41 protein-coding genes (1 of these 41 only partly in view) are annotated in these 57,671 nt (G+C 59.2%); 15 read left to right on the top strand and 26 right to left on the bottom strand.

All coding sequences use genetic code 11. The features are described 5' to 3' along the window. Nucleotides 1-8 precede the first annotated feature (8 nt). The 3 genes from ACYZTR_RS03825 (at nucleotide 9) to ACYZTR_RS03835 (ending at nucleotide 2,278) form a co-directional block, all read left to right on the top strand. Nucleotides 9-803, top strand: a complete 795-nt coding sequence (locus ACYZTR_RS03825; RefSeq protein WP_461976569.1) for a helix-turn-helix domain-containing protein — start codon at nucleotides 9-11, stop codon at nucleotides 801-803. 63 nt (nucleotides 804-866) lie between these two features. Beyond that, nucleotides 867-1,172 carry a PsiF family protein gene (locus ACYZTR_RS03830; protein ID WP_461976571.1) on the top strand — a complete coding sequence of 102 codons (306 nt, stop codon included), beginning with the start codon at nucleotides 867-869 and terminating at the stop codon, nucleotides 1,170-1,172. Nucleotides 1,173-1,264: 92 nt separating this feature from the next. After that, nucleotides 1,265-2,278, top strand: a complete 1,014-nt coding sequence (locus ACYZTR_RS03835; RefSeq protein WP_461976573.1) for an AI-2E family transporter — start codon at nucleotides 1,265-1,267, stop codon at nucleotides 2,276-2,278. 44 nt (nucleotides 2,279-2,322) lie between these two features. Here the strand turns inward: ACYZTR_RS03835 and ACYZTR_RS03840 are convergent, their stop codons facing one another. Beyond that, the gene (locus tag ACYZTR_RS03840) at nucleotides 2,323-3,597 is read right to left on the bottom strand and encodes an Hsp70 family protein (RefSeq protein WP_461976575.1); all 1,275 of its coding nucleotides are present in this window, start codon (nucleotides 3,595-3,597) and stop codon (nucleotides 2,323-2,325) included. 296 nt (nucleotides 3,598-3,893) lie between these two features. Between ACYZTR_RS03840 and ACYZTR_RS03845 the strand changes: the two genes are divergently transcribed. Beyond that, nucleotides 3,894-4,841: a DnaJ C-terminal domain-containing protein gene (locus ACYZTR_RS03845; RefSeq protein ID WP_461976577.1), complete on the top strand. Its 948-nt coding sequence runs from the start codon at nucleotides 3,894-3,896 to the stop codon at nucleotides 4,839-4,841. A gap of 23 nt (nucleotides 4,842-4,864) precedes the next feature. Then, nucleotides 4,865-5,170, top strand: coding sequence for a chaperone modulator CbpM (locus ACYZTR_RS03850; RefSeq protein ID WP_461976579.1), 306 nt, complete (start codon nucleotides 4,865-4,867; stop codon nucleotides 5,168-5,170). 62 nt (nucleotides 5,171-5,232) lie between these two features. Here the strand turns inward: ACYZTR_RS03850 and ACYZTR_RS03855 are convergent, their stop codons facing one another. Next, entirely contained in the window at nucleotides 5,233-6,360 is a 1,128-nt protein-coding gene (locus ACYZTR_RS03855) for a sensor histidine kinase (protein WP_461976581.1), read from the bottom strand. 247 nt (nucleotides 6,361-6,607) lie between these two features. On the opposite strand from ACYZTR_RS03855, the gene ACYZTR_RS03860 reads away from it, so the two are divergent. Next, entirely contained in the window at nucleotides 6,608-11,710 is a 5,103-nt protein-coding gene (locus ACYZTR_RS03860; protein ID WP_461976583.1) for an NEL-type E3 ubiquitin ligase domain-containing protein, read from the top strand. 62 nt (nucleotides 11,711-11,772) lie between these two features. Here ACYZTR_RS03860 and ureC read toward each other — a convergent pair whose 3' ends face one another. The 20 genes from ureC to cbiE all read right to left on the bottom strand — a co-directional run bounded on the left by ureC (nucleotide 11,773) and on the right by cbiE (nucleotide 30,859). After that, the gene (ureC, locus tag ACYZTR_RS03865) at nucleotides 11,773-13,473 is read right to left on the bottom strand and encodes an urease subunit alpha (RefSeq protein ID WP_461976585.1); all 1,701 of its coding nucleotides are present in this window, start codon (nucleotides 13,471-13,473) and stop codon (nucleotides 11,773-11,775) included. Between the two features lie 133 nt (nucleotides 13,474-13,606). Continuing rightward, nucleotides 13,607-13,915, bottom strand: coding sequence for an urease subunit beta (locus tag ACYZTR_RS03870; RefSeq protein ID WP_282376746.1), 309 nt, complete (start codon nucleotides 13,913-13,915; stop codon nucleotides 13,607-13,609). After that, entirely contained in the window at nucleotides 13,915-14,448 is a 534-nt protein-coding gene (locus tag ACYZTR_RS03875) for a GNAT family N-acetyltransferase (protein ID WP_461976587.1), read from the bottom strand. The genes ACYZTR_RS03870 and ACYZTR_RS03875 overlap by 1 nt, the downstream gene beginning before the upstream one ends. 6 nt (nucleotides 14,449-14,454) lie before the next feature. Further along, on the bottom strand, nucleotides 14,455-14,988 hold the full coding sequence (locus ACYZTR_RS03880) for a GNAT family N-acetyltransferase (RefSeq protein WP_461976589.1): 534 nt from the start codon (nucleotides 14,986-14,988) through the stop codon (nucleotides 14,455-14,457). A 9-nt stretch (nucleotides 14,989-14,997) separates the two neighbouring features. Then, nucleotides 14,998-15,300, bottom strand: a complete 303-nt coding sequence (ureA, locus tag ACYZTR_RS03885) for an urease subunit gamma (RefSeq protein WP_461976591.1) — start codon at nucleotides 15,298-15,300, stop codon at nucleotides 14,998-15,000. Between the two features lie 156 nt (nucleotides 15,301-15,456). Continuing rightward, nucleotides 15,457-16,296, bottom strand: a complete 840-nt coding sequence (locus ACYZTR_RS03890) for an urease accessory protein UreD (protein WP_461976593.1) — start codon at nucleotides 16,294-16,296, stop codon at nucleotides 15,457-15,459. Nucleotides 16,297-16,339: 43 nt separating this feature from the next. Then, nucleotides 16,340-17,038: an urea ABC transporter ATP-binding subunit UrtE gene (gene urtE / locus ACYZTR_RS03895; RefSeq protein WP_461976595.1), complete on the bottom strand. Its 699-nt coding sequence runs from the start codon at nucleotides 17,036-17,038 to the stop codon at nucleotides 16,340-16,342. A 19-nt stretch (nucleotides 17,039-17,057) separates the two neighbouring features. Continuing rightward, a complete protein-coding gene (gene urtD, locus ACYZTR_RS03900; RefSeq protein ID WP_461976597.1) occupies nucleotides 17,058-17,927 on the bottom strand; it encodes an urea ABC transporter ATP-binding protein UrtD in 870 nt (289 codons plus the stop codon). Further along, nucleotides 17,924-19,003 carry an urea ABC transporter permease subunit UrtC gene (urtC, locus tag ACYZTR_RS03905; RefSeq protein ID WP_461976599.1) on the bottom strand — a complete coding sequence of 360 codons (1,080 nt, stop codon included), beginning with the start codon at nucleotides 19,001-19,003 and terminating at the stop codon, nucleotides 17,924-17,926. The genes urtD and urtC overlap by 4 nt, the downstream gene beginning before the upstream one ends. Next, on the bottom strand, nucleotides 19,003-20,505 hold the full coding sequence (urtB, locus tag ACYZTR_RS03910) for an urea ABC transporter permease subunit UrtB (protein ID WP_461976601.1): 1,503 nt from the start codon (nucleotides 20,503-20,505) through the stop codon (nucleotides 19,003-19,005). The genes urtC and urtB overlap by 1 nt, the downstream gene beginning before the upstream one ends. Before the next feature lie 146 nt (nucleotides 20,506-20,651). After that, on the bottom strand, nucleotides 20,652-21,917 hold the full coding sequence (urtA, locus tag ACYZTR_RS03915; protein WP_461976603.1) for an urea ABC transporter substrate-binding protein: 1,266 nt from the start codon (nucleotides 21,915-21,917) through the stop codon (nucleotides 20,652-20,654). Between the two features lie 279 nt (nucleotides 21,918-22,196). Beyond that, entirely contained in the window at nucleotides 22,197-23,564 is a 1,368-nt protein-coding gene (locus tag ACYZTR_RS03920; RefSeq protein WP_461976605.1) for a PepSY-associated TM helix domain-containing protein, read from the bottom strand. 127 nt (nucleotides 23,565-23,691) lie between these two features. Next, a complete protein-coding gene (locus ACYZTR_RS03925) occupies nucleotides 23,692-25,809 on the bottom strand; it encodes a TonB-dependent copper receptor (protein ID WP_461976607.1) in 2,118 nt (705 codons plus the stop codon). An 84-nt stretch (nucleotides 25,810-25,893) separates the two neighbouring features. Further along, nucleotides 25,894-26,319, bottom strand: a complete 426-nt coding sequence (locus tag ACYZTR_RS03930) for a DUF2946 domain-containing protein (RefSeq protein WP_461976609.1) — start codon at nucleotides 26,317-26,319, stop codon at nucleotides 25,894-25,896. Between the two features lie 20 nt (nucleotides 26,320-26,339). Beyond that, the gene (locus ACYZTR_RS03935; RefSeq protein ID WP_461976611.1) at nucleotides 26,340-26,819 is read right to left on the bottom strand and encodes a copper chaperone PCu(A)C; all 480 of its coding nucleotides are present in this window, start codon (nucleotides 26,817-26,819) and stop codon (nucleotides 26,340-26,342) included. Between the two features lie 48 nt (nucleotides 26,820-26,867). Beyond that, a complete protein-coding gene (locus tag ACYZTR_RS03940) occupies nucleotides 26,868-27,266 on the bottom strand; it encodes a DUF2946 domain-containing protein (RefSeq protein WP_461976613.1) in 399 nt (132 codons plus the stop codon). A gap of 98 nt (nucleotides 27,267-27,364) precedes the next feature. Then, a complete protein-coding gene (locus tag ACYZTR_RS03945; protein ID WP_461976615.1) occupies nucleotides 27,365-27,655 on the bottom strand; it encodes an addiction module antidote protein in 291 nt (96 codons plus the stop codon). 177 nt (nucleotides 27,656-27,832) lie between these two features. Further along, nucleotides 27,833-28,561 carry a cobalt-precorrin-6A reductase gene (locus ACYZTR_RS03950; RefSeq protein WP_461976616.1) on the bottom strand — a complete coding sequence of 243 codons (729 nt, stop codon included), beginning with the start codon at nucleotides 28,559-28,561 and terminating at the stop codon, nucleotides 27,833-27,835. Next, entirely contained in the window at nucleotides 28,558-29,655 is a 1,098-nt protein-coding gene (locus ACYZTR_RS03955) for a cobalt-precorrin-5B (C(1))-methyltransferase (RefSeq protein WP_461976618.1), read from the bottom strand. Before ACYZTR_RS03955 ends, ACYZTR_RS03950 begins: the two co-directional genes overlap by 4 nt. Then, a complete protein-coding gene (gene cbiE / locus ACYZTR_RS03960; protein WP_461976620.1) occupies nucleotides 29,648-30,859 on the bottom strand; it encodes a precorrin-6y C5,15-methyltransferase (decarboxylating) subunit CbiE in 1,212 nt (403 codons plus the stop codon). The genes ACYZTR_RS03955 and cbiE overlap by 8 nt, the downstream gene beginning before the upstream one ends. Nucleotides 30,860-31,003: 144 nt before the next feature. On the opposite strand from cbiE, the gene cobG reads away from it, so the two are divergent. From cobG to ACYZTR_RS03990, 6 genes are all read left to right on the top strand, one after another. Next, on the top strand, nucleotides 31,004-32,311 hold the full coding sequence (cobG, locus tag ACYZTR_RS03965; protein WP_461976622.1) for a precorrin-3B synthase: 1,308 nt from the start codon (nucleotides 31,004-31,006) through the stop codon (nucleotides 32,309-32,311). After that, nucleotides 32,304-32,930 carry a precorrin-8X methylmutase gene (locus tag ACYZTR_RS03970; RefSeq protein WP_461976624.1) on the top strand — a complete coding sequence of 209 codons (627 nt, stop codon included), beginning with the start codon at nucleotides 32,304-32,306 and terminating at the stop codon, nucleotides 32,928-32,930. The genes cobG and ACYZTR_RS03970 overlap by 8 nt, the downstream gene beginning before the upstream one ends. Further along, a complete protein-coding gene (locus ACYZTR_RS03975) occupies nucleotides 32,930-33,661 on the top strand; it encodes a precorrin-2 C(20)-methyltransferase (protein WP_461979572.1) in 732 nt (243 codons plus the stop codon). Before ACYZTR_RS03970 ends, ACYZTR_RS03975 begins: the two co-directional genes overlap by 1 nt. Then, on the top strand, nucleotides 33,661-35,346 hold the full coding sequence (gene cobJ / locus ACYZTR_RS03980) for a precorrin-3B C(17)-methyltransferase (RefSeq protein WP_461976626.1): 1,686 nt from the start codon (nucleotides 33,661-33,663) through the stop codon (nucleotides 35,344-35,346). Before ACYZTR_RS03975 ends, cobJ begins: the two co-directional genes overlap by 1 nt. Nucleotides 35,347-35,702: 356 nt before the next feature. After that, nucleotides 35,703-42,776 (top strand): TcdA/TcdB pore-forming domain-containing protein, encoded by a 7,074-nt coding sequence (locus ACYZTR_RS03985; RefSeq protein ID WP_461976628.1) that lies wholly within the window; start codon nucleotides 35,703-35,705, stop codon nucleotides 42,774-42,776. A 203-nt stretch (nucleotides 42,777-42,979) separates the two neighbouring features. Next, on the top strand, nucleotides 42,980-50,041 hold the full coding sequence (locus ACYZTR_RS03990; protein ID WP_461976630.1) for a TcdA/TcdB pore-forming domain-containing protein: 7,062 nt from the start codon (nucleotides 42,980-42,982) through the stop codon (nucleotides 50,039-50,041). A gap of 11 nt (nucleotides 50,042-50,052) precedes the next feature. Here the strand turns inward: ACYZTR_RS03990 and ACYZTR_RS03995 are convergent, their stop codons facing one another. Next, a complete protein-coding gene (locus ACYZTR_RS03995; protein ID WP_461976632.1) occupies nucleotides 50,053-50,649 on the bottom strand; it encodes a MarC family protein in 597 nt (198 codons plus the stop codon). 269 nt (nucleotides 50,650-50,918) lie between these two features. Between ACYZTR_RS03995 and ACYZTR_RS04000 the strand changes: the two genes are divergently transcribed. Genes ACYZTR_RS04000 through ACYZTR_RS04010 form a run of 3 tightly spaced genes read left to right on the top strand, consistent with a single transcriptional unit; the run spans nucleotide 50,919 to nucleotide 53,182 of the window. Beyond that, a complete protein-coding gene (locus tag ACYZTR_RS04000) occupies nucleotides 50,919-51,725 on the top strand; it encodes a hypothetical protein (protein ID WP_461976634.1) in 807 nt (268 codons plus the stop codon). 60 nt (nucleotides 51,726-51,785) lie between these two features. Beyond that, nucleotides 51,786-52,517, top strand: a complete 732-nt coding sequence (locus tag ACYZTR_RS04005; protein ID WP_461976636.1) for a hypothetical protein — start codon at nucleotides 51,786-51,788, stop codon at nucleotides 52,515-52,517. Beyond that, entirely contained in the window at nucleotides 52,514-53,182 is a 669-nt protein-coding gene (locus tag ACYZTR_RS04010) for a hypothetical protein (protein ID WP_461976638.1), read from the top strand. The genes ACYZTR_RS04005 and ACYZTR_RS04010 overlap by 4 nt, the downstream gene beginning before the upstream one ends. 38 nt (nucleotides 53,183-53,220) lie before the next feature. On the opposite strand, the gene ACYZTR_RS04015 is transcribed toward ACYZTR_RS04010, so the two are convergent. From ACYZTR_RS04015 to purH, 3 genes are all read right to left on the bottom strand, one after another. After that, a complete protein-coding gene (locus ACYZTR_RS04015) occupies nucleotides 53,221-55,998 on the bottom strand; it encodes a hybrid sensor histidine kinase/response regulator (protein ID WP_461976640.1) in 2,778 nt (925 codons plus the stop codon). 99 nt (nucleotides 55,999-56,097) lie between these two features. Further along, nucleotides 56,098-57,393: a phosphoribosylamine--glycine ligase gene (purD, locus tag ACYZTR_RS04020; protein WP_461976642.1), complete on the bottom strand. Its 1,296-nt coding sequence runs from the start codon at nucleotides 57,391-57,393 to the stop codon at nucleotides 56,098-56,100. A 189-nt stretch (nucleotides 57,394-57,582) separates the two neighbouring features. Beyond that, nucleotides 57,583-57,671, bottom strand: the final stretch of a protein-coding gene (gene purH / locus ACYZTR_RS04025; protein ID WP_461976644.1) for a bifunctional phosphoribosylaminoimidazolecarboxamide formyltransferase/IMP cyclohydrolase. It continues 1,519 nt past the right edge of the window; 89 of the gene's 1,608 nt are visible here — the last part of the coding sequence; its start codon lies beyond the right edge, outside the window; its stop codon occupies nucleotides 57,583-57,585.

The raw sequence follows: 57,671 nt of genomic DNA on the forward strand, positions 1-57,671 counted from the left end.
GGACAGCCATGAACAGTAAACACATCGACCTGTTGGATTTCAGCGAACTGCCTGCCCCGGTGTACTTCCGCTATGCCGACTTTGATGCTCATCGTTATGCCTCGGCGCACCGTCATCCATGGGGCACGCTGGAGTATTCGGCCCACGGCGTCTTGCACATGGAAATCGGCGGCAGCCGCTTCATGTCACCGCCGCACTACGCGGTGTGGGTACCGCCGCAGACCGAGCACAGTTTCTACAGCCATCAGCCGATCAACTATCGTGCGGTCTGTCTGGCGCCGCTGATGTGCCACGATCTGCCTCAACAGGCCTGCACCCTGGCGATCAGCGACATCCTCAAAGCCATTCTCAAAGACTTTGCCGCCCGCGACGTGAAGATTCCCGCGCACGAAGCGGACAAACGTCTGGCCCAGGTGCTGGTGGATCAACTGCAACAGGCGCCGGTGCAAGCGTGTTATTTGCCCTACGCCAGCAGCCCCGGCTTGCTCGCAATACTGGAAGCCTTGCAGGCCGAGCCCGGTGATAACCGGCCCTTGGCGGAGTGGGCCGCGCAGGTCCATGTCAGCGAACGCACGCTGGCGCGGCGGTTCGTGCATGAACTGGGCATGAGTTTTGGCGAGTGGCGACAGCGGTTGCGGTATCTGGCAGCCATCGAATCACTGGACAGCCACCGCAGCATTCAGGAAATCGCTTTCGACATGGGTTACAGCACCGGTTCAGCGTTTATCGCGATGTTTCAACGCCAGGCAGGGTGCACGCCGGAACAGTATCGACGCAGCCACCTTGAGAGCAGGAAGGTGTAACAGGCGTTGTCTACACTCCAGAGCGAGCCGTGCTCCTCGGTGCGGCAACTAGGAGAAAACTCCATGAAGATGTTGCGTGTCCCTTTGTTGATGATGGGTTTGCTGCTCTGCGCCCAAGGCTTTGCCGCCACTGCTCAACAGAACAAGATGACCACGTGCAATGCCGACGCCACCGCAAAAATCCTCAAGGGCGATGAACGTAGAGCCTTCATGAGCACGTGCCTGAAAGCGGCGCCGGCCGCAGAGGCTGCAAAACCCATGACCCCTCAGCAAGAAAAGATGAAAACCTGTAACGCCGATGCCGCCACTCAAGCCCTCAAAGGCGACGCGCGCAAAACCTTCATGAGCGACTGCCTGAAGAAAAAATAATCAAGCGTCTGTGGGGCGAAGGCATCTGCTCGCTTCGCCGTCGGAACGCTGGCAGACTGCCAATCCTTTTACGCCGTTCGTTTTGAGGCTGTATGCCAACGTTTTCTCAACGCCAAGTCTTGCTGCTAATCAGTTGGGTCATCATCTTTGGTGGTTTGCTGCTGGTGATCCCGCTGCGATTGCTGCCCAGTCTGCTGGCCGGGCTGTTGGTGTTCGAACTGGTCAACATGCTCACCCCGCAATTGCAGCGGCTGATCGAAGGTCGGCGGGCGCGCTGGCTGGCGGTGGCGTTATTGGGGACGTTAGTGGTCAGTGTGTTGACGCTGATCTTTGCCGGCGCCATCAGCTTTCTGCTGCACGAAGCGGAAAACCCCGGCGCTTCTCTCGACAAATTCATGGTTGTGGTCGACCGTGCGCGCGGGCAATTGCCGCCGTTCATCGACGTCTATCTGCCGGCCAGTGCCGCCGAGTTCCGCGTGGCGATTGGCGAGTGGATGAGCAAGCACCTCAGCGACTTGCAACTGGTGGGCAAGGACGCGGCGCACATGTTTGTGACGCTGCTGATCGGCATGGTGCTGGGGGCGATCATTGCCTTGCAGCGCGTGCCGGACGTGACCAAGCGCAAGCCATTGGCCGCCGCGCTGTTCGACCGTTTGCACCTGCTGGTCCAGGCGTTTCGCAACATCGTGTTTGCGCAGATCAAGATTTCCCTGCTCAACACCTTCTTCACCGGGATTTTCCTGGCGGTGGTCCTGCCGATGTTCGGGATCAAGCTGCCGCTGACCAAAACCCTGATCGTACTGACCTTCCTGCTCGGCCTGCTGCCGGTGATCGGCAACCTGATATCGAACACCCTGATCACCATCGTCGGTCTGTCGCTGTCGATCTGGGTCGCCGTGGCGGCGCTGGGTTATCTGATTGTTATCCACAAGCTTGAATACTTCCTCAACGCGCGCATCGTCGGCGGGCAGATCAGTGCCAAGTCGTGGGAGTTGCTGCTGGCAATGCTGGTGTTCGAGGCCGCGTTCGGCCTGCCGGGGGTGGTCGCAGGGCCGATTTATTACGCGTATCTGAAGAGTGAGTTGAAGCAGGTGGGGATGGTTTAACCACCACCCGATCATTCCCACGCAGAGCGTGGGAACGATGTTTATCAATCCATCGTGCCGTAACGCTTCATCGCCTCGATCGCCAACCCACTACCGATACTGCCGAAGATGTTGCCTTCCACATGCCGCGCATTCGGCAACATCGCCGAGACGCTGTTGCGCAGTGCCGGAATTGCGCTCGAACCACCGGTGAAGAACACCGTGTCCACCTGATCAACGCGTACGTTCGCGTCGTTCAGCATTCGCGTGACGCTGTTGCGTACGCGCTCCAGCAGGTTGTCGATGGCCGATTCGAACAGTGCCCGGCTCAACTCCACGCTCAAACCCGGTTCGATGCGGTCCAGCGGCACATGGCGGCTGTCGGCGTGGGTGAGCTGGATCTTGGTTTCTTCCACTTCCATGGCCAGCCAGTGGCCGGCGCGCTGGTCGATCAGTTTGAACAGGCGATCGATGCCGCCGGTGTCTTCGATGTCGTAGCGCATGCTGCCCAGCGACAGGGTCGACTTTTGCGAGTACACCGAGTTGATGGTGTGCCAGGTCGCCAGGTTCATGTGGTGGCTGGTCGGCATGTAAGCGCCGCTCTTCATCCGGCTGCCGTAGCCGAACAGCGGCATCAGGCCTTGCAGGCTCAGCTGTTTGTCAAAGTCAGTCCCGCCGATGTGCACGCCGCCGGTGGCGAGGATGTCGTCGTGGCGGTTGTCGAGGGTACGGCGTTCAGGGGACAGGCGCACCAGCGAGAAGTCGGACGTACCACCGCCGATGTCGACGATCAGTACCAGCTCTTCTTTTTCGATGGTCGACTCATAGTCGAATGCCGCCGCAATCGGTTCGTACTGGAACGAAACGTCCTTGAAACCGATGGCACGGGCCACGTCCACCAGGGTGTTTTCGGCTTCCTGGTCAGCCATTTCATCGTCATCGACGAAGAACACCGGACGACCCAGCACCACTTCCTCGAACTCCCGACCGGCGGCGGTCTCGGCGCGTTCCTTAAGCTGGCCGATAAACAGCCCGAGCAAATCCTTGAACGGCATCGCGGTGCCGAGGACGCTGGTGTCGTGCTTGATCAGCTTGGAGCCCAGCAGGCTCTTGAGCGATCGCATCAACCGGCCTTCATAGCCTTCCAGGTACTCGTGCAGCGCCAGGCGGCCGTACACCGGGCGGCGTTCTTCCATATTGAAGAAGACCACCGAAGGCAGGGTGATCTTGTCGTCCTCCAGCGCGATCAGCGTTTCCATGCCGGGGCGCAGCCAGCCGACGGTGGAGTTGGACGTGCCGAAGTCGATACCACAGGCACGGGCTGGAGATGCGTTTTTCATGTCTTTCGAGTTCCGGTTAAAAAACGGCCGCGCAGTGTATGTCAGCACGGCGCAGATTCGAAGGCCGACTATCCGCTAAATCTCAGCTATTAGCGCCTTGAAAGACTATCCTTCGCCCCAAACTTGTCTGCAGTGGGCCTGGCAGCCACAGGACGGTCGCAAGAACCGCCCACCGCTGCCGATAAACTTCTTATGCGCTGCCCGGTCACAACCTTGAGATCGGTCAAGCCAGCGGCGGGTAACACGTGCATGCTGGCGTTAGCGGCGCGATTTTGATAACGGATGGTGATCCTTAGATGGACTTCAAAGATTATTACAAGATTCTCGGTGTGGAGCCGACCGCGGACGATAAGGCGATCAAGGCCGCCTATCGTAAGCTGGCGCGCAAATACCACCCCGACGTCAGCAAGGAAAAGGACGCCGAGGCCAAGTTCAAGGATGCCTCTGAAGCCTATGAAGCATTGAAAAACGCCGACAAGCGCGCCGAATACGACGACTTGCGCAAATACGGCCAGCACGGCCAACCGTTCCAGGGCCCGCCCGGTTGGCAGGGGCGTGGTGCAGGCGGTTTCGGTGGTGGTCAGGACACGGGCGATTTTTCGGACTTCTTCAGTTCGATCTTTGGCAACCGTGGCCCTGGCTTTGGTGGTGGACAGTCGGGCCGTAGCGCCGGGCGTCGAGGGCAAGACGTGGAAATGGAACTTGGGATATTTCTGGAAGAAACCCTCTCGAACGAATCGAAGAAGGTCACCTTCCAGGTGCCGCAGTACAACGCTGCCGGCCAGCATGTGAGCAACACCAGCAAAAGCCTGAATGTGAAGATCCCGGCCGGCGTGTCCGACGGCGAGCGTATCCGCCTCAAGGGCCAGGGTGCACCGGGCGTTGGTGGCGGGGCCAATGGCGACTTGTTCCTGATCATTCGCTTTGCGCCGCACCCCAAGTTCGACGTCGAAGGCGAAAACCTGATCATTACCTTGCCGATGGCTCCGTGGGAATTGGCGTTGGGCGCCGAAGTTGCGGTGCCGACCCTGACGGGCAAGATCAACCTCAAGGTTCCGGCCGGCAGTCAGAACGGCCAGCGCATGCGGGCCAAGGGCCATGGATTGCTGAACAAGGCCGGTCATCGCGGTTATTTGTTTGTACAACTCAAGGCCGTCATGCCTAAAGCCTCGGACGACGAGGTCAAGGCGTTGTGGCAGGAGCTGGCCCAAAAAGCGGCTTTCAACCCGAGAGAACACTTCTGATCCCAGAGACGGAGTAGCCCATCATGAGCAACCCCCTGATCGTTCAACTGGACCTGGCAGAATTCTGTGAGGCGACCGACCTGTCGGACGTCTACGTGATCGAAATCGTCGAACACGGCATCCTCGAACCTCAGGGCGACCAGCCCAAGGATTGGCGTTTCAACGATTATGAGCTGGCACTGGCCAAGCGCGCCGCCAAGCTGCGTCGCGAACTGGAGCTGGAGTGGGAAGGCGTCGCCCTGGCGCTGGACCTGCTTGAGGAAGTCCAGCAACTGCGGGCCGAGAACCGCATGCTCAAGCAACGGCTGGGGCGGTTGGTGGTGGAGTAATCTTTCTGATGTTTTTGTGGCGCCTGCCTGCTCGCGATGAACGATGACGCGGTCTCCCGCCGTCAGACCTTCCTGGGCAACACCACGGTAAACAGCGTGCCATCCGCCTCACTGGAACTGACCTCGATCGTCCCGGAATGGGCATTGACCACTTCCTTGACGATAAACAGACCCAAACCGAGGCTGGTGGATGGCTGGCCGAGTTCTTCGTCGGCGCTACGCACCAGTGGATCGAAGATCGTACCGATAGCGTCCTCGGAAATTGGCGTTCCGTAGTTATGCACCGTCAGACGAACCGTGTCGGGTTCGCCGCTGAGGGTGACCGTCACATCGCGCTTGTCCAAACCATGCTGTAACGCATTGCCGATCAGATTCTGCAACAGTTGATCAAGCCGTCCAGCATCCCAGACGCCTCGGGTATCACCCAGCACGTTCACTGTCGGATCGCACTCGGGGTTGCCCGCGCAGGCTTCAGCTATCGCGGCATGCGTCGCATCGGCCAGGTCCATGGGCGCCGGTTCGATTGGCAGGCTCTTGCCCAGGCGACTGCGCACAAACTCCAGCAAATCGCTGACCATCACCGCCATGTTCCGCGCGCCGCGCTTGATATTGATCGCGCAGGTCAGCGCATCGCCTTCGAGCGGCGCTTTGCGCAGCAGAAACTCTGTGGACATGCTGATCGCTTGCAGCGGCGCGCGCAGATCGTGGCCGAGGATTGCCAGGAAGATATCCCGTGAGCGATTGACCTGCTCGGCATAGGCCTCCGTCGATTCGGCGAGGGCTTCGTCGATCGCTTCGTTGAAACGGATCATGTCCTGGAAGTACGCCAGGTCCGGGGAGTCCAGGCTGTTGACCCACAGACGAATTACACATGCGCGCAGGTGGCGGAATTCGCTGGTCATCTGCACCAGGTCGAAGCCCACGGTATGCCGCAGCTCGCCATGGCTGGCGCCAGCCTCATCCAGACTCGGGGTTTTTACCGGGCCTTCACCCTTCGCCTTGGCGAGTTGTTCGCTGGCGGTTTGCGCGGTGCTCATGTCCCGCGCGGCGGCCAGCAGAATCACCTTGGCATGATCGCGCAAGGCGGCTTGATCCATATTCTCGGCCGCCGGGGTGATCGTTCTGGCGAACTGCTCCCATTCATCGACGATACGGTCTACATGTTGCCGGATGAATTCGGGTAGGCGCATGACCGGGTTCCTGGGCATTTTGGAGGCTGGAATGTCGCATAGTAGCGTCTTTGGGGCGGAAAAAAACTACCGCTGACGCAGCGGCATACCCAAGATTTTCAGGGGCTGTATATATCTATTTTTAGTACTTTGATTTTCGAATGAATGGCGCCTGTTCAGATGGTTAACCAACCGTTATTTGGTCTTTTGTTTTTTGAACGTGTGCATAGTCTAGGGGTTCTCAATTCATTGTAAGGTTTGTTGAACCATGTCTGATTTGCAAGGACGCCAGAGGCCTGAGTCTCCACCTGTTTCAAGTGCGGAGGATAAAGGTGTTCATTATCATCGAGTGATGCAGGTCATTCCTCAGGCAATACGTAACGCATCGCCGATACGACTCACGTCACTCATGACTCTCAAGGCAGATATACCCGAGTGGTACATGAGTGCGCGGGATATTGACCGTGACTATCTAAAGGAACTGCTAAAAGACCGTTGGCGATTGCAGGGTGAGCTGGATCAGGTTCTGGATGATCTACAGCATGATATCAATGCCTTCGCCCAACCGCTGCTCAGGTCCGCATTGAAAGCAAACGTCGACATTGACGAAGACCCGAATACCCTTTCGCTGCATCTGAACGTACCGAGCAAAATTATTTTTGATATCGATACCGGTGCCAGTGTTATCAGGCGTTCGTCGTTGCTTGCGGCAGCGCTGCACAATTTCGAGGAGGCAGAGACCAAGGAAGGGGCTTTTCGAAGCGATTCGGGTGTTTACCGCGAAGATTCGCGCGGCGTCCTTGTACAGGACAACGCCATGACGCCGCAAAAGTTCGCTTCGCTGTGTCGCACCCTGGACATCGGCGCGCACTATCAAACCCATATTAAAGCGCGACTGCGGCCGCAGGACCCCAACGCCAGGCGCGTACTTCAGGAGCGCTCGATCGCCAGCGAAAAAGCGGCGTTCAAGTTATCGGCCCTCGTTTCCCATTTAAAAGGTGATCTAAATGCTAGCGCCTATGATTGCCTACGCAACGTTGTGGAGGGTGACCGAACTGTCAAATTGTACGGTCGTCCCCTGCTGAATCATCGTGTGTCCCTGATGGGTTTCAAGTTGACGGGGATTGTACTGTTCAGTGCCGTAAGTGAACCCTCTGAAATAAAGAAAGCGATAGAGGCGCTGACGCCGCAAAGTTTGAAGTTCTGGACTGACTGGTCTCGTCGACTGCCTGTTTTGCCGGGACACGTATATGAGCAATACACATTACTTCAGAACTTTTTTGCCAACGGACCTCAAGGCGTCATTGATGAAACTTTGCGTAAGGAAGATATTTATCAACAGAGCCGTTTGAGCGGTCCGTTGATTGCCTACCTACCCGACGATCCCAACCATCCGCTGAAAGAGTACGCTTCGTTGGCGGACTTCATGACGATGCTGATCAGCCAACTGCGCACATCGGACTACCAGGCCTTTTTTAGCCGGTTCGTGGATCAGAAGGACAAGGGGCGATTTTTCGCTCGGGTCAACGAGCGTCTCAAGACCTTCACCTGGCAGCAACGTGAACCCTTGGACATGGGTCCATGGTGGCGGGAAACCGCGATTGAAAACCCCAACGCAGAGCCTGTCACCAACCTCATTGCCAACGATCTATGGGGCACGTTGTTCCGGCAGCGGCGGGACAAGGCAATAGCCGACGCCCGGCTGATTGCAGTGCCGACCGGCGACGAAGACGCAGCAGCGCGGTGGAAGCGCTTGACCAGCGTTCTGGATATCGGTTGGAACATCTTCAACTTTGCCGCGATGCTGGTGCCCGGTTTCGGCGAAGCGATGCTGGGCATCATGATCGGGCAAATGCTTGTGGAGCTGACCGAGGGCATCGAGGACTGGAGCAATGGCGACAAGGAGCAAGCATCGGCCTACATCAACGGCGTATTGATCAACTTCGCCCAGCTGGCGTTGATGGGTACTGGGCATGTATTACCGGCGAAAGTCATACCGGTCAAAACATCGTCTTTCGTCGATCAGCTTAAGCCCGTGCAAATCAACGGTAAGGAACGGCTCTGGCATCCGGACCTGACGGCTTACGAACATCCCGCGATATTGCCGCAAACAGCTCAGGCGAACGATTCGGGTATTTATCGTCATCTAGGTCAGGATTTGCTGCCGCTGGATGGCAAAAATTATGCAATGACCCAAGACGCTGACACCGGGCAATATCGCTTGCGACATCCAACCCGGCCCGGGGCTTATCAGCCAGTAGTTGAACAGAATGGCGCGGGGGCCTGGAAAACCGAACTCGACCAACCGCTGGCCTGGGACAAAACACGCTTGATGCGCCGACTGGGCGCTTCAGCACGAGACTGGCCAGATGAGACGCTGGAGCAAATCCTGACCGTGGCTGGCGTTTCGGAGGACGCCTTGCGACGGTTGCTTGCCGAGCTCGACGCGCCGCCGGTCATGCTGGCCGATACGCTCAAACGGTACAGGCTGTATGCCGAAGCGGGTGAGGTGGGTCAGCAAATACTGGCCAATCAGGTGCCCGAGGCGTTGATGAGAGAAGTCACGAGCTTGATGACCGATTTGCCTCGCTGGCCAGAGCAGAGGGCCGTGGAGATCTTCGATGGCCCAGAGTTGAAAGGAGCATCGACCGTCGTTGGCACTGTCGAGCCAACGAGCGCGGACCGCATCAAGCTGACCCGTGCCGAGTTCCGCTCCGGTCAGTTGCCCCAGCGCACCCTCGAAACCCTGGGTGAACAGGAAATCCATGATCTGCTTGGCCAATCAATACCCAGTTCTAAAGAGGTGCGCGTCCAGGTATTGAAGGAAAGGCTGGCGAGCGAGGCTACGAAAAAACGCAAGCGGCTGTTCGAGTCCTTGTACAAGCAGCACGACGTCGCCGACGGGGCGCTGGTGCATGTGTTGACTGACGCCTATCCAGAGCTGCCAAACGCTGCCGCTGCAAAACTGATGCTGGAGGCTACCCCGGCCGACCTGAAACATCTGTCAGAAAAGCAGGCTCTTCCCTTGCGCTTGCGCGAACAGGCACGCCAGGCTCGACAACGTGTGCGCGTGAGTCGCGCCTATGAGGGGCTGTATCTGGAAGATCTGCAGAACAACGACACGCGACGGTTGCAACTGGCGTCGTTGGCCACCCTGCCGGGCTGGTCCAACGATGTACGCATCGAAATTCGTGAGCTCTCCTTCAGCGGCAAGCTTAATGCCAGTGTCGGTCCCGAGAATGCACCCATTCGCAAGGTGTTGATTCTTGAGGATGAAGGCGGCTATCAGGCACGCGATGAGAAGAGTCAACATTTGCACGGTATCGATGATTTTTTTGCTTCTCTGCTGCATGCGTTGCCGGACACCGAGCGTAAAGCGCTGGGGTATGACATTTTTGAGGGTGAGCGGCTCAGGCTTGACCTGCAGCGTTCGCCGCTTGATCGCGAGCGATTCGAGTCGGCCTTGAATGAGTACCCGGTGCGTAAACCGTTTTATGACCCTGAAACGATGCGGCTGCGTGGCGGCATGCAAGGGTATCGCCAGATCGCCAACGATTCCTTGTTGAAACGACGGGTTCAAGCGCTCTATCCGGGATTTTCAGACGAACAAATCACCTCCTTGCTCGGAGAGTTCGCCGACGCAGCCCCTTTGCGTGTCAGTGCCCTGGAAGACGAATTCGACCAGTTGAACACCACGATGCGACGCTGGCTGAACGCTTTGACGACCTCTTTTCGCTTCAGTCCTGCGGGGATTGCAGAGTGGGATCTGCGCAACAAACTCTACAAGGTGATCAGGCAATGCTGGCAACGTACCGGGCCATCGGGTGTCGACGCCCCAGGTATCGTCCGACCGCAGCACCTTTATCTAACGGGTTTGCCGATGGGCCGGTACCTTGAGAGTTTTCCCAGGCTGACTGCCAATTTTGATCACGTTACGAGACTGAGCATGAGGGACGCCGGTTTGCTCAGCAGCCAGGAGCCGTTTCTCGAGCCTTTGCGCGGGCTTCGCTTTCTGGACTTGGGCGGTAACCTGTTGAACCGCTTGCCGCCGGTCATAGGCGACATGCGCTACCTCGATGATCTGTCGCTGGGTAACAATCAAATCGTGCTGACTCAGGAGGCAGTGGTTCACTTGAGAGGATTGACCCGACTCAAGACGCTGTGGTTACAAGGAAATCCGTTGAGGCTCGCGCCTGATATCAGCCAGATGCCCAATCTGGAAATACTCAATCTTGAGCGAACTGACCTGGACCGATGGCCCGTCGGCCTGTTCGCCACGCCGCGTCCGCGCCACCTCTACTTGAATCTTCAATTCAACCGTTTGATCGACATTCCAGATGTTGCCCCCGGTTCGTTCCGTGCCGAGTTACTGGCACGGCCCCTCGTGAGTCGCGACGCTGAGTGGATGCCGGCAAGTGTTTTGGAACAGCTGAAACGCTATACGGAATCGGTAGGTCTGGACCCGGAGCGCCCTTATCCGCCGTTGGGCTTGCTGGACAGCATCAACTGGGTGCATGGCATGCCTGAATCGTCGTTCAGAAGCAGGCTGATCTTATGGGACGAGATTGAAGATGAGTTCGGTTCCGTACCGTTTTTCAACGAGATTGGAAAGCTGACCCAGTCGGCAGACTTCACCGCAGCGGAGTCATCCTACCGCACCGAATTGACGGCCAAGGTCTGGCGAATGCTTGAGGCCATGAACGAGAATACGGCGCTGCGCGAAGAGATTTTCACCGAAGCCTCGGCAACGACAGCCTGTTCCGATGGCGGTACCCAGCTGTTCAACGCGCTAGGGCTCAGGGTTTTGATTCATGAGGCTTACGCTTTGCAGAACCCGGCACTGGTCGAGGCCCAATTGCTGGAACTGGCCCGAGGCAAGTCTCGCCTGGATGAATTGGGCGCTATCGCGCGCAGCCGTGTGGCCGATCGCTTGGCGAACGGAGAAACCTTCAGGCGTGTCGATGCCAGTGGCCGCGTCACCGGGACGATCGATGAAGTGGAGGTTCACCTGGCCTACATGACTGATCTGGCGGAGCGTCTGGATCTGCCTTGGCAATCGCGTGGCATGCTCTTCAGAAACATGGCCGGGGTTACCCAAGAGATGATCGAAGGCGCTGGTGTGAGGGTGCTGGCGTTGGAGGAAGGAGACCTGCTAATAGAGAGAATTCTTGAGCAGCCTTTCTGGAAGATTTACCTCGAAAACATCTATCGCCAGGAGTTCGACAGTCTGGCGCTTGAGCGGCAGGACGGAGATGAAATGGCCCACTTCAACGCGATCAAGGCGCTGGAAAAAACCTTGACGAAGCAGGCTGTGGAGCGTGCAAGGCTGCAAAGGACGGAATTACCGTTCTCGGTGCAGACCGATCGCTGATTGATGTTTTGACGAGCCCCGAATGCGCTGCCGCATTCGGGGTTTTTTTATTGAGAAGACCGTCAGAACAGAAAATAACGCTGCGCCATGGGCAAGGTTTCGGCCGGCTCACACCATAACAACACCCCGTCGGCTTTCACTTGATAGGTCTGCGAGTCGACGTCGATATTCGGCAGATAATCGTTGTGAATCAGGTCGGTTTTCTGCACGTCGCGACACCCTTTGACCACCGCGATGGTCTTTTTCAGACCCAAGGCTGCGGGTAGCCCGGCCTCCTGCGCCGCCTGACTGATAAAGGTCAGGCTGGTGGCGTGCAACGAACCGCCGTAACTGGCGAACATCGGACGGTAGTGCACCGGCTGCGGCGTCGGGATCGAAGCGTTGGCATCGCCCATCAGGCTGGCCGCGATGGCGCCGCCCTTGAGGATCAGCGTCGGTTTGACCCCGAAGAACGCCGGGCGCCACAGCACCAGATCCGCCCATTTGCCCACCTCGACCGAACCTACTTCATGGCTGATACCGTGGGTGATTGCGGGATTGATCGTGTACTTGGCGATGTAGCGTTTGGCGCGGAAGTTGTCGTTGCCTTCGCCATCACCGGGCAACGGGCCGCGCTGCTTTTTCATCTTGTCGGCGGTCTGCCAGGTGCGCGTGATCACTTCACCAACCCGGCCCATGGCCTGGCTGTCGGAGCTGATCATCGAGAACGCGCCGAGGTCGTGGAGGATGTCTTCGGCGGCGATGGTTTCACGACGGATGCGGCTTTCGGCGAAGGCCACGTCTTCGGCGATACTCGGGTCCAGGTGGTGGCAGACCATCAGCATGTCGAGGTGTTCGTCGATGGTGTTGCGGGTGAACGGCCGGGTCGGGTTGGTCGAGCTCGGCAGCACGTTGGCAAAGCCGCAGGCTTTGATGATGTCCGGGGCATGCCCGCCGCCCGCGCCTTCGGTGTGATAGGTGTGGATGGTGCGGCCCTTGAAGGCGGCGAGGGTGGTTTCGACGAAGCCCGATTCGTTGAGGGTGTCGGTATGGATCGCCACCTGTACGTCGTATTGGTCGGCGACGTTCAGGCAGTTATCGATGCTGGCCGGGGTGGTGCCCCAATCCTCGTGCAACTTGAGGCCGATGGCACCGGCCTTGACCTGCTCGATCAACGGCTCCGGCAGGCTGGCGTTGCCCTTGCCGGTGAAGCCGATGTTCATTGGGAACGCATCGGCGGCCTGGAGCATGCGCGCCAGGTGCCACGGCCCGGACGTACAGGTGGTGGCATTGGTGCCGGTGGCCGGGCCGGTGCCGCCGCCGATCATGGTGGTCACGCCGCTCATCAGCGCTTCTTCGATCTGCTGCGGGCAGATGAAGTGGATGTGCGTGTCGATGCCGCCCGCAGTGAGGATCATGCCTTCACCGGCGATGACTTCGGTGCTGGCACCGACCGCGATGGTCACGTTCGGCTGGATGTCCGGGTTACCGGCCTTGCCGATAGCGGCAATGCGCCCGTCCTTGAGGCCGACATCGGCCTTGACGATGCCCCAGTGATCGATGATCAGTGCGTTGGTGATCAGGGTGTCGACGACCTCTGCGGCGAGTAATTGGCTTTGGCCCTGGCCGTCGCGGATGACTTTGCCACCGCCGAATTTCACTTCTTCGCCGTAGGTGGTGAAGTCCTTTTCCACTTCGATCCACAGTTCGGTGTCGGCCAGACGGACTTTGTCACCGACGGTGGGGCCGAACATGTCGGCGTAGGCCTGACGGGAAATCTTCATTCGTTCGCCTTGGAATTTGATGATCGTTCCCACGCTCTGCGTGGGAATGCCGCCATGGACGCTCTGCGTCCGCCGTTATGTGACGCGGAGCGTCACGGGATGCAATTCCCACGCAGAGCGTGGGAACGATCAGCTAGTCCAGGTCACCCATGATCCGCCCGGCAAACCCGAACACACGGCGATGCCCTGCCAGGTCGACCAACTCGACTTCGCGGCTTTGCCCTGGTTCGAAGCGCACGGCGGTGCCGGCGGGGATGTTCAGGCGCATGCCGCGGCTGGCGGTGCGGTCGAACGTCAGCGCATCGTTGGTTTCGAAGAAGTGGTAATGCGAGCCGACCTGGATTGGCCGGTCGCCGCTGTTGGCTACCTTCAGGCTGAGGGTGCGGCGGCCCACGTTGAGTTCGATGTCGCCGGGCTGGATCTGGTATTCACCGGGAATCATCAATGGGCTCCCTGGAGAATCTTGTAGTAGAGCGCGGTCGGTTTGTAGAGGCCGCTCGGGTCGCAGGCATAGTCGGGAATTTCACCCGCGCGGGTGTAACCCAGAGCCTTGTAGAAGTCTTCGGCAGGGGAGCCGGCCTCGGTGTCGAGGTAGAGCATGCCGCGCTTGTGCTGGAGGGCGGTCGTTTCCAGCGCGCTCATCAACTGTTGGCCCAGACCCCGGCGACGCGCATGTTCACGCACCAGCAGTTTTTGCACTTCGGCGCGGTTCAGGCCATTGGCTTTCTGGCACAGGGTCAGTTGCACACTGGCCTGCACTTGCTCGTCCTTGACCACCACCCACAGCAGCACGTTGCCCTTGTTCAGGTTCTCCTGGACATCATCGAAATAGGCTTGGGCCTGGGTGGCGTCCAGATTGGCCATGAACCCGACGCTGGCGCCATAGCCGACGGCGTCGAGCAGCAGATCAATCAAACCCTGACGATAGTGCGCAAAGCTTTCAACATTGACGCGGCGCAGTTGGGCGGCGTTCATGGGCAATTACTCCTTGTTGGCGGTCGGCGGTTCCGCGCCAGGATTGAGTGTCAGTTGCATGAAGGTCAGGTCCAGCCAGCGACCGAATTTGGTGCCCACCTGAGGCATCTGGCCGGTCGTCACGAAACCGGCTCGCTCATGCAGGCGAATAGAAGCGGCATTACCACTTTCGATGGCGGCGACCATGACGTGCTTGTCGCAACCTTTGGCGCGCTCGATCAACGCGGTCATCAATTGCGGGCCAAGACCGTTGCCACGCTGGTCGCTGCGCACGTAAACCGAGTGCTCAACGGTGTGGCGGAACCCGTCGAACGGGCGCCAGTCACCAAATGAAGCGTAGCCCAGGACCGCGTTGTCGCTGTCGACGATCACCAGAATCGGGTAGCCCTGGGATTGCCGGGCGCTGAACCAGGCCTGGCGGTTACCCAGGTCTACGGCCTGTTCGTTCCAGATGGCCGTGGTGTTAAGCACGGCGTCGTTGTAGATGTCGCGGATCGCCGGCAAGTCGGCATGCGCTGCATCGCGAATGTGATACGTCATGGCGCGGCCTCAGGCGATCGGTTGGTGGACGGTGACCAGTTTGGTGCCGTCGGGAAAGGTCGCTTCGACCTGGATCTCCGGAATCATTTCCGGGATGCCTTCCATCACTTGTTCGCGACTGAGCAGTGTGGTGCCCAAGTGCATCAGCTCGGCCACGGTACGGCCGTCTCGGGCGCCTTCGAGCAGCGCTGCGGATAGGTAGGCCATGGCTTCCGGGTAGTTGAGTTTCACGCCGCGAGCCAAACGCCGCTCGGCCACAAGGCCGGCGGTGAAGATCAGCAGCTTGTCTTTTTCGCGTGGGGTCAGGTCCATCGTTTGGAATCCATCTGGGCAGATAAAAAGGTATTGGGATCTATGAATACAATCCCTGTGGGAGCGAGCTTGCTCGCGATGGCGTCGGGACATTCAACATCCGAGTTACCTGATACACCGCTATCGCGAGCAAGCTCGCTCCCACAGAAAAGCAATTCAGGTGCTCCATATTCGCGGTGGGACGGCTTCCCGGCCGAGCAATGCAGGCCTGAGCAATCGCCACAAATCGATCAGCCAGCCGCGGGCCAGCAACGCTTCACCCGCCAGACACCGAGCAACCAACAGCCCCGGCAACTGCGTCAAATCCCCGCGCACGTCATGGGTCAACGAACGGCATTTCTCCAGCAATTCACGATCAACCTCCCCAGTCACCCACAACGTCGCAAACACCGGTTGCCCATCCAGCCCGATCGGCGAATCAAGCAATCCGTCACCCCCGACAATGCGCTGGCGTTCATGCCAGAGCAACTGGCCGTCGCGGCGGATGTCCAGCTGCGCCTGAAAATGTCCGAGGTCGAAACGCTCGCCGCTGGCCGGACGCCCCAGCGCCACCACGTCCCAGTAGAACAATCGGGCATCGCCTTCAAGGTCGATGCACGTGCTGAGTTCAGCCTGCGCGGCGCTGAAAATGATCGCCTCTTGTGGCAACCATTCCAGTGTCGCACCGCTTGCCACCTTCAAATCCAGCTGCTGATAGGCGGGGCCGGCAGCGCGATACCACTTGGCCGCGCCTGGGCTGGTGATTTGCGCCCAGGCGTCCGTGCCGACACTGGCCGAGATGTCCAGCCGATCACCGCCGGCAATCCCGCCCGGCGGGTGCACGATGATGTGCTGGCAAACTTCCGGCCCTTCGGCATACAGATGTTTCTGCACCCGCAGCGGGCCTTTGTGGCGGCGCTGAACCGGTCGCGTGCTGTCGCCGAATCGGGCGTAGCCGAGTTCCAGCTCGGCGTGCCAGCTGGGGGTAAACAGGACAGTGGGAAGAGGTAAATTCATGGTTTCTAATTATCGTCAGGACGCTACAGATTAGATCGTAGCCTTATATCGTAACCAAACCGCGTACACCCTCGGCTTCCATATTTTCTCCACGTCCCTGTTGCACGATCTCGCCCCGCGACATTACCAGGTACTGATCGGCCAGTTCGGCGGCGAAATCGTAGAACTGCTCCACCAGCAAAATCGCCATGTCGCCGCGCGCCGCGAGCTTCTTGATCACCGCGCCGATCTCCTTGATCACCGACGGTTGGATGCCTTCGGTGGGCTCGTCGAGAATCAGCAGGCGTGGACGGCTGGCCAACGCTCGGCCGATCGCCAATTGCTGCTGTTGGCCACCGGACAAGTCACCCCCGCGCCGTTGCTTCATTTGCAGCAGCACCGGGAACAGCTCGTAGATGAACGCCGGGACTTCCCTGGCTTCAGAGCCGGGAAATCGCGACAGGCCCATCAGCAGGTTTTCTTCCACGGTCAGCCGGCCGAAAATTTCCCGACCCTGAGGCACATAAGCGATCCCGGCATGCACCCGCTGGTGTGGCTTGAACGTGGTGATTGGTTTGCCTTCCCAGTTCACCGCGCCTTCTTTGGCCGGCAACAGGCCCATCAGGCACTTGAGCAGGGTGGTCTTGCCCACCCCGTTGCGCCCGAGCAGGCAGGTGACTTCACCGACCTTCACCTCAAATGTCAGGCCCCGCAGGATGTGGCTACCGCCGTAATACTGGTGAAGCTTCTCAACTTGCAGCATGTTCAAATTCCCCTGAAAGCTAGCGACCGAGGTACACCTCAATCACGCGCTCGTTATCCTGCACCTGTTCCAGCGACCCTTCCGCCAGCACGCTGCCTTGGTGCAGCACGGTGACGTGGTCTGCGATGGAACCGACGAAGCCCATGTCGTGCTCCACCACCATCAGTGAATGCTGGCCCGCCAGGCGCTTGAACAATTCGGCGGTGAATTCGGTTTCGGCGTCGGTCATGCCCGCTACCGGCTCGTCGAGCAGCAACAGTTGCGGGTCCTGCATCAGCAACATGCCGATCTCCAGAAACTGCTTCTGACCGTGGGACAACAAGCCCGCCGGGCGATTGACCGAGCGGGTCAGGCGAATGGTGTCCAGCACCTCGCTGATGCGGTCTTTCTGTTCGCCACTCAATCGAGCCCGCAGGCTGGCCCACACCGACTTGTCGGTTTTTTGCGCCAGCTCCAGGTTTTCAAAAACGCTCAAGGCTTCGAACACCGTCGGCTTCTGGAACTTGCGACCGATGCCGGCCTGGGCGATCTGCACTTCGCTCATCTGCGTCAGGTCGAGGGTTTCGCCGAACCAGGCTTTGCCGTGACTGGGGCGAGTCTTGCCGGTGATCACGTCCATCAGCGTGGTCTTGCCCGCGCCGTTGGGGCCGATGATGCAACGTAATTCGCCGACGCCGATGTACAGGTTCAAGTCGTTCAGCGCCTTGAAACCATCGAAGCTGACGCTGATGTCTTCAAGCGTCAGGAGGGTGCCGTGGCGGGTGTTCAGACCCGGACCGACGCGCTGACCGAGGCCGATGGCGTCGCGGCTGCTGCCGGCGTCCTTGTTGGGCTCCACTGGAAAAAACGCCGGTTCGAGCATGAATTCAGCCGTCGCAGTCACTCTCATTGCTCACCCCTTTTTTTCAGCAAACCGATTACACCTTTGGGCAGGTACAAGGTCACGACGATGAACAGCGCGCCGAGGAAGAACAGCCAGTACTCCGGGAACGCCACGGTGAACCAGCTCTTCATGCCGTTGACCACGCCGGCGCCGAGCAGCGGGCCGATCAGCGTGCCGCGACCGCCCAGCGCCACCCAGACCGCGGCTTCAATGGAGTTGGTCGGCGACATTTCACTGGGGTTGATGATCCCGACTTGCGGCACGTACAGCGCGCCTGCCAGGCCGCAGAGCACTGCGCTCAACACCCAGACAAACAGCTTGAAACCACGCGGATCGTAGCCGCAAAACATCAAGCGGTTTTCCGCGTCCCGCAGCGCGGTCAACACTCGACCGAACTTGCTCTGCGCCAGGCGCCAACCGATGAACAGGCTCGCTACCAGCAACACCACGGTGGCGAAAAACAGCACCGCGCGAGTGCCCGGTTCGGTGATGCCGAACCCGAGAATGGTGCGAAAGTTGGTGAAGCCGTTGTTGCCGCCAAACCCTGTTTCGTTGCGGAAAAACAGCAGCATCCCGGCGAAGGTCAGGGCCTGGGTCATGATCGAGAAATACACGCCCTTGATCCGCGAGCGGAAAGCGAAGAAGCCGAACACCAGCGCCAGCAACCCCGGCGCCAACACCACCAGACACATCGACCAGAGGAAGCTGCTGGTGCCGGTCCAGTACCACGGCAATTCAGTCCACGACAGGAAGGTCATGAACGCCGGCAAGCCATCGCCCGAGGCCTGGCGCATCAGGTACATGCCCATCGCATAGCCGCCGAGGGCGAAGAACAAACCGTGACCAAGGGACAGCAGACCGGCGTAACCCCAGACCAGATCGAGGGCCAGCGCGACAATCGCGTAGCAAAGAATCTTGCCCACCAGCGTCAGCGTGTACGCCGAGACATGAAACGCGCTGTCCGGCGACAACAACGACAGCAGCGGCAACGCCAGCAACAGAACGAGGATCACCGCGCCGACGGCGATCGTGACTTTGGGGCCGGCCTTTTGTGTAGCCGTGAGCATAAGGGGCTGGTTCATCAGTCGATCACCCGTCCTTTCAGTGCGAAGAGGCCTTGCGGACGTTTCTGAATGAACAGAATGATCAGCGCGAGGATCAGGATCTTGCCCAGCACCGCGCCGATCTGCGGTTCGAGAATCTTGTTGGCGATGCCCAGGCCGAAGGCCGCCAGCACGCTACCGGCCAACTGCCCGACACCGCCGAGCACCACCACCAGGAACGAGTCGATGATGTAGCTCTGGCCAAGGTCCGGGCCGACATTGCCGATCTGACTGAGGGCTACGCCACCAAGCCCGGCAATGCCCGAGCCGAGGCCGAAGGCGAGCATGTCCACGCGACCGGTCGGCACGCCGCAGCAGGCGGCCATGTTGCGGTTTTGGGTAACGGCGCGAACGTTCAAACCGAGGCGAGTCTTGTTCAGCAGCAACCAGGTCAGCACCACCACAAACAAGGCGAAGGCGATGATCACAATGCGGTTGTATGGCAGCACCAGGTTGGGCAGCACTTGAATTCCGCCCGACAGCCACGTCGGGTTGGCCACTTCAACGTTCTGCGCGCCGAACATCAATCGGACCAGCTGAATCAGCATGAGGCTGATGCCCCACGTGGCGAGCAGGGTTTCCAGCGGACGGCCGTAGAGGTGGCGAATCACCGTGCGTTCCAGCGCCATGCCGATAGCGGCGGTCACGAAAAACGCCACCGGCAAGGCGATCAGCGGATAGAACTCGATGGCTTGCGGGGCGAAGCGCTGGAACATCAACTGCACCACATACGTCGAGTACGCGCCGAGCATCAGCATCTCGCCGTGGGCCATGTTGATCACGCCGAGCAGACCGAAGGTGATCGCCAGACCGAGTGCGGCAAGCAGCAGGATCGACCCCAGGGACATGCCGCTGAAGGCCTGACCGAGGACCTCGCCAATCAGCAGTTTGCGTTTGACTTGAGCGAGGCTGGTTTCGGCAGCGGTACGCACATGAGCGTCGGCTTCGACACTGGGTTGCAGCAGGCTTTCGAGGCGAGTGCGGGCCAGTGGATCCCCGGTTTCACCGAGCAGGCGCACAGCGGCAAGGCGCACGGCCGGGTGGGTGTCCACCAGTTGCAGATTGGCCAGCGCCAGGCTCAACGCCGCGTGGACACTGTGGTCTTTTTCGCCAGCCAGTTGCTGGTCGAGGAATGCAAGCTGCGCAGGTTTAGCGCTTTTCTGCAATTGCTGCGCGGCGGCCAGACGGAGGTTAGCGTCGGTGGCGAGCAATTGGTGGCTGGCCAGCGCGGTGTCGATCAGACCGCGCAGGCGGTTGTTCAGGCGCAGGGTCTTCGGTTGGCCTTCGACGGTCAGCGCGCCTTGTTGCAGGGCGTTGATCAGTTCGATGCGAGCCGGATCGGGTTGCGCGGCCCAGGATTCGAGAAGCTTGGCTTGCTGCACGGGATTGGCCGCGACGAAGTCTTCGGCGTCGCCGGCGTGAGTGGCCATCGGCAGTAAGAGCGCGAGGGCGAGGAAGATGCGGTAAATGGCAGTGAGCATGTCATTGGCCTTACATATTGATCGTTCCCACGCTCCGCGTGGGAATGCCGCCACGGACGCTCCGCGTCCGCTTTGGAAGTGACGCAGAGCGTCACGGGATGCATTCCCACGCAGAGCGTGGGAACGATCAGGCTGGGCGGGGTGAATCAGTTGCTCTTCACCGCATAATCCGGCTTCTTGTCGTTACCCGAGATAAACGGGCTCCAAGGCTCTGCACGGATCGGCCCTTCGGTCTGCCACACCACGTTGAACTGACCGTCCGCCTGAATCTCGCCGATCATCACCGGTTTGTGCAGGTGGTGGTTGGTCTTGTCCATGGTCAGGGTGTAGCCGGACGGCGCGGCAAAGGTCTGGCCGGCGAGGGCCTCGCGGACTTTGTCGACGTCGGTGGATTTGGCTTTCTCAGCCGCTTGCGCCCACATGTGAATGCCCACGTAGGTGGCTTCCATCGGGTCGTTGGTCACCGCTTTATCGGCGCCCGGCAGGTTGTGTTTCTTGGCGTAGGCTTTCCAGTCAGCCACGAACTTCTTGTTCGCCGGGTTCTCGACCGACTCAAAGTAATTCCACGCTGCCAGGTTGCCCACCAACGGTTTGGTGTCGATGCCGCGCAGTTCTTCTTCCCCCACGGAGAACGCCACGACCGGAACGTCGGTGGCTTTCAGGCCCTGGTTGGCCAGTTCTTTATAGAACGGCACGTTGGAGTCGCCGTTGACGGTGGAGATGACAGCGGTCTTGCCACCGGCCGAGAATTTTTTGATGTTGGCCACGATGGTTTGATAGTCGCTGTGGCCGAATGGGGTGTAGACCTCTTCGATGTCCTTGTCCGCCACCCCTTTGGCGTGCAGGAACGAGCGCAGGATCTTGTTGGTGGTGCGCGGGTAGACGTAGTCGGTGCCCAACAGGAAGTAGCGCTTGGCGCTGCCGCCTTCTTCGCTCATCAGGTATTCCACCGCTGGGATCGCCTGCTGGTTCGGCGCGGCGCCGGTGTAGAACACGTTCGGCGACATCTCTTCACCTTCGTATTGCACCGGGTAGAACAGCAGGCCGTTGAGTTCCTCGAACACCGGCAATACCGACTTGCGCGACACCGACGTCCAGCAACCGAACACCACCGCGACCTTGTCCTGGGTCAGCAACTGGCGACCCTTTTCGGCAAACAGCGGCCAGTTCGACGCGGGGTCCACGACCACGGGTTCGAGCATTTTGCCGTTCACGCCACCCTTGGCGTTGATCTCGTCGATGGTCATCAACGCCATGTCTTTGAGCGACGTTTCGGAGATCGCCATGGTGCCGGACAACGAATGCAGAATACCGACCTTGATGGTCTCGGCGGCCTGGATGGTCCAGGTCATGCCCATCGCGGCAATGGATGCCGATAGTGTGAAAGCCTTGATCAAGCTGCGACGCTTCATTGTGCGATCTCCATGAACTTGTGAATTTTATGGGTGGCAGATGCGGACTACTGAAGGGTCTTTAGCAAGGGCTGTGCCTGGTCGGCAAAAGGCAGGGAAATGTCGCATTAGAGCGGTTGCGCGGTTTGGGTGGCGCACCATGAAGGATCGCGCCTGGCGCGTTGGTGCGAAGAGGTGCGCCAGATTGGGGCGCGACGATTGCCCCTGTGGGCATGTCCACAGGGGTAGCGCGCGGTGCAAAAATTTAATCCATTGCACCGCGGCTAGCGTTTTTGAGTATCAGGCCGCTTGAGTTTTTGTAGTCATTCGCGAAAACAGCACCCGGTCGAGCAGCCAGACCACCACCAGCGAAGCACCGACCAACGGAAAGGCCACCGCCAGTGCAAACATGATGACCATCGCGGTTTTCCATTTCGGCAGGTCATGGCGCAGCGGCGGAACACCGAATTTCCCCTCTGGACGGCGCTTCCACCAGATCACCACGCCGCTGACGGCGCTGAGCAGAATCATCAGGCAGATCAGCAGGATGATGATCTGATTGAGCGGACCGAACATTTTTCCTTCGTGCAACATCACGCCGATTTCCGTCGCGCGGGCGACGGCGCCGTATTGGGCGAAGCGCACGTCGGCGAGGACGTCGCCGGTGTACTGATCGACATGCAAGGTGGCGTCGTTGCGCGGGTCGTCGGCGAACACCGCGATGGTGAACACGCCGGTGGCGGTCGTCGGCAAGGTGATGCTGTAACCCGATTCGACCTTGCGTTGCACAGCGATGTTCTGCACGTCCTGCAAGCTGATGGTCGGCGCGGCGGGGCCGGCTTGCGCGCCGCCGTGGGCCATGTGTTCGGCGTGGTCGCCGGACATCGGCATCGGCGTGTTTTCCATCGCCCATGGCACGGTCTGGCGGGTGGCGGTGTTGAGGCTGCGGGCCTCGACATCAGACTTGGGCACGTCATCCCACATCGCTGCTGGAAAGACATTCCAGACTTCGGCGTATTGCTTGCCCCAGAACCCGGTCCAGGTCATCCCGCTGAGCAGCATCACCAACAGCAACGACGCGCCCCAGAACCCGGTTACCGCGTGCAGGTCACGCCAGAGCACTCGACCGCGACTGCTCAATCGCGGCCACAGAATTCCGGCAGCCTGGCCACGCGGCCACCACAGAAAGACGCCGGAGACCACCAACACCACGCCCCAACCGGCGGCCAATTCGATCAGTCGATCACCGACGGTGCCGATCATCAGTTCACCGTGAATCGCTCGCGCCACCGCTTGCAGATTCTTCTTCGCGTCTTGCTCGCCGAGGATGTCGCCCTGGTAGGGGTCGACGAACACGTTCAGCTCATTGCCGGCATTGAGCACGACAAATTGCGCGCTGCGTTCGGCGTTGGCCGGCGGCAGGTATTGCTTGATCTGACCCTGTGGATACGCCGCTTTTACCCGCTTGAGCAGGTCGTCGGCCGGGACGCTGTGATGCCCGGCCGGGACGTTCAGCAGGCTGCCGTACATCAACGGGTCGAGTTGCGGTTTGAACAGGTAAATGATGCCGGTCAGGGCCAGCATTACCATGAAAGGCGCGACGAACAGACCGGCATAAAAATGCCAGCGCCAGGCCAGGTTGTAGAAACTTACTGTGGGCTGTTTCATCGGTTGTGCTCCGCTTGGCTTGGTTCTTTTGTTGTTGTCCGGTGACTGCTGCGCAGTCATTCGCGGGCAAGCCCGCTCCCACATGGGCGGTGTTGAACCTGTGGGAGCGAGCTTGCTCGCGATGCTTTTAAAAGCTCATATCCACCTTGGTCCAGAGCGTGCGCCCCGGTTCTTTAATGGCTTGCGGGTCATTGGCCGGGTAGCCGAAACCGGCGTTGCCGGCCAGGTTCAAGTGCTCGGCATAAGCCTTGCCGAACAGGTTGTCGACGCCCGTGCTGACCTTCCAGTTTTTGTTAATCCGGTAGGCGCCATTGAGCGAGAACACGCCAAACCCCGACGTCTTGTCGAAGTCCTTGCCGACGACGTTGCCCTTGTTCTGGTCGATGCGGTTTTGCGCCGCAACCACCCGCCACAAGGCACCGGCGCTCCAGTTGTCTGCGCTGTAGGTCAGGCCGAAACGTGCGTCCAAGGGCGGCATTTGCGGCAGCGCGTTGCCGTCGCTGCTGTTCTTGCCCCAGGCGTAGGCCAGGGTTGCGTCGGCTTTCCAATGGCTGGTCAGCTTGTAGGCCGCACCCAATTCGCCGCCCATGATTCGTGCGTCGATGTTTTGTGCTTGCGAGGTCATGCTCATCATTGCGGGCGTGTAGTTGAACAGGATGTAGTCGCGCACCTGCCCGACGTATCCCGAGGCCCAGGCTTCCAGGTCTTCGGTCTTGTATTGCAGGCCGACGTCCAGCTGGGTGGTTTTCTCAGGCTTGATCGAATCGAAGGCGTTCACCGATCCGGCGGGCCCCGATTTGGGCGAAAACAGCTCCCAGTAATCCGGGAAACGCTGGGTGTGGCCGAGGCCGGCATACAGCGTGGTCGGGCTGTCCGCCAGATCATGCTCGTAACGGACGAAGCCGCTTGGCAAGGTGTCGGCGCGGGTATCGTCGGCGGTTGGGTTGGCGCGAGTCATCATCCCCGAGCCAGTGGTCTGCCGATAATCCTTGGCCGAGGCGCGGTCCAGGCGTGCACCGGTAATCAACCGATCACGGTCGGCGGCGTACCAGGTCAATTCGCTGAACACGCCGTAGTTGTGGAAGTCGGCGTCCTTGTTGCGCGGCAGATCCTTGTAGACGTCGATGCCCATGGCGCTGCGTTGGCGATGTTCGTTGGTCTGCCCATCAATGCCGCTGATCAACTGCACATCGGCCCAGCGCCAGGTGGCTTTGATCCGTGCGCCGAGGGTTCGACGGTCGACGTTGGAGGCCATCGGGCCGGCCATCATGCCGGTGCCGGACGGCGTGCGCAGGGTGTAGTTGTCCATTACGTGATCGGCGTAGTTGTAGTCAATCTGCGCTTCGACCTTATCCAGCACGTCGCCGATGTTCGACTGCTCGAAACGCAGGCCCAGGCTTTCGCGCTTGAACTGCGAACCGTCCATGCCGCGCCCGGCGTAACGGGCTTCGCCATCGCTTTTGCCAGCGGTCAGTTCCAGCAGAGTGTCAGCGTCCGGCGTCCAGCCAACCGCCACATCGCCGTTCCATTTGTCATAGCGCGACGGCACGGTGTCGTTGTTGCCGTCCCGGTAGTCGTCGGAATGCGCAGTGTTGCCGATCACTCGCACGTAACCCAGCGGCCCGCCGGCAGCGGCGTCCACCACTTTGTCGAAACGCCCGTTGGAGCCGACCAGCACGCTGGCGTTCACCCGGGTGCCGAGTTCGCCGAAGCTTTCCGGCTCACGGTCGAAGAGGATGGTGCCGGCCGATGCGCCGGGTCCCCAGAGCACGGTTTGCGGGCCTTTGATGACGGTCAGTTTGTCGTAGGTTTCGGGCGAGATGTACGAGGTCGGTGCGTCCATTCGGCCGGGGCAGGCGCCAAGCAACTGGCCGCCGTTGGTGAGGATGTTGAGCCGCGAACCGAACATGCCGCGCAGCACCGGGTCGCCGTTGGTGCCGCCATTGCGCACCAGGGCGAAGCCGGGGATGGATTTCAGGTAGTCGCCACCGTCGCTGGCCGGCACCGGTTGGCGCGGGTCTTTGGGGTTGGTGACGATGGTCAGCGGCGAACTCGGCGCGATGGCGGTGATCACCGTTGGGCTCAGTTCTTCACTGTGACCGGCGTGTTCATCGGCCAGCACCGTCGGTGTCAGCAGTGCACCGCAAAGGAAGGCGGTGGCGAGCCTGAAACGAATACTCGATTCGTTCGGGGCAAAAGAAGCTTGGGCAGGGCGCAAGCGTGTGTCAGCAGAAAACCTGGACATGACAATTTCCATCGAACAGTCGTAAACGACACGGCCGGCAGCCTGGGGCTGTCTTCTAAACCGTGTGAGAGCGGATGTGGGTGTTTACGCGTCGATGGGTGGGGCGCGAGTGCGGGCGCCGGGGAAGAAGGTTGGCCGGGCGTGGCCCTGTCGGGGGGAGGGGGGGGTGAAAGTGGTGGCTGTTGGCGTGTCGTACGCGATGAAGGACTGGCCGCCGGTCAGCGCCGGGCAATTGAACAGCAGGCTGCAATAGCCGCATTTTTCCCAGAGCGCGTGGTGCGAAGCTTTGGGCGGGCAGTGCTCGGCGGCAGGTTGCGCGCCGTGGTCGGCGTGCTCAATTGCCGACATGTCCATCGACATCGACGAGGCGCGTTGATCCATCGGCATCGACTGAGAAATCAGCGGGCCGATAAAGATCATCAACATGGCGAACAGGCTGATCCAGCTGCCGCGCGTCAGGCTTAACGGCTGACGACGGTGTGCGGATGACCTGGCGCTGAGCGGGCGCATGGACGTTTTTGCTCAGTCGATTACTGGGTGTGGGCGTGCATCTGCATGTCTTCCGGCGGCTTCTTCTGCACCGCAACTTCGACCGTCACGTCACCGGATTTTTCGAAATGCATCGTCAGTGGGAAACGCTTGCCGTCGCTCAGCAGGCTGCGATCTTTCAGCTCCAGCAGCATCACGTGGTAGGCCATAGGCGCAAAAGTGACGTTGCCACCGGCAGGGATTTCGACGCTCGGCACCTGCTGCATTTTCATCAGGTCGTTTTGCATGACGTGCTCATGCAGTTGAGCAATGCCTGCAATCGGCGAGTCGACGCTGAGCAGGCGGTCAGAGGTTTTGCCTGTGTTCTGAATGACAAAATAGGCCGCTACGGTTGGCGCGTTGGGCGGCAACTCTTGCGACCACGGATGAGCGATTTCCAGCTCCCCGGCCTTGTACTCGTGGGCATTGGCAAAGCAGGCAGGCAACAGCAACGCGGCCAGAACGATGAGTTTGTTCAACATGGCAGTTCTCCAGAACGATTCAAAACGCAGGTCAATTGCGAGAAGGAATCACACCAGAGGGGAAGCTCGGGGGTTGAGGCTTGGCCATTGCTGGCGCGGTGTCGGTGTATCGAGAGAGGCGGTGGGCAGGCTTCGATTGGCATCGAATTGAGCGAAATACAGCTGCGGCACATGCCCGGGCAACGCCACCAACGGCGCGGAACCTGAGCAGCACCCGCAATGCTGCATGTTGGAATGATCGTCGTTCTGCGGGGATTTCTGCTCGATCTCGCCCAAGGAAATCGCCACCATTTTCGTGCCGCTGGACGAACAGAAACTGCCCCACAACAACTGCTCGACAGGCGATTTCGCTGTCTGCCCCATCGCTCCGGACATCGGCATGGCGAGCATGTTGAACAGCACTGCGAAGCAGGCGATCCAGGCAAATGCGAGCCGTTGTCGGGACATGGGACAAATCCGGTTGGGTGGGCGATCAGGCGCGGCTATTTAGCCTGATCGGGGCCGATAAGTAAAAAAGCGGCGTGCGGTGTGGTGTCGCAGCGCGATTAGAGTGCGCTGGCGTGCAAGCGCAGGCCCAAAGCTTTCACAACCTTCATGATAGTCGCGAATTCCGGATTGCCAGTGCTGCCCAATGCCTTGTACAGACTTTCACGACCCAGGCCAGCATCACGGGCAATCTGTGTCATGCCCTTTGCTCGGGCTATGTCGTTAAGGGCCGCACGTATGAGCACTCCGTCGCCAGCATCTTCTTCGAAACAGGCGTCCAGGTAAGCGGCCATTTCTTCTGGTGTTTTTAGAAATTCGGCGGCATCGAAACGGGTGAATTGTTCGGCCATGATTTACTCCTCATTACCGATGTTTTGCGCCATTTGAATGGCGCGTTTGATGTCTCGTTTTTGAGTCGACTTGTTTGTTTGGATCAGAGGACTCGGACTATAGGATTGAAGCCATAGAGGTGGATAGCCGGCTCCGTCCGAGAGTGTTGCCGGCAAAGTCGCAAGGTTATGCAAGTCTCAGGAATCGTCTGACACCGGCAGGGCTTTCAGCACTTCACTCACCGACCCGAACTCCCGATCAACCCCCGGCAACACTGGCCGCTGCAAAACAATCACCGGCACCCCACGCTCCTGTGCCACTTGCAGTTTCGGCTCGGTCGCGGTGCTACCGCTGTTCTTGCTGATCAGTACATCAATCTGCCGACGCTCAAACAACTCACGTTCATCCTCGATCAGAAACGGCCCACGCGCGCCGATGACTTCGCAGCGCTCATTGCCCGGGTAAACGTCCAGTGCACGCAAGGTCCAGAACTGCTCTGGCGGGATTTCATGCAAGTGCAGCAACGGTTCGCGGCCGAGGGTGAACAGCGGTCGGCGAAAGGGTTTCAGTGCTTCGATCAGTTCGGCCCAATCGCTGACATCCCGCCAGTCATCGCCGGCCTGTGGTTGCCAGGCAGGACGCCGCAACGCCCAGCACGCAATGCCGCTCAACTGTGCGGCGGTGGCGGCGTTCTGGCTGATGTGTGCGGCGTAGGGGTGGGTTGCGTCCAGCAGCAGATCGATCCCTTCAGCGCGGATGAACTGCGCCAGACCTTCGGGCCCGCCGTAGCCGCCAACGCGAACCTGACAGGTCAAATCGGTTGGCACGCGACCAACACCGGCCAGGCTATAAATGTGTTCCGGCCCCAAGGTACGAGCGATGGCCAAGGCTTCTGTCACGCCACCGAGCAACAACACGCGCTTCATTGAAAAGCTCCCGCATGGCCGACAACCCCGCCTTGGCGATCGATGGCAAACACTTCGACCTGAACCTGCGCCGGCACCACGCTGCGAGCAAAGTCCAAGGCGTGTTGACACACCGCATCACCCAGGGCAATCCCCGCAGCGCTGGCCATTGCCAACGCTTGCTGGCTGGTGTTGGCCTCGCGAATCGCTGATTGCAGCGCCTCATCTGCCCCGACCGCAGCCGCCCACTCAGCCAGTTGCGGCAGGTCGATGCTCGAATGCCGACTGTGCAAATCCATGTGCCCAGCCGCCAGTTTGCTGATCTTGCCGAAGCCGCCGCACAGGCTGAGTTTATCCACCGGTACTTTGCGCAGGTGTTTGAGCACGGCGCCGACGAAGTCGCCCATTTCGATCAGGGCGATTTCCGGCAAGTCGTAGACCCGGCGCATGGTGTCTTCGCTGGCATTGCCGGTGCACGCGGCGATGTGCAAGTAACCGTTGGTTTTGGCGACGTCGATGCCTTGATGGATCGAGGCAATGTACGCCGCACAGGAAAACGGCCGGACGATGCCGCTGGTGCCGAGGATCGACAAGCCGCCAAGAATCCCCAGTCGCGGGTTCATGGTTTTCAGCGCCAGGGCTTCGCCGTCCTCGACGTTTACGGTGACCTCGAAGCCGCCCCGGTAATCCAGCTCCTCGGCCAGCAGCGTCAAGTGATCGGTGATCATCTTGCGTGGCACTGGGTTGATCGCCGGCTCGCCGACGCCCAGCACCAGCCCCGGCCGGGTGACGGTGCCCACGCCGCGACCGGCGCTGAAGCGCACGCCCGGCTCGCAGTGCAGACGCACTTGGGAAAAGAGCAGGGCGCCGTGGGTCACGTCCGGATCGTCGCCTGCGTCCTTGATCGTTCCGGCTTCGGCGCCGTCGTCCCTCAACCGACAGAACTCCAGGCGCATTTGCACCCGTTTGCCTTTGGGCAGAATGATCTCTACGGCGTCCGCTTCCACGCCACTGAGCAACAGACGAGCCGCCGCAAAGCTGGTGGCGGTGGCGCAGCTGCCGGTGGTCAGGCCACTGCGCAGCGGTGCGGGTTGTTCGGCGGTTTCGTCACGCATCGAAAGGCTTCGTCACTTCCAGCAGGGTAATCGGCAACGCCTGACGCCACGTATCGAAGTCGCCCAACGGTTGCGCCTGAGCGATATGAATGCGCGTCAGCTCGCCGCCGTACTGCTCGCGCCAGGCCATCAAGGTCATTTCACTTTGCAACGTGACCGCGTTGGCGACCAGTCGGCCGCCGGGTTTGAGTTCAGCCCAGCACGTGTCGAGCACGTCCTCGCGGGTGACGCCGCCACCGATGAAAATCGCGTCCGGACGCTCGAGCCCGACCAAGGCCTGCGGCGCACTGCCGCGAATCAATTGCAGGCCGGGAACGCCGAGAGCATCGCGGTTGTGTTCGATCAACAACTGCCGCCCTTCATCGGCTTCGATGGCCAGCGCCCGGCAACTCGGGTGAGCGCGCATCCATTCGATGCCGATCGAGCCGCTGCCGGCGCCGACGTCCCACAGCAGTTCGCCGGGAACCGGGGCGAGACGCGCGAGCGTGATGGCGCGCACATCGCGTTTGGTCAGCTGGCCATCGTGTTTGAAGGCTGAGTCCGGCAGGCCGGCCAGTCGGGAGAGGCGCTGCGTGTCGGGTTCAGCGATGCACTCGATGGCGGTCAGGTTCAGATTGGCGATCAGAGGATCGTTCCAGTCATTGGCGACACCTTCGATGCGTCGTTCGGCTGCACCGCCCAAATGTTCCAGCACAGTGAGGCGACTCGCCCCGAAACCGCGTTCACGCAGCAGCGTCGCGATCGCGGCCGGGCTCTTGCCGTCGTTGCTCAACACCAGCAAGCGAACTCCGCTGAATAGCTGTGCGTTGAGTGCGGCGATGGGCCGCGCAACCACCGAAAGCGTGACCACCTCCTGCAACGGCCAGCCCATTCGCGCCGCCGCCAGCGAGCAAGAGGAGGGCGCCGGCAGTACCCGCATTTCATCGCCGGATACCTGCCGGGCCAGGCTGGCGCCTACACCAAAGAACATCGGATCGCCGCTGGCCAACACGCAGACCGGTTCGCCGCGCAGCGCCAATACCCGTTCAAGGGAGAATGGGCTGGGCCACAACTGCCGCTCGCCACGGATGCACGCCGGCAGCAAATCCAGTTGCCGCTGACCGCCAATGATCCGCGAAGCGTGCAGCAGAGCGTGCCGGGCGTTTTTGCCCAAGCCCTTGAAGCCGTCTTCACCGATTCCCACTACTGTCAGCCAGGGTGACATCTGCAGTCCTCAAAAAAAGTCCTCAAACGGACTGTTCCGACGGGCAGGCTTTTCATGCCGTCGAACAAAGCAGGCATAATACCGCGCCTTCGCCCGCGAAGCGCCTTTCCCACACTGCCGGTCGCCCCCTTGAACGAACGCCCGATGTCTACTGCCTTACGCCCCTCGGCCTGTCCGGGGTTGCTGCGTATCGTCCAGGCGCTGGACGGCGGTATCTGCCGGATCAAGTTGAATGGCGGTTCGATCAGTGCGGCTCAGGCCGACGCGGTGGCCAGTGCCGCTGAGCGGTTCGCTGGCGGCGTGATCGAGGCGACCAACCGCGCCAACCTGCAAATTCGCGGGATTGGCAGTGAACAGGGCGCCTTGATCGATGGCCTGATGGCGGCCGGGTTGGGCCCAAGCACCGCCGCTGGCGACGATGTGCGCAATCTGATGCTCAGCCCGAGTGCGGGAATCGATCAGCAGATGCTGTTCGACACGCGCCCGCTGGCCGAGCAGATCCTCGCCACGCTGCAAAGCCATGAACGCTTCCACGACCTCAGCGCCAAGTTCGCCGTGCAACTCGATGGTGGCGAAGGTTTGGCGATGCTTGAACATCCTCATGATCTTTGGTTGTGCGCCACTGAACGCGAGGGCGAGCTGGTTTTTGCATTCGGTCTGGCGGGGTGTCCCGTGGACTCGCCTGTGGGTGCGGTGACACTGGAGCAGGGCCACGCGCTGGTGGTCGCGGTGCTTGAGTTGTTTCTTGACCTGGCGCGTCCCGAGCAGACACGCATGCGGCATTTGCTCGCTGATTGTTCGCTCGACGGGTTTCTCGCTCGTCTGGCCGAACGTGTGCCGTTGATGCCCATCAAGGGTTGGCAGCGCAAGGTAAGTCCGAGTGTCTTGCACATCGGTGCTCATCCACAGCGTGAGGCCAAGCGCGTGTATATCGGCGCGGTGCCGCCGCTGGGTCGCCTCAATCGCGCGATGCTCAGAGGCGTCGCACAACTGGCACGTGACCAGGGTGACGGCAGCCTGCGTTTCACACCCTGGCAAAGCCTGTTGTTACCCGGTGTTCATGTCGACACTGCGGCTCAAGTTATCCACAGCCTCGAACAGCTCGGTCTGCGTTGCTCGGCCGACGATGCCTTGGCGCACCTGATCGCCTGCACCGGCTCGACGGGTTGCGGTAAAGGCCTGGCCGACACCAAAGGCGATGCCCGACAACTGGCGGCGTTGCTGCAACGTTACGGCCAAACACTGAACGTGCACCTGTCCGGCTGCCAGCGTTCCTGCGCGGCCGCACACAGTGCGCCGATAACCTTGCTGGCGGTTTCTCCCGGTCACTACGACCTCTATTTTCGCGACGCAGCGCAGCCGGGTTTCGGCGCGCTGCACGCACACAACCTTACTATTGAAGCGGTCGCAGCCTTGCTCGACGCCCGCTCACGGAGCCCCCTTGATGCTTGATTACATCCGCGACGGTCAGGAGATCTATCGCAACTCCTTCGCGATCATTCGTGCCGAGGCCAACCTGGAGCATATTCCGGCCGATCTGGAAAAGCTCGCGGTCCGTGTGATCCACGCCTGCGGCATGGTCGACGCCATCGACGGCTTGCAATTTTCCGAAGGCGCGGGCAAGGCCGGGCGTGATGCGCTGGCCGCCGGTGCGCCGATTCTGTGCGACGCGCGGATGGTCAGCGAAGGTGTGACCCGTGCGCGTTTGCCCGCCAACAACCCAGTGATTTGCACCCTGCGCGACGACAGCGTTCCGGAACTGGCCCGGGAGTTGGGCAACACCCGTTCCGCTGCTGCGCTGGAACTATGGCGTCCGCATCTGGAAGGCAGCGTGGTGGTGATCGGCAACGCGCCGACCGCACTGTTTTATCTGTTGGAAATGCTCGATGCCGGCGCGCCGAAACCGGCACTGATTCTCGGCTTCCCGGTGGGCTTCGTCGGCGCCGCCGAATCCAAGGCAATGCTCGCGGCGGACAGTCGCGGTGTGCCCTTCGTCATCATGCAAGGCCGGCTGGGCGGCAGCGCCATGGCCGCCGCCGCCGTCAATGCCCTCGCTACGGAGATCGAATGATGCAGCAACCAGGACGTTTGATCGGTCTTGGCGTCGGCCCCGGTGATCCGGAACTGATTACCGTCAAAGCCCTGCGCCTGCTGCGCGAATCGCCGGTGGTGGCGTACTTCGTCGCCAAGGGCAAAAAAGGCAACGCCTTCGGCATCATCGAGGCGCATTTGCAGGACGCGCAAACGCTGCTGCCGCTGGTGTATCCGGTGACCACCGAAGCGTTGCCGGCGCCGCTGTCGTATGAACAAGTGATCAGCGATTTCTACGATGCAGCCGGCGAGGCGCTTGCCGCGCACCTGGACGCTGGCCGTGACGTGGCGGTGATCTGCGAAGGCGATCCGTTCTTCTATGGCTCCTACATGTACCTGCATGATCGTCTGGCCGAGCGCTATGACGCCGAAGTCGTGCCGGGTGTTTGCTCGATGCTCGGCGGTGCTTCGGTGCTGGGCGCGCCGCTGGTGTATCGCAATCAGAGCTTGTCGGTCCTGTCGGGTGTATTGCCCGCCGACGATCTCAAGCGTCGTCTGGCCGATGCCGATGCCGCCGTGATCATGAAGCTGGGGCGCAACTTTCCCAAGGTCCGTCAGGTGCTTGAAGAACTCGGGCTGGCGGAGCGTGCGCTGTACGTGGAGCGCGCGACCATGGCCAACCAGAAAATTGTCCCGCTGGATCAGGTCGAGCCGATGTCGTCGCCGTACTTCTCACTGATCATTGTTCCCGGTGAAAGGTGGCAAGGCTGATGGCCCGTCCAGTTCCCGCGATTGTCATTCTCGGCAATGGCAGCCTCGCGACCGCGCGCAAGATTGCGCAGCTATACCCTGGCGCATTGATTCATGGTCTGGCCGAACGGGTGGAAGGCGCGGACCGCGTCTATCGCGAGTTCGGCGCGACCCTGCGTGAGCTTTATCAACAGGGCACGCCGATTATCGCGCTGTGCGCGGCGGGTATCGTCATTCGCACGTTGGCGCCGCTGTTGCTGGAAAAAGGCGCCGAACCGCCAGTGCTGGCCGTGGCTGAGGACGGCAGCGCGGTGGTGCCGCTGCTCGGTGGCTTAGGCGGGGTGAACGTCATGGCACGGGAAATCGGCGCCGGGTTGCAAGTCGCGGCCGCGATCACCACCAGCGGCGAATTGCGTTTCGGCACCTGCCTGCTCAATCCGCCCAGCGGTTACGCACTCGGCGATCTGGAACAGGGCAAGCGCTTTGTCTCCGATCTGCTTGCCGGACACAGCGTGCGCATTGAGGGGGCCGCGCCGTGGCTGGATCAGGCGCAGTTGCCGGAAGATCCGCAGGCGCAGCGCTCGATTCTTGTCGGCAGCGCCGAGCGTGAGGCGAGCGCCAATGAATTGCTGATCTATCCTCGCAGCATCGCGGTGGTGGTGCGTGCCGAGGTGGCGGATCTGCCGGATACGATTCGCGCGGCGTTGCAGCAGGCGAAAGTGGCGGTGCAGTCGTTGGCCTGTCTCGTGGCGACTGAGGATGAGATGGCGAGTCCGGCATTGCGTGAGGCGGCGCTGGAGCTGGGTGTACCGTTGCGGTTTGTCACCTCCGTGAGCGACCTGGGCACGCTCGATATGACGATCATTGCGACGGCCCACGACATTACGATAGCCGTGGCCGAACAGCCGCTGGACGTCACGCAAATCGGCCGCCCGCGCGGACGGCTGGCGGTGATCGGGCTCGGCCCCGGCGCTGCCGAACTGATGGTGCCCGCGGTGAAAGCCGAACTGGCACGGGCCACCGACGTGCTCGGCTACGAAACCTACGTGCGCATGGCCGGGCCGTTCCGCGAAGATCAGGTGCTGCATTGCACCGACAACCGCGAAGAAATGCAGCGCGCCCGTCACGCCTTCGAACTGGCGGCGCAAGGCCGTTCGGTGATTGTGGTTTCGTCCGGTGACCCTGGCGTGTTCGCCATGGCGGCGGCGGTGCTGGAGGCGTTGCACGAATCGAGTGAGCCGAGTTGGCACAGCGTCGATCTGGAAATCCTGCCGGGTGTGTCCGCCTCGCTCGCCACCGCCGCCCAGGCCGGTGCGCCGCTGGGCCACGATTTCTGCGTGATGTCGCTGTCGGACAACCTCAAACCGTGGTCGATCATCGAGAAGCGTCTGGATCTGGCCGCTGAAGCCGATCTGGCGCTGGCCTTCTATAATCCGATTTCCCGTGCGCGGCCATGGCAACTGGGCCAGGCGTTGGAAATCATCGGCCGGCATCGCACACAGGAAACGGTGGTGGTGCTGGGCCGCGACATTGGCCGTCCTGGCCAGTCGCTACGGGTTACCACGCTCGGCGAACTGACCCCCGATCAGGTCGACATGCGCACTATGGTGTTGATTGGCTCGTCCACTACCTGCGTATTCCCTCGCGCCGAGGGTGGAAACTGGGTGTACACCCCGCGCTGGTATGGCGTTAAACCCGCCTCCTGAAATCGGGCGGCCCTTTGCAGGGCCGCTGCACTGGATCGGATCCCGTCGACTCTCGAATCTCTCTGATTCACCCTTTTGGCAGCCGTTTCCTACTGTTGTTGTGGGGTTGTTATTTGCCCACGTTTCAATTCTTATAATTGGACATACAAAGTGCATGCGTTGTCATGCGCGAAATATAAAGCGCTCGCACCCTGATGTCGTTGGGTTAAGTCATGTTTATGGTGTTGTAGTGTAATGGGTTGATATAGGTTTTTCCCTTGTTCTGACATTAATTGAATTCCTTGCGAGTTGATGGGTTGTGCAAGTTGACGTTATTTTTTGAATAACTAGTTTGCTCAATGAAAAAGGATATTCAATTGAAAAGTGCAGAAGCAGAGGGGCTGGTCGGTCGGGATTTTTCTAAATCTGTTGATAGAGCCAAGTTGGAGTTCGTCCTGACGCGCCAGTTAAATGCGGAATTTCAAGGCAAGGCGCTGCGTTACTACGAAGGTGCTGTCACGGCCTCCAGTTTGTCCGAACAGCTGACGGCGGTCAGTTTGCTCAAGGACGTTATCGAAACAATTCCACCGAATGCTTCGAAGGTCCAATTGCAACAACTTCGAGCAACTCTGGCGGATTACCATACTCGCTTGACCACCACCGTGGAGTTGTTGAGTACTGCCAAAGCCGTGCCAAAAAAACTGCACTTTGTCTGGGTTGGCGGAGGTATGGGTGCAATCCAGGGTGATTACATCAATGTCTGGAAGCAGAGGGTGGGGCCCGATGGGTACAGCCTTAATCTCTGGTACGACAGTGACGCGCTGCTGGCCCATGAAACCAATCGAATCATTGTCGAATCGGCCAAGGCCCTCGGGGCCATGTCTGTCCCTGAAGGGAAGGCAGATACCCCTGCTGCGCTGGCTGATCGTTATATCGAACGAGCGCGGGTGCTGCGTCAGCAGATGTTCGAACATATCCAACAGGTCACTGGCGCGGGTGGAAGTGCCGACCAAGCGCGAATCGATCTTTTGGTCAGAGCCTATGGCCAGGATGAACAGGCGCTCAAGGTACTCAAGTCACGCAATGTGCAGTCCCTGGAGGCTGTAGAACGCAACGGGATTTTGCTTCGCGACATCCGCACGCGGTTATCCGATCAACCGTTGTTTGATATTTATGAGCGCGAAATCTCCTTTCGCACCAATTTGGCAGCGGCGTCGGATATCACGCGTCTGCAGGTTGTGAATCTCGAAAGCGGTACCTACCTTGATGCGGATCTGCTGCCGTCCTTGCATAAAAAAATCGGTGGCGTGGATCTCACCGGTTTCGATGCCGAGGAGCGCATCGGCGTTATGCAGGTCTTGCTTGATCATAATCCGCAGATCCTTCCGAACCGCGGTTCACACTATGCAGATCTACGTCACAAGGTGCCTGAGCAGTACAACGAGGCGTTGCTAGCCTTCGCCAAAAAAGTATCTTCAGTGAGGGATATTTTTGCACCGTTCGGTGACGTCATGGTCTCTGAAGGCGGGCTGCGTGTCGGTAACAAGAACAGTCCTGATCTGGCGGCCAATTCAATCGTCCCCTTCAACGGTCTTTCCAATGCATTGTTGAGCGGCCACGCAGGCTCTGCAGCGATTGCCGGGGTCATGGAAAAGATCCGCAAGAACTACGCGTTCCGTGACCGTGTGCTGGAGCAGGCACAGACAGCTTACCTATCGCTTCAGGATCACCAGGCGTTTACCGATCTGATTATTGGCGAGTGGGAGAAGCAGCACGGGCCGATATCAGACTGGGAGGGAGACCTGCGTACACTCAATAGCTTTTTACCGGCAGTCGCTGGCTACGATGCCGACGGCATCAAGTTCGGCGCCCAATCGGCCATTGTCATGAGCGGCCCATCGGCGGTGTCGAGCGGACTGAGTGATTTCGTCATTCACCATGGAGTTGCGAGTGCCCGCCAACTAGTCAGTGACAGGGTCAATCTGTTTGACGGTTTCAATCTGGCAACCGAAGAGGAGACCCACCACAGCTGGAAAGACAACGCCAAGACGGAAACTGCATGGTTCGAACTTGAAACAAAAAAAATCGAGGACGGGGCCTATAACCTACGTTACAAGGGCAATGTAAATGAATTGCTTAAAGGTCAGACCCTTACTCTCGAAAAAGGCTGGCCCGTCATAGAAGGCCGGCCGGTGTTGATGACGGCTGTGCTGCAACAGTTGATGGATGATCTGGGCGAGCCCTTGATCCAGGCGATGCGAAGCAAGATCAGCGGCGAGATGGTACTCAACAAACCGTTGAGCCTCAGCTTCGACCAACGCCAGCAGATCCTCGCCCAACCTATCAGCGAACTCCCGCCGTCCCTCGGTGCAGAGCAGGCCGCGAACTTCAACGAGTTGTTCGCCCGTCTCCAACACGGTTCGCTTCCTATCGAACAATTGAGCCCGCTGCAGCGCGTTGTGCTGGGCGGTCTGTTCGGCGCCCAGAGCCTCGATGCCACGGGTTTTGCCAACGCCTGGCAAGACGCGCTCAGGCTGGCCCGGGAAACCGCTGAAGGCGGGGTGTTTGCCCGTTACGCGATGATCGAGAAAACCCTGCAGCAACACAAGGCTGCGGCATTCGAAGCAGGCCTTGCGCAGGGTGGCGTCCCCGGCCTGCAAACGGCGCGGGAGCTGAAGGCACTCGCGTTGACCGAACCCCTGAGCTTGAACCAGTGGGGGCGGCGTATCGCGCAAGTCAACGGCACCGCGCAGCGGGAATATCGCACGCAAATCCTCAAGCGTGCTGCGCAGGTTCGTGAACAGTTTTTTCAGGCCGGCGCCCTTTCCGCGCGGCAGTTGCCTCAGGATTTGCTGGCGCGCACACCGGGCGACCCGAGCCGGCGGTGCTACCCACTGACATTGCTCATGGCGGTGGCGCTGAGCAGGGGCGTGAGCGCCGAGCGAACGCTGGTCGGCCGGGTAGCCAGTGCCAGTCTGATGCCCGATGACGCCGATTCCCGGGTATTGATGCAGGCTCTGGATGAGTTGCTCGGCGTCGCCATGACCAACGCCGGAACGCCACTGGGAACCCACAGCCTGGAAAAGATTCTGCAGACGCTGCAAGCGAAAAGCACCACGAGCGTGCTGCTGCTTGATACCGGCAACCATGCGCTGCTCCTGGCGAAAGTCGTCGTCGGCGACAGCAGTTTCTATCGTTTCTTTGATCCCAATTTCGCCGTGTATGGATTTGACCAGGTGCAGTCGATGAAGGAGGGCATTGAGCGCTACCTGAGTCATGGCAACGCCGAATTGGCCAGGTTGTATGGCCTGTCTGCCACCCCGTCATTCAACGTCATCGAACTCAATCCTGCGGTCATTGCCGACAGGATCCTGCCATCCGAAGTGCAGGTGGGCAGCTTGCTGAATGACGGACCGGTTGCGTCTGGTCTAACCACCACGATATGGGAACGACAGACTGTTCAGCGCACGCGCTCGCTGTCGGAAAACGCCCGGATGGGGGCCAGCCTGGCGCAACTGGACGGACGTTACTGGGCGCGTGAATTCGACGAGGCGACCAGCCATTTACGCAGCGAACATGAACTGGGGCGTGAATTCTTGCCATTGCTGGAGACGGTTCAGGGCAGTCCGGAGACGGGTTATACGTTGACGATGGTGGACGCCCGCAATCCCTTGGATGCTGTCAAGGTCACCACCGCCGACTCGCGGTTTATCAAGTTAAAACAACATATTCGAAGTTTGCTGGAGAGGGTTGCGGGCAACAACACCGGCCCGGTGGAAGCCGACGGTGGCAGTCGCTTGAGTTTTGCCTTCGCCATCCAGACCCTGATCACCGAAATGCGCAACCGTGAGTATCAGGCCGGGGAGGGGCAAGTGCCGGCGCTGGCAGTCGCTCTTCAGGTGCAGGTCTATGTCAGTTATGCCCAGCTGGGCTATGGCGTGGTGAGTGATTCGGTGCAGATCATCAATCTGGTTCGTCAGGTCGCCGCCAGTGAGCAGGCCCTGGCGATACGCCAGTCGTCGCTGTCCGGGCGGCTGTTGGGCCGTGCGTCCACGGGGGTAGGAATCGGATTTTCCGTGGTGAACATTGGCTTCGACATCTATGGCCTGGCCGTAGCGAACAACCAGGAGCAACGTTCGCGGCTGGCCACGCAATTGGTGTTCGACGTGGCGGCGCTGGGGCTGGATGTCGTTGCACTGGCCGTGGGCGGAACCGTCGGCGCGGCAGCGGCCATTCTGTCGGTGCCGTTGCTGGGCGTGGGCATCGGTGTGACGGCCATCGCCAGCAACCTGGGGCAAATCAGCGACAAGGCCAGGGCCGTGGGCGAGCATTTGCGCACTATCGTGGACGCTTACGGAGTCGCCGCTTACACGAGCAAGGACGGGGTCTTGCGCTTCGAACCGGAGGCGGTCATCACTCATCTGGACATGCCGAAAAAACGCATTGGGTTCGATAGTCAGAAATTTTACCCGACGGTACGCGGAGGCCTGGAACTGCCGCAGCCCGACACGAATCCCAGGCAGTTGCACCGGGCCATCGACATTCGCCAAGCATTGGAGCTGCCAGACTTCGTCGCGCTGGATCCCGGGATTCCACCGATCCGGACAGTGGTATTGCCGTGTACGCCGATTTGTTACTACGGCTATGAGTACCAACTGGGGTCGGCAGGATTCGATTATGTGCCGAAGGAAGGCGAGTCCGACGTCGAGGCGTCAGACCTTCCTTCGGAAACCTGGTACCCGAGCCTGCACAACAGCACGGTGAGCAAGCTGGAATATGACGAGGAAGGTGAGCGTCGTTTTTACTTCTTTGCCAATACTCCGTTCCCGCACATCCTCTACAAGCTCAACCCGGTCTACAAACCGACGAAGATAGCCGTGATCCTGGACGCTCATGTCCGGCAATTGTTGGTGCCAGAGTTGCCGAGGGAATGGAAAAACTGCATTTCCTACGTAATCAGCGCTCACTCGGGCCTCTATCAACTCTGCCTGACTCCCGGGATCGTGGCGGTTGCCTTGAGGAACAGCACTTTCGGCGAGTCGGTCAGCTGGATGATTCGTGCACCATGGGTCAGTGAGAAACAGGTGACGTTGGAGAACACAATCCTGACCATCGACGGCGTCCAGGTCGAGGGTTTCGGAGTCTTGGAAGGGTTCCTCGAACTGGCGAACGGGGAGCTTTTCCGGTTCGACCAAGACCAGCAACATTGGGTGTTGCTGTCCGTCACACTGGACTCCGGAACGAACGAGACTGCACTGCCGACTGCGCTGGCCCGGATTCGCGAGCGGGCGCACGAGAAGCGGCTGGCTTCTGCGTATATACCGCTGCACAACTACGAGATCCCGTTCAACGACCGATCCGCACCGGTGTACACCACCGGATACTACGATGTGGCGCAGGATCGGGTGCTCTACGCACGCAATCTTCCGGCTGCCGTCAACGACGGGATCCTTCTGGGTGGCGTCAGCGGTCAACACGTCTGGTTCTATCATCCTGACCATCCGACCCTCTGGCGTGTCGATGCGACCACCGGAACGGTCAACCATCGCTATCGCCTGATGAACCCGCAAAGCGGTTCGACAATCAGCGGTTGCGAGCAGACCGCAGACGGGAAACTGCGCGTGGTGCAGAAAATGAAGAGGAAACGGACCTACGACTATACGTTGGAGTACCTGATCACCGATCAGTCCCTGACGTTCGTTGGCATCAATACCTGGGGAGCGTTCCGTCACGACCAATTTTTTGGCACCGACGTGGAGGACTGGAGGGATCCGATCGACGCCTTCGGACAGCCTCATTCCTATGCGGATGAGACGCCCGGTATGGCTGCATCGATTGCCAACTGGACGTCCGCTCAATTCATTTGCGGGCGTATGTATCTGTGGGAGGAGTTCCAGTATTCGGTCTGGATTCGTCTGCATGACAACCAGTATTTTCGCGATGGCATAGGACTCACTCAGAGAATCATGCTGATGTGGGATCAAGTCGATAATGACGCCATGCTTTTCTACGACAAGGAACGCAACGTTCTCTTCCGTGGATTTAGGGATTTGGACAGTCCTGACACTTTCCGTGACGAGATTATCGAGAGCGATGTTGAAGAGGTCTCATCCACTGCCGGCCGCTACATCGCCACCAAGGCCGATGGCCGGCTGTTCGAGATCGAGATGGACGGCGCATTGAAGTTTGTCGGCGTCGGCCAACGCTGGCTCGAGCAGCATCCAGACTGGCTCACGGCGTTACCTGTGTTGGTGAAAGAACATTCGGGTGGGCCGATTCCGATTATTGGCCTGGCCATCGGTTCCGACAGTACCTTCGTCGCGGCGTGGTGCATCGACGGACAGCTTCTGCTGGCGGACATCGGCCATGGCAAAGAGCTGGCGTTGCTCGGGCTGACCCCCGACAGGCAAGCGGGCTGGCTGCTCGATGTTGCAGCAGGGCAGATCTATCGCCAGAGGCTAATCGGGTTCGAAGCCGTTCGGCCGGCCTTTGCCAATGGCGCCCGCGTGCTGCATCCCAAGCACCTGCCGGTCGCGCAAAAAGTCTGGTCTGGCTGGTCGTTTGCCGAGGTGCTGACCGACGGGCAAGGGCTACGGGGGCGAACCCGTGAAGGCGTGAATCTGGAGTTGCTGGACAGCCGGCCTGCACGGATCGTGAGCGTGGAAAATCAATGGTCTTATGTTCACGGTGAGACGATTGATCAGTTGCAATCGCGTTTGAAAGCACTGATGTCGGGTAATGCCCATGCCTCGGTTCTGCCAGTCGAAAATTCTCTGAATCGCTACAAGTACTTTGTACCCGAGCTCAACCGTGTGTTCGATGTCTCCGGGCGAGCCGATGGACAGTGGGCGGTGTTCCTTGGAACCCGAAACGAATCGGTGCCGATGCTGTTCGACCCGGTGGACGGATTGATTTTCGACCGGGGTACGAAAAATGGCATCTGGTTGACGGGCAGTCATGCCCGCAGGGAGGGTGAAGTACTGGTGCTTGAGACGACCGCTGAGGTCACTGACCTGTTGTCTCTGGTTCCGGATGGCGTCGACAAATTGATTCTGGCCTTCGGTTCGCAGGTGCAGACCTATTGCGTGTCCGAGCAGACCTGGCAGCGGCTGGACTGCATTGTCATCGATAACCGGCCTCCCCGGGAGGATCAACCGGCGACCGTGTGTACGCTGGCCCTGGACATGGCCGACAACCAGCGTTTGTTGCTTTGTGTGGCTGAGGGGCATCTGGTGGTTACCGATCCGGACAACGCTCATAGCCTGATAGTGCGTGATGCGGATCCGCAGGATGGAGAATCAAGGATGCCATTGGAAGTCAGCATCAAGCTCCAGGGGCATGACCACAGATTTGGCCTTGAACGATTGCTGGAGATGTTGAAGGACATCCAGGGCGATGCGGGGTATGTCGTGTTGGGCGAAATGATCAAGAAAGCCGCAACCGTTCAATAGCCGGCACTTTCGGACGGCGGGTCTTTTTATCGTATTGATGCACTATCAAGCAAAAACAAACTTTTAAGTTTGCGTTTTAGTAATCATGTTTTGTCTTTGGCATGAGTGAAATGTTCGCTGGGCTCCACGTCCGGCGGCGGTGTTTTTATGTGTCTGCTTGTTGGCATATTAATTAATAGATTAAATCCAGGAGTGTGTTTTCCATGCAGGAAGCGAAAGTTCAAAACAATGACGGCTATGTCAAGTTCGTCAATCTTTTCAAACTGTCTGACCTTGAGCAGGCGCTGTTGTCGCACAAGAATAGCGAGCAATATGATGCGGTAATTCGTTATTACTTTGCCTGTATCGGTTTGCTGGAGTCGCCCAGATTGCTCGAACCCTTGGGGCTATTCAAACAGACGCTGGCACAGTTGCTGGACACGCGTCGAGTGAAGCGCAGCCTCGAAGCGCAGACGCCTCGCGTTGCTGACGGGGTTGTGGATTTATCGCAGATACATGACAAAGTCGAACGTTATGAGTCGCGACTTCAGTTCCGTGTCGAGCAGATGAAAGTGGTGGCAACGGATGTTCCCAAGACGTTGCACTTTGTCTGGCTCGGCGGCGGGCTCGGCGACATTCAGCGCGACTACCTCAATGTGTGGAAACAGGTGTTGGCCGAGCAGGGTTACACCCTCAATCTCTGGTATGACAGCGATGCGCTGCTGGCTTGGCAAACCAACAAACTGATTGTCGAAGCCGCCAAGGCAGATGCCCTTTTTCAGGTTGCAGACAAGAGCATCTCCGAAAATGAGCTGGCTACCCTGTACGAGGAGCGCGCCATTGTTTTGAAGCAACAGATGTATGCGCACACCAATGCGGCGGTGGCGAAGGGCGAATCAGCCGATGACGCCCGGATGGATTTGCTGGGCCGGGCTTACGGTCAGGATGCGGCGCAGTTGCAAGCGCTGAAGGACCGAAATCATCGCAGCGTGCTGGAGATGAGCGGTTTCCAATTGCGCGATCTCGATGCTGGCGCAGTACCGCTGCAGCTGCAGGACATCTACGAGCGGGAGATGCGTTTGCGCGGCAATCTGGCGGCGGCCTCCGATGTGGTGCGTGCCGAAGTCCTGTACGCCGAAGGTGGCAGTTATACCGATGTCGACAACTTGCCGCCGTTGTCGACGACCCTGGGCGGAGTCGACATCAGTGGTTTTGAACCCGATGCCCGTCTGGGGATTCTGCAGTTGTTGCTCAATGACAATCCCGAATGGATGCCTGGGCGTCAGGCGTCCTCCAGTTACGCCACCAGGATTCCCCCTGAACACCTGCCGGCACTGGAGGCATTTGCCAAAAGCCGGCCGGCCCTGAGCCAGGTGTTTCTACCGCCGGAAGATCGGCTGGCCCGACCTTTTATGCTGCGGGCGGTGACCGAAGGCAACTCGATAACCAATGCATTTCTGATGGCGCATCCCCGCTCGGCGATATTGAAAGCAGTGATCGAGCGTTTCCGGTTTAACTACGGGGTGATTGATGACTCGACTCGACTGGCCGCGCAGCAAGGCGTTGCATTGAGCGATGGTGGCGCCATGGAGCCGCTGGTGACGCAGGTGCTGGAAAGAACGTATGGACCGCTGATCGAACTGCCGACTCATGAAGAAATCTTCGCGAGGTATTTGGCAAATGCCGCTACGAGCTACTTCAGCGACGGCATCCGTCTTCAAAGCGAAGGGACAATCTACCTGACCGGTCCCGCTGCCATACGTGATGGCATGGCCGATTACGCGAGAATGCACTTTACCCCCTCGATGGCCGAGAGCGTGCGCGAGGAGGCCGCCATTGCGAGCCACACGACGGTCAACCGCGCTACCGAAGAAGAGCTGGATCATTCCTGGAAAGACAACGAAACCGACCCCGAAAAATGGGTCAGCGACGAGCAGACGCGTTGGCGCGAAGGCCAGTACAAGACCCGTTACACGGGCGATATCGCGCAGCTTCTGCAGCATTCGACGATTGAGTTTCAAGAGGGCTGGCCCGTCATCGAAAACCGGCCGGTGCTGCTGACCGACATACTGGAGCGCTTGGTCGACGGGCTCGGCGAGCCGTTCATCGAGGCGATGAGGCAGGGACACAATGGCGCAATCCGCTTCGAGGAACAGCTACCGCTGAGTTTTGATGATCGCCAGGTAATCAGGCACCAGGCTTCCGAGGCGCACCCTCCAGCCTTCCTGAGCGATGAGAAAGTTCGAAATCTGGGGGTTGATGAATTGCTGAGCGACATCGCCAGTGGCTCCCGTCACTTCATTGAGGCGAGCCCTTTGCAGAGGCTGTCGCTAGGCGTGTTGTTAGGATGGGATTCACTGCATAACCAGCGCTTCATAGGGGCCGCCAGCGAGCTGGAGAACTTGGCGAACAGCGTTGCCGAGCAGGGCGCTTCCGGCCGTTACGCCGTCATTGAGCGGCAACTGTTCAAGCATAAGGCACCGAGGTTCAGAGTAGGGTTGTCCAGCGATTTGGATCAGCCGTCAATGGTGTCCGACAGCGCGCTGGAACTGAAAAAAGCCGCCTTGAAACAGACGCCGACGCTGTTTCAGTGGGGCCGTCGTGTGGCGCACATCCAGCAAGTGGCCACCCTTGAACATCGCATTCAGCTCGGCGAACGGTTGGCGCAGGTACTCGATGATCTCGAGGCCAGCAGCGTTCAACTGGTTCCCCAGGATCTGCTGCTGCATAGCGGTGGCGAGGCGATTGGCGGGCGTTGTTATCCGCTGGCGCTGGTGATGAGCGCGGCGCTCGCGCAGGACGATATGGCCTCCAGACGCTTGCGCGAGCGTTTCTTTCTGGCGGTGCTCGAACCCGGGCAAGACGATTCGGCAGCCTTTGTGCAGGCGCTGGAAGAGCTGCGGGACGTGCAACTGAGTGAGGTCGGGACGCCGCTTGAACGCGCGGATCTGGATCAGGTCACTGCCGCACTTGAGAAACACGCTGGCACCCGTACGCTGATGCTCAACTCTGATAATCATTCGATGCTGGTGGCCAAGACCGTCAATGCAGGGCTCGCCACTTATCATTTTTATGATCCCAACTTTGGTCTGTGCGAATTCGAGCATCCGGCCATGTTCAAGCGGGCATTGGAGCACTTTTTCCAAAAACAGGGCATGGCCCGCTATTACGCAGCCTATGGTTCTGAAGCCCGGCCGGTGTTTGATCTGATCGAACTGCAGGGTGAAAAGGTGGCCGCCTTGAAACTGTCTGCCGGATTCGAGGTGGCGCAGCTGCTCAAGACCGAACCTTTGCTGGGAAAACCGACGCATGCGATTCGCCAGCGTTTGAACAGTGCCCATGGGAAATCGCTGGTCGACAATTCGCACCTGGGCAGCAGTTTGCTGGCGCTGGACAGCCATTGGTGGGGACAGCAGATCGCGCTCGCTGCTGTCTCCTTGCAGGATTTGCATCCGTCGGCAACGCCGTTGGTGCCGTTGTTCGAAACGCTGGAGATCACGCCCGAGGGCAAATACCGGGTGAGTCTGATCAATCCGTCAGACCCGCAACACGTGATTCAGGTGCTCAGCGACGATCACCGGCTGCTGCGGATCAAGAACTGGCTGTCGGAACAGTTTTCGACCCTGGCGCGTAAACCGGTCGAGACGGGCGGCGTCCTGGATCCGACCGAAGCTGGCAGTGTCCACACCCTTAACGCAGGCTTCACCATCCAGGCGTTGATGAACGCCTTGCGAGGGCGGGAAGGGGATGGCCGGACATTGACCACCGCCGTGCGCCTGCACGCGTACGTCAACTATGCCCAGTTGGTGCATGGCAACGTCGTGGATGTGGTGGGCCTGGTGCAGTTGGTTCGCGCCGCGCTGGGCGAAGAAAAGATCATCGCCCGCACGTGCGCGCCGGTAGTCGGTGAGGCCTTGGGCCATGCGACCAACGAAGGTGTCGGCGCCGTGTTGGGGCTGGCCAATGTCGGCTTTGATGTCTATCAGTTGACGACGGCACAAACCGACGTCGAGAAAGCTCAGTTCGGCACTCAGCTGACATTCGATTCTGCCAGCCTGGCGTTAACGGCGGGCGGCATCGGTGCCGGGCTGGCCGGCGCATCGACCGCCGCGGCGGTGCTCGGTGGCGCCGGAGTCATTCTCGGTGGATTGGCCGTTGGGGTTGCCGCACTGGCCCAAGGATTTGCCAATATCGCGCGTGAGGCGCAGGAGGTCGGGAAGTTTTTCGACGACATGGAACGGGCTTATCGCGGGGGCGGCTACCGTTACGATGACGCTCTGGCCGCGTGGGTTGCGCAGCCCTCACTGATCGTAAAAAGCATCGACTTGAATGCCGGGAAGGTGATGCTCGACAGTCCAAAACTGTATCCCCTGCGCGATCATTTCGGCGTGCCGGACTTCGACCCCGATTACGCACGGGCGATCGATATCCGCCGACAACTGAGACTGCCCGCACAGATCGGATTTGCCCCGCCCGGCGGACAAACTATCGTGCTGCCGTGTACGCCGCAAACCTGTTACGGCTATGAGTACAAGGCGCTGCCCTTTGCCAACTCACGTCACGATCGCGGTTTCGATACGGCCCGGCGCCTGGAGAAAAAGCAATCGGACGGCCAGTGGCTGTTTCGGTTTTCGTTCTATTCCTTTCCTACCGATTACATTCTTTATCGCCTGAATCCGGTGTATCGCGAAACGCTCATCGAGGTGCAACTGGATGCGGTGGAACGTGCACTGGTGATCCCCGTTTTGCCGAAAGTCTGGCACGGTAAATTGTCCTATCAGCTGACAGGTGCAGACGCCTCCTGTTCAGTGACGCTCAATCCCGGGGCAAACATCAGCCTCGTCTCACCAAGCCTAAAGCGTTGCCGCTGGGTGTTGCAGGCAAGCTGGGCCAGTGAACGAGATATCCGGATCGAGGCGTCGGGCGATCTGTACATCGGCAGCGTCCGCGTGACGTTTTCCGGCAAAGGTCTCCACGAGGTGCTGATCAGGACGGCTGACCAGCTGTTCAACGTCAGTCGCGGTAGACGCCAGTTGGACCTTCTCGAGCAGACGGCGCCAGACGGACTCGATGAACAGGCATTGCTGAAACACTACAAGAGCCTTGCGCAGGCGCATCGACTGGTACTGCCGTATATGCCGGTCCATCACTATCTGATCCCGTTCGAGGATCCGCAAGAACCGCGTTACACCACGGCCTGGTATGACTCCCGTGAAGATCGATTCCTCTATGTCCGCAACGAGGAAGTGCTCGACATCAGCGAGCCGCAGCTTTCGTTGGTAGTCGATGGATCTGCCTATTTTTACGACCCGAAGGGTTTCGTGATCTGGCAAGTCGATGCCGCCACAGGGTTACTCAAGAATCGGTATCGTTTATTGCTCCAAAACGGTGAGAGCGCCATTCGCAGTATCGAAGCGGACGCTCAGGGTGTGATTCATGTCGTGCAGGAATACGTCGTCGGTCATCGACCCGCCAGGCAATACCGGTACCTGATTCATGAAGGGCAACTGTTGTTGAGTTCCGTTACTCACGACATGGCGCCGGAACTACAGGCAGTGGTATTTGCCAGCGATAAACTGGCCCACTGGTCATCGGTACTGGGCGAGTATTTGCCGTGGATAACGACCCTAGAGAACAACGGTGTGACTACGGTTGACTGGCAGCCGGCAGTTTATGTTTCGATCTGTTGGAAGTTTGAACCGATATGGCGAGACATGGTGTGGGTTCGCAGCCGCGACCGACTCCTCATCCATCCGCAGCCTGGCCCGAAACATGCTCGTGGTTGGGCCGACTCGATCAAGAACCTGAACGATCTGATGCTGTTGTCGATGGCCGACGACAGCGATGTGTTCGTCATTTACGACCGACTCGTTCAGAAACTATGCCGTCTGCAATGGATCGTGACAGAGGGCAAAGGGCAGTGGACCCACCGATGGGTATCGCTTGCCGAGCTCAAGCAGGTTGTGGTCGTCGAGGGCGGCTATGTGGCGCTCGATAAAAACGGACTGTTTTTCAACCTGACCTCGCAAGGCGAGGTGCAACTGGGCGGCTTGAGCGAGCAGTGGCTCAAGGATCGTGCTCAGTGGTGGAAGGCGCTGGAGCCGATTGCCGAGCACTATCCGGGCAAGGGTTTTGCGATAGTCGGTTTGCGCAACTTTATCGGTGACGGCACCTTGTGCGCCTGGTACGTGAATAACCGATTGTTGCTGTGCGATCCGGGACGCGACAGGGAAGTTCGCTTGCTCGGCGTAACCCCGGACAATCAAGCAGTCTGGCTGTTTGATCTATCAAGCGGCGAGATCTGGACCCAGAATTTCATCGATCCGCAGCAGCTCGATCAAGCATTCGGCGCGGGTTTGCAATTGTTGCTGAGCGACAGCCTGCCGGCTTATCAACGGGAGTGGGAAGACTGTCGGTTCGCCGACGTGACGATTGAGGCCGCCGGATTGCGCGGGATAACCGTTGACGGCGTATCACTGGAGCTTCGTTATCAGGAGGCGGAGATCATCACCGGGGTCAGCCACGATTGGGTGAGCGCGCATGGCGAACACTGGATCGAAGATCTCCAGTTGTTACTGGAAGCGGCGGAACATCCTGAGTTTGTGTCTGTGGAGTCCGAACCTGGCAGCTTGCAATGGTATGACGTACAAAGTGCCCGGCTGATCCGGATTGCTGATAAAAACCTGCCCCGGGATTTTGCGCTGCTCGGCACTCAAGACCAGGTCAACGTGTTGCTGCATGAGCGCCAGGATGGATGGGTGCATATCTATCCGGACATGCTAAGCATCGGGCCGTTTGATTATGTCCAGCGCAATGCCCACGTGCTGGTCGTCGAAGGGCAGAAGACCCAGCGCGATCTCCTGCCGCTGATTCCCGATGACGTCAATACGTTGATTCTGCGATTGGGCCAGGGCGCCGTGACGTGTCATCTGACGAAGGCAGTCTGGCGGAAACTGGACTCGGTCGTCGTCGACTGCCGACATGCGCTGGATGAAATACCCGCCATTCCAGGCAAATTGATCTGGGAGTTCGATCAGCCTGAAAAACTGTTATTCGAGATTGTCCAGGACCATCTGGTCATCGTTGACCCGGACAGCGAGCACTGCCTGATCTTCCGTGATGTGTGTTCGGCCGACCCGGCCTTGCGCGGTGAAGTGTTCCTCGCGTTTAAAGAACTGCACTCACATCCGATATCGATGTTCGTGGCGCGGTTACGGGGCAGAAAAGGCAAGGTTGGCAGTGCAACCCTGCAAGAGCTGCTGACGGAATCGGCAGTCGCAGGGTAAGCGGCCGCCACTCAGGGCACCAGATACCCCTTCACCCCGGTAAAAATGATCTGCGCTGCAAGGGCGCAGACAAACAGGCCCATCAACCGGCTGACGATCTGCAAGCCCTGGTCACCGAGAATGCGCTCGATGCGGCTGGACAGATAAAGGACCACGCCGACGGTGAAACTGGCGAGGGCAATACTGAGAATGGCCGTGAGTTTGTCGTCCCAATGAGGCTGACTCACGCCCATTACCAGTAGCGCACCGATGGTGCCGGGGCCGACCGTCAGGGGAATGGTCAGCGGGACGATGGTCACGTCCTGCTGCACATTGTCTGTCTGCACGACCGACTTGCCTTGGGCCATGCCCAGCGCCGAGATGAACAACACACTGCCGGCACCGATGCGAAACGCGTCCACGGTGATGCCGAAAACACTGAAAATCACCCGCCCGAACAGGTACAGCAAGACGCTGGAGACCAGCGTGGCTGTCGCCACTTTCCAGGCCAGCCGACGTTGTTCCTTGCGCGAATAACCGCGGGTCAGACTGATGAAGCAGGACAACACGAAGAACGGGCTGTAAAGCACCAGCATCTTCAGGTAAACGCTGAACAACACGTGGAGCATGGTCGGAGCTCACGGGAAATGAAATTGATGTGGAGTCTATCAGGCGCCGGGGTGTCTGTCGGCTCGCCGTCAGGGTGAAGTATAAAGTGTAGAAAGATTTCGGTTTTTTGTAGGGTTGTTTTGCTTTTGTTAGTGGGTGGTATAGTGGGTCTTATTAATATCTAGTTGTATTATGTGCGGTAACAGTTGCGAGCTTGTGATCGTTATGTGGGTTGCGTAAGTTTGTCTCTCAGGTCCATGGAGGGCCTGAATTAAATAAGGAAGTTATTATGAATATTGAATCTAACCCTGTTATCACTTTGTCTGATCGTCTTGAACGTTTGAAGGCTTATGATGTTATGCCGGATGTTGTTATTGCTTCGCGAGGTTTAACGCTCAAGTCTGCAGCGTTGAGCTCCGAAATCGAAAAGCCGGATCGTGCTTCGATTGTGGGGGATGGAATTCTGGCATTTGTGTCGGGAATGTCTGAGCAAAATCAAACGGATGTTCAGCACGCCTATTTGTTTGCATCGTTGGTGGCTAATAAAAAATATCCGCGTGATGAACAAGGCAAGGAGTGGTATCAGCTTTTCCTTCAAGTCATGCAGGATTGCGGATGGGCTATTCTGAAAAAGTATTACGACACTGTCGCGGCTTCCGGCAAGAGCTTCAAAATGGATCAACTGGCGCTGAAGATTCTGGCATCGGCCGTGGCGGCGGCCGCCGTTCCCGGCCCAACCTCTGTACTGATGCTCAAAGTGGCCGGCGATGCAATCGCTGCGCTGCAAGCCAGTGATAAACCGCTTCAGGTCTTTGATCAAAACATCAAAGAGTCCGGCACCGGGGGCTTTGGTGTGGCGGCATGTCACGAAACCCAACACGGTGAAGTGATCATGGCATTGGGTGCTGTGCGTTTTGTCAAACGGACTAATCAGACCAAAGTCCTGTTCGTTGATTGGGACAGCAGTTCGGTCGATCTGTACCGCGGTGAATGCCATATGACCATGGTCCCGGCAATTGTTAGCCGTACGCGAGATACTGTTATTGCAAGGTTGGGCGACCGGGCGCAGAAAAAAATCGAAGAATACGAAATCTGATTCAAGGTAATCTTTTGGCGACTACGGTGTGGTCGCCATCCATGAATAAATCAGGTGCTTATGATAGTTGATCATTATTCGGTTTTTATTAACGCGGGCGCTGTTGTCTTGTTGCCAGTTAGTATGGTGGAACAAGAAAGACTCGATGTGTTGAATTCGGTATTGCTTGCGCAGTTGGTGGCAAACAGGAAATATCCAGCGTTCTCTCACACGGGTGAGTGGTATGACGCGTACCGGGAAGTGTTAAAGGATGGTTGGTTACAGAAAGCGGTAGCGTGGGGCGGCTTTACACTGGATGCCGGGTCTAAATGCAACATGGTGGACTGGGTGGGGAGTCGGCTGGGAGAGTTTGTTGATCGAACGATTGTTACTGAAGTAACGGGCGTATTGAACCGCGTCGCTCAGTTACCCTGCACCCTACCGGCCATTGAACTGCTGCGAAAGCATGTTCAGAGGCAAAAAGATCCAGGACCTTCGGAAACGACCGTTGAAACGGGTTGCAAGATCAGCCTGCAAGTCATTCTGGCCCAGCAGGGGCCTGTGCTGAGCAGCGTCTACGTGGAGGTTGAGACCACAGAACAGGTTATTTCCAACCCTCTGGGACAGTTCTTCTCCTCCGATACTGTGCTGGGCAATATTCAACTGAGGTGCTTCCAAGCCAACTTGTCAAATGCACTTTATGAGCCCCTTCGCGATGCGATTGTTAAAAAACTGGGGGATAAGGCGGCGAAGAATATTCTTGGCGTTTCTGATGCCATTGAGCACGAGTTGCCGGCCGGAGCGCCCTTATGATTAACACGCGTTTGCGACTGGCCAACGGTGGCAGTAACGCCCCAAGGGCTGCCGTCGTGGGTGGGAGTATCGTGTCTTTCAATGAGGGCCTGTCCCCCCAGGATCGAGAAGATATCTATCTGAGCAACCTGTACGCGCAATTGGCAACGCGTTCGGCTTACAAGGACGGTTTGGTGGGCAACTGGTTCGACTATTACAAGAACAAGCTCAGGTATTTGGGATGGGACTCGGCGCGTCCTGTCAGCCCCGGACAGGCTGGGCAGGGATTAATGGCCGATAGCGTTGCGCGGCAACTATCTCGGTCGCTTGGCGAAAACTTCTCGCGGCCGGCAAGTCAGGCGTTAGGAGCCCTGAAGCGCAATCGCAATGCTCTTGATGCATTCGAAGGGGCAAGTCTGGTGCGCGATACGGGTTTCTTTCAGGTAATTCCTTGCACGCCGAAATCCCCCGGAAAAATAGAGATAGCCCTTTACCACAAACAGTTCAGCATCCGCAGAACGGTCTCGAAGTTTCTGTTCTGGCCAATGGAGGAAATCGTTGAAACCAGTCAGGAAGAAATGGCGATTATTACTTTCAGCACGCTTCACTACGCAGCGTTCAGAGAGAAAATTGCGGCTGCAGTTGTCGCCGAAACGACTCGTCAGTTACATGCGCTGGAGATATGAGCAGCATGTCGAGCATCTGATGATTGCAATGTCGAGGCTCAGGACGTTTGAGTCGCTGCCCGGATCTGCTGATCACGCTGGGCCACCCAATGCTCGATCAGGTCGCGCAGTTGCGACAGCTCGACCGGTTTGGCCATGTGCCCGTCCATGCCGGCCTGGCGCGCACGTTCTTTGTGCTCGGCGAGAATGTGTGCGGTCAGCGCCACCACCGGCGTGCGAATCCGCTGATTACCGACTTCCCAGGCCCGCAATTGCTGAGTCGCGGAAAAGCCGTCGAGGATCGGCATTTCGCAGTCCATCAGGACCAGGTCATAGCGCTGGGCTTTCATCGCCTGCAAGGCTTCTTCGCCATTACTGGCAGTGTCCGGCTGCAGGTTAAGCTTACCCAGCATGCCGCGAATCACCTTGGTCGAAATGCTGTTGTCTTCGGCCACCAGGATGCGGAAATCGCTTGGCACTTTCACCGGTAAAGTCGGGCCGATGGGCACGTGCTGTGAGATGGAAAGGCCCTTGTTACGCTGGTTCAGCTCATCGGCCAACGTAGTCTTGAGGGTGTAGCCGGCCACCGGTTTGGCGAGGATGCGTTTGATCCCGGAGTTGCGCGCGATGATCTTGCTGGGCGCATTGCTGATGCCGGTGAGCATGATCAGCAGGATGTCGTGGTTCAGGCTCGGGTCTTCCTTGATCTTGGCGGCCAATTGCATGCCGGTCATGCCGGGCATGTTCTGGTCCAGCAGGACCACGTCGAAGTAATCGCGCAGGTGGGCCTTGGTGCGCAGCAGCGCCAGTGCTTCCTTGCCGGACGGTACGGCGCTGACATTCAGCCCCCAGGCGCTGCATTGTTGCACCAGCACTTTGCGGCAAGTGTCGTTGTCGTCCACCACCAACACCCGTGCACCCTGCAGTGGACCATCGAGGTCGGACGTCGGGTGTTCGAGGCGGTCAGGGTCCAACGGCAGGGTCAGCCACAAGGTGCTGCCCTGGGTGGCGCCGCTCTTGATGCCGAACTCTCCTTGCATCAAGCGAATCAGCTGACGGGCGATCACGAGCCCCAGATTGCCTCCCAGGCGGGAGGCCGAGAGGAAGTGCTTGCTGTGCAGTTCGGCGTGCATCAATGCGTCGCGCTCTTCGGCGTCCATCGGCTCACCGCTGTCCTGCACGGCAATGCGCAAGCGCGGTTTGGCACTGCGCTCATCGAGCGCGACGACGATCAGGATCTCGCCCTCGTCGGTTTTCTTCAGGGCGTTTTCCAGCAGGCTCAGCAGAGTCTGGCGCAGGCGTGTCGGATCACCGCTGATGACGCGCGGTACCTGCGGCTGGATAAAGCTGATCAACTCGACGTTCTGCTGTTCGGCTTTGGCGCGGAAGATACTCAGGCAGTCTTCGATCAACGCGTTGAGATCGAACTGCACATCGTCCAGTTCGATCTGCCCGGATTCGAGCTTTGAAATGTCGAGGATCTCGTTGATCAGTGTCAGCAGTTCGTTCCCTGCACTGTGGATGGTCTGCACATAGTCGCGCTGCTTGACCGAGAGCGGCGTGCCCAGCAGCAGCTCGGTCATGCCCAGCACGCCATTCATCGGAGTGCGGATTTCGTGGCTGATTTTTGCCAGGAATTCGGCCTTGGCGTTGATCTCGGCATTGCTGGCGGCCAGGTCGCGGCTGACGCTGAAACGGTCTTCGGTGATGCTGCGCTGACGTTCACTCAAGGCAATGCTCATCAACAGGCCACTGATGCAGATGAACACCAGCAACGTGATGATCAGACCTTGAGGCTCCACCAGGGTCAGCCCCAGCAGGGCGGGCAGGATAATCAGCGTGCCGGCGTTGAACACCACCATTGCCGCCACGAAAAGACGTGCCGGGCGATAGCCTTTTTGCCAATGGTAGGCGCTGACGAACAACATGGTCAGGCCCGCGAGGGCGACCAGCGCGTACGTGATGATGTTTAGCGGCAGCGTGTTGACGAACAACAGCAGCAAGCCGCAGACACTGATGAACAGGATGTCGCCCAGCAGCAGCTTGTTCAGCGGGTGCGGGCCGAGCGGGGCAAAGAAGCGATAGGCGAACATAAGACCGCAGGGCGCTGTCAGCAGCAGCGCGAGGTAAGCCCCCGGCGTCTGGACCGCATGCCAGTCCGGCAACCAGGGTCCGGCTACATTCAGCAACAGGACCAGGCTGAGCATCAACAGCCCTTCGCAGCCAGCCAGCCAGAGACTGCTGCGCGAGCGGGTGTAGGCATAACGAATGACGTTGTGCAGGATCAGCATCGCGATACAGCCGAACAACAGACCGTAGATCAGCGTCTGATTCTGATTGGCCGCGGTCATGACCGCCGACTGCAAGGTGATGTAAGGCCGCAACTGATGGTCGGAGACCAGTCGCAGGTAAACGTCGAGGTTTTTTTCGCTTTGCGGCAGCGGCAACATGAAGTCGCTGCTGGGCAATGGCCTTTCAGCCTGGGGCTGTCCGGTACCGGTGTTCAATTGCTCGATCAGCGTGTCGCCGTCCAGCACATAGATATTGAGGTGCGACAGGTCGGGAGCGAACACCCGCAGCAACTGTTCGTGCTTGCCGGGCGCGAGTCGAAAACGCAGCCATAAAGCGCCTTCGGGCTCGGCGGCGGTGAGGCGGTCGAGTTCAATGGGGCTGAATTGATTGGTGTAGCGAGCGGAACGGATGTCGCTTAGCTGCAGGTCGCCCTGTTCGTCGAGCAATACTGCCCAGCCACTGCCTTGCGCGGCCTGAGCCGGGAGCATGCAGAGCAGGGTCAGCAGAGTGACGGTGAAACCTATGGCAATCCTGAGCCAGCGCACGGCGAAATCCCTTCGTAGGTTGATGCCAGAATATTACTATGCGCGGCGCCGGAATAGCCCGGCAAGTGCCCGAAGCCCTTGCCTGGCCGAATGGCGCTCTTATTCCTGATTTTCGCCACGCTCGCGGGCAATGGCACGGTAGCCAATGTCCTTGCGATAGAAGCAGCCTTCCCAGTCAATTTTGGCCGCCAGCTTGTACGCTTGCTGCTGAGCGGCATCGACGCTGGCACCCATTGCGGTGGCGCAGAGTACCCGACCACCGGCCGTCACCACTTGACCATCCTTGAGCGCAGTACCGGCGTGGAAGACTTTGCCTTCCAGTGCTGCGGCTGCATCGAGGCCGTTGATGGCAATGCCTTTGGCGTAGTCACCCGGATAACCGCCCGCGGCCAGCACGATGCCGACGCTCGGACGCGGATCCCATTGTGCTTCGACCTTGTCCAGCGCTTGCGCCAGGGCTGCTTCGATCAGCAACACCAGGCTCGACTGCAAACGCAGCATCACCGGTTGGGTCTCAGGGTCGCCGAAACGGCAGTTGAATTCGATGACTTTTGGGTTACCAGCTTTGTCGATCATCAGACCGGCGTACAGGAAGCCAGTGTAAACGTTGCCTTCTTCGGCCATGCCGCGCACGGTCGGCCAGATCACCAGGTCCATGACCCGCTGATGGACGTCGGCGGTCACGACCGGAGCCGGGGAGTAAGCACCCATGCCGCCGGTGTTCGGACCGGTATCGCCGTCACCGACGCGTTTGTGGTCCTGGCTGGTGGCCATCGGCAATACGTTCTTGCCGTCGACCATGACAATGAAGCTGGCTTCTTCGCCGTCCAGGAACTCTTCGATCACCACGCGCGAACCTGCGTCCCCGAAAGCGTTGCCAGCCAGCATGTCGCGCACAGCGTCTTCGGCTTCGGTCAACGTCATGGCAACGATCACGCCTTTACCGGCAGCCAGGCCATCGGCCTTGATCACGATCGGCGCGCCTTTTTCACGCAGATAAGCCAAGGCTGGCTCGATCTCGGTGAAGTTCTGGTAGTCGGCCGTCGGGATCTTGTGACGCGCCAGGAAATCCTTGGTGAAGGCTTTCGAACCTTCCAGCTGGGCAGCACCAGCGGTCGGACCAAAGCAGTCCAGGCCACGGGAGCGGAACAGATCGACGACGCCGGCGACCAGCGGCACTTCCGGGCCGACGATGGTCAGGGAAACGTTTTTCTGGGCAAAGTCGGCCAGCTGTTCAAGGGCCAGCACGTCGATAGCAACGTTCTCGCACTTGGCTTCAATGGCGGTGCCGGCGTTGCCCGGAGCCACGAAAACTTTCTGCACGCGCGGATCCTGAGCCACTTTCCAGGCCAGGGCGTGTTCACGGCCACCGCTGCCAATGATCAAAACATTCATTTCAAAAACCTCGGATGACGCTAATTCTGTTTTAGAACCTAAAGCGCTTCACGCCGTAGGAGGTCGCAGTGACGTCGGTAGATGCAAGGCGGAGTCGACCTCGATGAGCGGAGTTGCCTTTTGGCAATGAGCATCATCGAGGTCGGCTCCAACGCAGCAGATGCCGGCTTCAGTGCGGCCGTCGTCTTGTTAGTGACGGAAGTGGCGCATGCCGGTGAATACCATGGCGATGCCAGCTTCATCAGCGGCTGCAATCACTTCGTTATCACGCATCGAGC

The sequence above is a fragment of the Pseudomonas sp. Hz4 genome (assembly GCF_054898165.1).

Excerpts from the sequence above, each read along its gene's own strand:
- ACYZTR_RS03825 (WP_461976569.1), top strand. The coding sequence starts at position 9 with ATGAACAGTAAACACATCGACCTGTTGGATTTCAGCGAACTGCCTGCC.
- ACYZTR_RS03830 (WP_461976571.1), top strand. The coding sequence starts at position 867 with ATGAAGATGTTGCGTGTCCCTTTGTTGATGATGGGTTTGCTGCTCTGC.
- ACYZTR_RS03835 (WP_461976573.1), top strand. The coding sequence starts at position 1,265 with ATGCCAACGTTTTCTCAACGCCAAGTCTTGCTGCTAATCAGTTGGGTC.
- ACYZTR_RS03840 (WP_461976575.1), bottom strand. The coding sequence starts at position 3,597 with ATGAAAAACGCATCTCCAGCCCGTGCCTGTGGTATCGACTTCGGCACG.
- ACYZTR_RS03845 (WP_461976577.1), top strand. The coding sequence starts at position 3,894 with ATGGACTTCAAAGATTATTACAAGATTCTCGGTGTGGAGCCGACCGCG.
- ACYZTR_RS03850 (WP_461976579.1), top strand. The coding sequence starts at position 4,865 with ATGAGCAACCCCCTGATCGTTCAACTGGACCTGGCAGAATTCTGTGAG.
- ACYZTR_RS03855 (WP_461976581.1), bottom strand. The coding sequence starts at position 6,360 with ATGCGCCTACCCGAATTCATCCGGCAACATGTAGACCGTATCGTCGAT.
- ACYZTR_RS03860 (WP_461976583.1), top strand. The coding sequence starts at position 6,608 with ATGTCTGATTTGCAAGGACGCCAGAGGCCTGAGTCTCCACCTGTTTCA.
- ureC (WP_461976585.1), bottom strand. The coding sequence starts at position 13,473 with ATGAAGATTTCCCGTCAGGCCTACGCCGACATGTTCGGCCCCACCGTC.
- ACYZTR_RS03870 (WP_282376746.1), bottom strand. The coding sequence starts at position 13,915 with ATGATTCCCGGTGAATACCAGATCCAGCCCGGCGACATCGAACTCAAC.
- ACYZTR_RS03875 (WP_461976587.1), bottom strand. The coding sequence starts at position 14,448 with ATGAACGCCGCCCAACTGCGCCGCGTCAATGTTGAAAGCTTTGCGCAC.
- ACYZTR_RS03880 (WP_461976589.1), bottom strand. The coding sequence starts at position 14,988 with ATGACGTATCACATTCGCGATGCAGCGCATGCCGACTTGCCGGCGATC.
- ureA (WP_461976591.1), bottom strand. The coding sequence starts at position 15,300 with ATGGACCTGACCCCACGCGAAAAAGACAAGCTGCTGATCTTCACCGCC.
- ACYZTR_RS03890 (WP_461976593.1), bottom strand. The coding sequence starts at position 16,296 with ATGAATTTACCTCTTCCCACTGTCCTGTTTACCCCCAGCTGGCACGCC.
- urtE (WP_461976595.1), bottom strand. The coding sequence starts at position 17,038 with ATGCTGCAAGTTGAGAAGCTTCACCAGTATTACGGCGGTAGCCACATC.
- urtD (WP_461976597.1), bottom strand. The coding sequence starts at position 17,927 with ATGAGAGTGACTGCGACGGCTGAATTCATGCTCGAACCGGCGTTTTTT.
- urtC (WP_461976599.1), bottom strand. The coding sequence starts at position 19,003 with ATGAACCAGCCCCTTATGCTCACGGCTACACAAAAGGCCGGCCCCAAA.
- urtB (WP_461976601.1), bottom strand. The coding sequence starts at position 20,505 with ATGCTCACTGCCATTTACCGCATCTTCCTCGCCCTCGCGCTCTTACTG.
- urtA (WP_461976603.1), bottom strand. The coding sequence starts at position 21,917 with ATGAAGCGTCGCAGCTTGATCAAGGCTTTCACACTATCGGCATCCATT.
- ACYZTR_RS03920 (WP_461976605.1), bottom strand. The coding sequence starts at position 23,564 with ATGAAACAGCCCACAGTAAGTTTCTACAACCTGGCCTGGCGCTGGCAT.
- ACYZTR_RS03925 (WP_461976607.1), bottom strand. The coding sequence starts at position 25,809 with ATGTCCAGGTTTTCTGCTGACACACGCTTGCGCCCTGCCCAAGCTTCT.
- ACYZTR_RS03930 (WP_461976609.1), bottom strand. The coding sequence starts at position 26,319 with ATGCGCCCGCTCAGCGCCAGGTCATCCGCACACCGTCGTCAGCCGTTA.
- ACYZTR_RS03935 (WP_461976611.1), bottom strand. The coding sequence starts at position 26,819 with ATGTTGAACAAACTCATCGTTCTGGCCGCGTTGCTGTTGCCTGCCTGC.
- ACYZTR_RS03940 (WP_461976613.1), bottom strand. The coding sequence starts at position 27,266 with ATGTCCCGACAACGGCTCGCATTTGCCTGGATCGCCTGCTTCGCAGTG.
- ACYZTR_RS03945 (WP_461976615.1), bottom strand. The coding sequence starts at position 27,655 with ATGGCCGAACAATTCACCCGTTTCGATGCCGCCGAATTTCTAAAAACA.
- ACYZTR_RS03950 (WP_461976616.1), bottom strand. The coding sequence starts at position 28,561 with ATGAAGCGCGTGTTGTTGCTCGGTGGCGTGACAGAAGCCTTGGCCATC.
- ACYZTR_RS03955 (WP_461976618.1), bottom strand. The coding sequence starts at position 29,655 with ATGCGTGACGAAACCGCCGAACAACCCGCACCGCTGCGCAGTGGCCTG.
- cbiE (WP_461976620.1), bottom strand. The coding sequence starts at position 30,859 with ATGTCACCCTGGCTGACAGTAGTGGGAATCGGTGAAGACGGCTTCAAG.
- cobG (WP_461976622.1), top strand. The coding sequence starts at position 31,004 with ATGTCTACTGCCTTACGCCCCTCGGCCTGTCCGGGGTTGCTGCGTATC.
- ACYZTR_RS03970 (WP_461976624.1), top strand. The coding sequence starts at position 32,304 with ATGCTTGATTACATCCGCGACGGTCAGGAGATCTATCGCAACTCCTTC.
- ACYZTR_RS03975 (WP_461979572.1), top strand. The coding sequence starts at position 32,930 with ATGCAGCAACCAGGACGTTTGATCGGTCTTGGCGTCGGCCCCGGTGAT.
- cobJ (WP_461976626.1), top strand. The coding sequence starts at position 33,661 with ATGGCCCGTCCAGTTCCCGCGATTGTCATTCTCGGCAATGGCAGCCTC.
- ACYZTR_RS03990 (WP_461976630.1), top strand. The coding sequence starts at position 42,980 with ATGCAGGAAGCGAAAGTTCAAAACAATGACGGCTATGTCAAGTTCGTC.
- ACYZTR_RS03995 (WP_461976632.1), bottom strand. The coding sequence starts at position 50,649 with ATGCTCCACGTGTTGTTCAGCGTTTACCTGAAGATGCTGGTGCTTTAC.
- ACYZTR_RS04000 (WP_461976634.1), top strand. The coding sequence starts at position 50,919 with ATGAATATTGAATCTAACCCTGTTATCACTTTGTCTGATCGTCTTGAA.
- ACYZTR_RS04005 (WP_461976636.1), top strand. The coding sequence starts at position 51,786 with ATGATAGTTGATCATTATTCGGTTTTTATTAACGCGGGCGCTGTTGTC.
- ACYZTR_RS04010 (WP_461976638.1), top strand. The coding sequence starts at position 52,514 with ATGATTAACACGCGTTTGCGACTGGCCAACGGTGGCAGTAACGCCCCA.
- purD (WP_461976642.1), bottom strand. The coding sequence starts at position 57,393 with ATGAATGTTTTGATCATTGGCAGCGGTGGCCGTGAACACGCCCTGGCC.